The sequence below is a fragment of the Klebsiella sp. AqSCr genome (assembly GCF_008452795.1).
GTDB lineage: Bacteria > Pseudomonadota > Gammaproteobacteria > Enterobacterales > Enterobacteriaceae > Klebsiella > Klebsiella pneumoniae.
This window is the reverse complement of the sequence record NZ_MJDM01000003.1, coordinates 1-56,160: the sequence shown is the minus strand read 5'-3', so window position 1 is coordinate 56,160 and position 56,160 is coordinate 1. Positions and strand designations below refer to the sequence as shown.

Below are 56,160 nucleotides of genomic sequence, written 5' to 3'. Positions count from 1 at the left end.
ATCACCCTGAACTGACAATAAAGAGGTTATAAATGAGCAACCCCACATGGGGCCTGCTGCGGGATATCACGCCGTGCCTAGGAGCACGTCTGGTGCAGGAGGGCAACCGGCTGTACTATCTGGTTGACCGAGCAAGTATCACCGGTAAGTTTAGTGATGCCGAAATCCTGAAGTTGGATGTCGTATTTCCACATTTTATCAGTCAGATGGAATCGATGCTGACCATTGGTGAAATGAATCCCCGCCATGCCCACTGTGTCACCCTGTACCACAACGGTTTCACCTGCGAAGCCGATACCCTTGGTAGTTGCGGCTACGTATACATCGCCATTTATCTCACTCAACGCTAACAAATTTCACGAGAGCAAACATGAAAAATCTACCTGCTACAATTTCGCAGGCGGCGAAGCCCTGTCTGTCGCCCGTTGCAGTCTGGCAAATGTTACTTACTCATCTGCTTGAGCAGCACTATGGCCTAATGCTAAGCGACACACCTTTTAGTGATGAAGCCGTTATACAGGAACATATTGATGCCGGTATCACTCTGGCTAATGCTGTTAACTTTCTGGTGGAGAAGTATGAGTTAGTCCGTATCGATCGCTGTGGATTTTCCTCACAGGTACAAGCACCATATTTGACTGCGACAGACATTCTTCATGCCAGGAAAGCGTGCGGGCTGATGAGCCGGTATTCTTACAGGGAGGTAAGTAATATTGTTCTTAGCCGATCACGGATATGAGTGGATGGAGATCTGAGAAGGTTTCCACGATACGTGAAGAATTTGATGAGATTAACGACTCGATGAAAGGCTCATCGAGTCGTATGAAAAACAAGGTGGGGGCACAAAAGGGGGCATTTATAAAGATGAAACAAAAAAATATGTATATTTATCAAAGGATATTAGTAGTTTGTTATGTTCCTATTATCGCACCACCTCAATCAAAACGTTACAGAAAACGCTTCTTTAAAAGCCTCTCTGGGTTTACACCAGGGTTGCTTTCCCCGGAGACCGATGCACTTAAATTCCATGCTCTTATCGCTGAGCCAAGGCATCAAAACTACCATCACGGTCAGTGATAAAAGCTCCCGCGGGCTCAGAAGTATCTCGATTATCCATGGCTCATAGCACCGTAACGTAAGCGGCAATGAGCAATGCCATCTTAATAATATTTTATATCCAGCCCTCCCTCTTCAAACCGTTAATCCAGTAATTTCATCTCCAGCGCCCTGCTCATCGCTTGAGTGCGACTATTCACTTTAAGCTTCGCGTAGATGTTTTTGATATGCCATTTGACCGTCTCGGCAGAAATAGCGAGGGAGCGAGCGATTTCTTTGTTCATCTGACCTTCAGCAATTAGCTGTAATATCTGAAACTCACGCTCGCTGAGCTCGCCAGGAATATCGGGGCTTCCACTATTAAACGGTGTTCCGTCTGCAGGCGCGCGCTTGTCGGCCCAGGGTTTATGCACTCCCCCTTTCTCTTTGCAAGCCGAAGAGGTTTCATTCATACCGGCAAGCAAAGGTTGCAAGGTATCGCCAGCGTCAAGAAAGAGGCCCGTGAGATGCTGTTGTTCAGCCAGCTGCACGACTGGCTGAAATGTCGTGCGCGCAGCGGCAGTTTTGCCACTGTTCCACAAGGCCAATGACCAGAGCGTACGTAGACGCGCTGCGGTTAACCTGTCCCCCCGGCTTTCCTGATCGGAGACCATCTCAGCCAGTAAAACGCAGGCTTGCGGTGCCTGGCCTCTGGCGAGAAGAAGCCGGCTGCGGCTAAGGGATGCAGACATAACGATGGCGCGTTGGCAGGGATGTTCGGCATCCATTCTGAAGCTGGCGGCCATTTGTTCAAGCTGTCGCTGCAGTTGCTCTGCGCCGGTGAAATTGCCGCGCTGCAGTCGCACCCTCACCTGCTCGGCTAACAACATGGCCTGGAGCCGTTGCCAGCCGCGAGACACCGCAAGACGCTGCGCATGCTCCAGCAATCGCTCGGCCTCATAGGGCATATCGTTATCTAAGGCCTGACGCGCGAGATAGGTATAGCAACGACTCAGCGCGTCGGGTGGACTGAATCGGTCGATGAATTCGAGCCGGTCGGCTAACAGATGCTCGGGCGAGTCACCCCTCTGACATTCATAGGCTATCTCCGCCAGCAGCGGCGCCAGCGTCGCGCCACTGGTCGACTGGGTACCGGTATAACATTCAGCCTGGCGCAACGTTTTCTCTGCGTACCACCCGGCTTTCCCCAGATCGCCCTGACAAAGATGGCACTGAGCAATGATAAAAGCGCGATAAACCGAGACAAACAGATTATCTAAAGGACTTTCCGGAGAGGGCATATGCTGTTGAACCTCCAGCGCGTCGTGATAGCGCTGGTTAACAACATGGCAATAGCTGAGAATATTGCATATCAGACCATCAACCCAGGTGTCGCCGCAGGGCACTTCGGCCAGCAACGGCTGAACAATAGCCAGACTCTCCGGGATGTTTTCAGCAAAGGCTTCGCAAATTGCCCGCACAACGCGCAATTTACACCAGGTGCTGCGGGTTAAATCCTCACGATGATGAAGTACCATCTGATCGAGGTTATCAAGCAGCTGCCTCGACTCATCAAAGTGGAAATAATGCGCCAGTGCCCAGGCCAGGTTAATTTGCAGGTCAATGCGCGAAGGATCGGTGCTGGGCGGTAAATGATGCATCCATGAAATCAGGGTATCGATATCCCCTTCTTCCGCCAGTGACTGAGCGCTTGCGCCGTCCTGCACGGGGCTATGCACCGGCTTGCCTGCGCTGAGCGCATGGCGTACCGCCTCAGACCACAGCTTCTGTTCGACGAACCAATGACTGGCTAATTCATGCAGCTGTTTGCGGTCAATATCGTTGTTCTGCTGCAGCATGGTCCTAAGATTTTCCTGCAACAGAGGATGGTAGCGAAACCAGTAGCCTTGTTCGTCAAGGGCTGACAAAAAAAGGTTGTGTCGCTCAATCCATGCCAGCATCGCTTTACTATCATCACGTCCAGTCACTGCATTGCATAGTTCGGCATTTAACCGACTGAGGAAGGACGTTTTCACCAGGAAATCGAGAACCTCTTCCGGCAGCGGATCCAGTACCACCTCTTTCAGATAGCGGGCAATGGATCGTGTTCCTCCATGCATATTACGCAACAGATGCTCAGGATCATTCTGTAATTCTGCCGACAATGAAGCGATCTTCATGCCCGCGATCCAGCCCTCTGTCACGGACTGTAGCCGCTGTGCATGATGGTTGCTGAGGGGTAGCGCAACCGTGCGGCTAAAATAGTGTTTTGTTTCTTCGAGCGTGAATTGCAGGTCTCGATCATAGATCTCCACCAGTTGGTCCTGGGCCTGCAGCTGGCTCAGCGCAAGATTCGGGTGGAAACGGCTGCCAATGATCAGATGCAAGGCGGCAGGCGCATGCTTGATTAAATACCCCAGCGCTTCATAGACCCCACGATCGTTAATCACGTGGAAGTCGTCGATAATCAGGTACACGTCATGCGGGCAGTAGTGTAGCTGGTTAATGAGCCCGGCCAGCAGTTGCTCGGAGCTGGAGAGCTTCTGCTCTTCCATGTCACGCCAGAAATCGGCGTCCCAGTCAGCATAGAGTGGACGCAATGCTTGCAGCAGATAAGGAATAAACTGCCATACGTCATCATCATCCTCATCGAGGCTCAGCCAGGCGATACGTTCGCCCTGGGCGACCATCTGCTGATGCCATTGCGCCAACAGCGTGGTTTTGCCAAATCCAGCGCCGGCGCAGACGACGCCCAGCCGGCACTGCTGAACGGGACTGAGAAGCTGAAGCAGCCGGGGGCGCTCCAGCAATTGTATTGAGGAGCGAGGCGGGACGAATTTGGTCAGGATTAGCGGCAAGCCTCGCGTCAGCCGCAATGGCCCGGAGACCAGTGAGGGTGATTGGCGACCTTCTAAATCCAATGGCTTCATCCGTGGTGTCTACTCGCTTTGTTTTTTTCAATTGTACGCCAGCCCCCGGGATGACATGGGGCAGCCAAACTTTATTGCTACACAAAATTTAGAAAGTTTGACCTCAAGCATGAAAACCCCCACCTACCCCCCCCATGAAGGTGGCTTCGCACTCCCTTTAACCGCTCGTAGATTCATTGCATGGGTGTGGCCAGGGTTATCCGCCCTGTCTGTTGGCCCCGCCTGGGTGACCTTTATTGAGGAGAATTAAACGATGCTCAGCAAACAGGCGTTATTGCAGGCTTACCGCAAGATGCGGGAGATCAGAACATTTGAAGAGCGGTTGCATCAGGAAAATACCAGCGGTGATATTCCGGGCTTCATTCACCTTTACACCGGTGAGGAGGCCATCGCGGTGGGGGTCTGCGAAAATTTAACGAGCGCAGATTTTATTGGTTCAACACACCGTGGACATGGCCACTGTATTGCTAAAGGTTGCGACATTCACGGCATGATGGCCGAAATATTCGGTAAGGACAGCGGGTTATGTCGCGGTAAGGGCGGGTCGATGCACATTGCCGATCTGTCGAAAGGAATGCTGGGGGCGAACGCTATCGTTGGGGGAGCCCCTCCCCTGGCCATCGGCGCCGCGCTAACGGCAAAGACGCTAAAAACCGGCAACGTCGGTGTCTCTTTTACGGGCGATGGTGGTTCTAATCAGGGCCTGGTCTTTGAAGCCATCAATATGGCCGTCGTGCTCCAGCTTCCAGCCGTCTTTATTTTCGAGAATAACGGTTACGGCGAAGGGACCGGCCATGACTACGCCGTGGGTGGGCGTGATATCGCCCGGCGCGCCGCTGGCTTCGGCCTGCCGGCAGTGACCGTCGATGGCACCGATTTCTTTGCCGTTTATGAGGCAACCTCAGAGGCGGTCAAGCGTGCGCGAGAAGGCGGTGGCCCAAGCGTCATTGAGGCCAAAGCCTTCCGCTGGCATGGTCATTTTGAGGGCGATCCCGCGCTATATCGTGCGGAAGGTGAAGTGCAACGCCTGCGTGAACAACATGATCCGCTGAAGATTTTCACCGCTAAGGTCAAGCAACATATCACCCAGGAAGAACTGGCGGCGATTGACGAGGAAGTAGAAGGCCTGGTCAACGATGCCGTATTGAAGGCCCGCGCCGCTGCCTACCCGGCTCCGGAAGACCTGCTGACAGACGTGTACGTCTCATACTGAGGGTGATAACCATGACAATAAAAACCTATCGTGAAGCGGTCAAGGAAGCCCTGGCTCAGGAAATGGAACGCGATGAACGCGTGGTGCTCATCGGTGAAGACTTGCGTGGCGGTCATGGCGGAAATGCGCCCGAAGAGGCTAAAATAGAAGCCTTTGGCGGTGTGCTGGGTGTCACTAAAGGGCTGTGGACGCAGTTCGGCTCCGATCGGGTGATCGACACGCCCATTACCGAGTCGGCCATCATCGGTATGGCGGCCGGCGCCGCAGCGACGGGTTTGCGGCCGGTCGCGGAATTGATGTTCATGGATTTTTTTGGCGTGAGCCACGATGCACTGTACAACCAGGCGGCTAAGTTCCGCTACATGTTTGGTGGCAAAGCCAGAGCTCCGCTGGTGATGCGAGGGATGATCGGCGCGGGGTTTTCTGCCGCAGCCCAGCATTCACAGTCACCCTATAATATCTTTGCCACCACGCCTGGACTGAAGGTGGTGGTGCCCTCGACGCCTTATGACGTCAAGGGTCTGTTAATCCAGTCCATTCGCGACGACGACCCGGTGGTATTCTGCGAGCATAAAATGCTGTACGACCTCAAGGGCGAGGTACCGGACGAGATCTATACCATCCCGCTAGGTGTAGCCAACTACACTCGCGAAGGGGAGGACGTCACCATCATTGCGTTGTCGGCAATGGTACATAAAGCAAACCAGGTGGCGGACAAACTGGCCAGAGAGGGGATCTCGGTCGAGGTGGTCGACCCGCGAACCATTTCGCCGCTGGATGAGGAAGGTATTCTGGAATCGGTGGCGTCCACGGGGCGGGTCGTGATTGTCGACGAATCCGCTGCACGCTTCGGTTTTGCTCATGATGTCGCGGCGCTGATTGCGTCCCAGGCATTCCATTTCCTCAAAGCGCCCGTTCTGCTGGTGACGCCGCCACACACGCCGGTCCCGTTCTCCCCTGCTCTCGAAAAACTCTGGATCCCTGGCGTTGAACGTATCGAAGCCGCCGTCCGTCAAGTGCTGGAGGATTAACCTATGAGCGAAATCAAGACGCTTGAAATGCCAAAGTGGGGGCTTTCCATGGAGGAAGGCTTGCTCGCTCGATGGGCAATCCAGGAGGGTGACGATTTCACCAGAGGGCAGGAAATCTGTGAGATTGAAACCAGTAAAATCGTCAATGTGCTGGAGGCCCCCTTTGCCGGTACGTTACGTCGGATGCTCGCCCGCGAGGGTGAGACGCTTCAGGTAGGCGCCGTGCTGGCCCTGGCGGCTGACGCGTCGGTCAGCGATGCTGAACTGGACGAATTTGTTGCCCGCCTGGCGACGGCGAAACCCGCAGCCCCAGGCCCGGAGGCTGCCGCGCCGGACGTAGCGGCACAGGCAGGCGCTAAGCCAGCTTCCGTTGTTTCGCCGCCATCCAACAGCCCCGAGCCCCCTGTTGGGCAGACCGTCATCCCCGTCAGTCTGCAAGGTGTGACCGATGTGACTCAGGTTAATGCCACGCCCCATGCGTTACGACTGTCTGCCCGCTGGGGTGTCGACCTGAAAAAAGTCCGCGGCAGCGGGCGCGGGGATCGTATCTCTGTTTCTGATCTGGAAAGCGCGATCGTTGCCGCCGGCGGTCGCCTGGCCTCTCCGACGCCCCCCGTTCGTCGTAGCAAAGCGCCCCGCTCGCATGCCGATGACAGCCAGGTATCGGCCACCCCGCTGGCGCGCCGCCTGGCCGGCAAACTGGGTATCAACTTGCATGACTGCCGAAGCAGCGGTTCACGCGGTCGGGTAAGTCGCGATGATGTGCTGGCCGCGGCGTTGTTACTCGACGAGCACCCGCAGACCAGTCCTGTGCAGGAGAGTGCCCCGGCCCCCTTTGAGAGCATCCCGATGTCCGGTATGCGGCGGGCTATCGCTTCTCGCCTGCAAACGTCCAAGCAACAGTCTCCCCATTTCCGTTTGAGCGTCGATCTCGATCTGGAGCGACTGTTAGCGTTACGTCAGGACATTAACCGCGAAGTACCCGGCGTCAAGATTTCGGTGAATGACCTGCTGGTGAAGGCCTGCGCCCTGGCGCTGGTGGCCGTGCCTGACGTCAATATCCAGTTTGATGAAGCGGCACAAAGTATCCGCCGCTTTACGGATGCCGACATTTCGGTGGCCGTTGCGCTGCCTGCCGGGCTAATTACCCCTATTGTTCGCTCGGCGAACCGGAAATCGATCAGCGACATATCGAACGAAATTCACTCGCTGGTGACCAGAGCCAAAGCGGGCACGCTGAAGCCGGAAGAGTTCCAGGGCGGGACCTTTAGCCTGTCAAATCTGGGGATGCTCGGCGTCCGGCAGTTTGACGCCATCATCAATCCACCGCAAAGCGCAATCCTCGCCATTGGCGCCGGCGAGGTCCGGGCGGTAGTACGCGACGGGCAAATCGTCGCGCACCAGCAAATGACGGTATCGCTATCCTGCGATCACCGGGTCATCGATGGCGCGGCAGGTGCGGCTTTTCTCCGGGAACTCAAGCGACTGATTGAAACCCCGACCTTGATGTTTATCCAGGAGACGAGCTATGCACGATAAATACGATGTGCTGATCATCGGCGGGGGTCCTGGGGGATACGTTGCCGCCATCCGTGCCGGCCAGCTAGGGCTTCGTACCGTATTAGTGGAAAAACAACATCTGGGCGGCATCTGCCTGAACTGGGGATGCATTCCAACCAAGGCGCTGCTGCATGGCGCTGAGGTTGCGCACACTATCACCCATGCCAGTCAGCTGGGCATCAGCGTGGGCGAGGTGAACGTCGATCTGCAGAAACTGGTGCAGTTTAGCCGTACCGTATCGCAACAGCTCACCGCTGGGGTTGCGTACCTGTTGAAGAAAAATGGCGTGAGGGTGATTGATGGCACCGCGCGGCTGCGCGGCAAGGGGCAAATCACGGTCGAGGATGCCCGAGGGGAGGCGCGCGATTACCGGGCCGATCACGTGATCCTGGCAACCGGCGCCCGACCACGCGCATTGCCAGGCATAGCGCCAGATGGCGAACATATCTGGACCTATTTCGAGGCGCTGCGGCCTAAGCTTTTACCCAAGTCGCTCTTAATCATCGGTTCAGGGGCGATTGGCGTCGAGTTCGCCAGCCTTTATAACGATCTGGGCTGTAAAGTGACGCTGGTCGAGCTAGCGTCGCAGATTTTGCCAGTGGAAGATGCCGAGGTGTCTGCAGCAGTGCGTAAGTCATTCGAAAAACGCGGTATTCAGATCCATACCCAGACCCTGGTGACGCAAGTACAGCTCACCGATACCGGGGTGCGCTGCACACTAAACAACACCGGCGGCGAATATTCTCAGGATGTCGAACGTGTGCTGCTGGCGGTTGGCGTACAGCCGAATATTGAAGATCTGGGGCTGGAAGCACTGGGCGTCGAGTTAGACCGCGGTTTTATCAAGACGGACGCGGCTTGTCGCACTAACGTATTCGGGCTTTATGCCATCGGCGATGTAGCCGGCCCGCCGTGCCTGGCGCACAAGGCCAGCCACGAAGGCGTGATCTGCGTTGAGACACTGGCCGGTGTCGAAGGCGCCCACCCTCTCGATCGCGACTATGTGCCTGGTTGCACTTATGCCCGGCCCCAGGTTGCCAGTCTGGGCCTGACGGAATCGACGGCCCTGGCCAGGGGACGGCCCGTCAGGATCGGTAAGTTCTCTTATCAGAGCAATGGTAAGGCGCTGGCCAGCGGCGAGACAGAGGGTTTTGTGAAGACGATTTTCGATGCTGAAACCGGCGAGTTGCTGGGCGCGCATATGGTTGGCGCACAGGTCACGGAACAGATCCAGGGCTTTGGCATCGCCCGTCACCTGGAGGCCACAGACGAAAGTCTCCTGTCGATGATCTTTGCGCATCCGACACTTTCCGAAGCGATGCATGAATCAATCCTCGCGGCCTGCGACCAACCGTTGCATCAATAAAAAATAAGGGAGGCGATAGCTGTGCGATACGGAGTAAGTTCCCGTTATCCCTCCCGCACTCCCCGGCAGAAGATCCCCAACAACGGTTACGACAGGATCTATTGATCTGAAACGCTAAGCGCCATGCGTAAATTCTGTATGTTTAGTAGACAACCAACCGACAGGAGGAGCGCTCTATGACACAGCACGAAAGGTTTTGCCAGGCCTGCGGAATGCCGATGTCCGCACCCGATGCGCAAGGGGCCAGCGATAAATATTGCGCGTATTGCAGCGACAGCGACGGTAATCTGAAATCCTGGGAAGAGGCCGTATCCGGTCTGGCGGCTTTTCTCGACGCCTGGCAAAAGGTGGGCGTAGCGGAATCACGGAAACGGGCAAAACGTTACCTGACGGCGATGCCTGCCTGGGCGCACAAAGCGGACGAGTAATTTGCCCGGGCGGCAGGAGGAAATCATCCCGGGGACAGACCGCCATGCCGACAACATTGCTATAGCGTTTTTGTACGCCATCCGGACAGGAATAAATACGCGTTTGGGGATGACGACCTGCAGGCTGGAGCATGCATGGATGCGTTCTTCATGCGGATGAAATAAACGCCTGGCGTTCTCCCCTTGTCCGGATGCGTTATTGCCTGGTTTTTAAGGGGTCGGTTTCTGTATTTAACCCAGAACTTCTCAGGTAATACAACATATTGATGTGATGAATCTCTCATTTCAACGATACCAACTGGACAATAAGTTATCGCGTGTGTTAGTTATTTAATCACGCAAGAGAACAGATTTAATTTAAACAAAAGTTAAACCTTTCTCACTTTGCTAAAAAATTGTATTGATAATGCTTTGGATCCCTGAACCATTATCAAAAGGGTATGTGAACAGAAAGCCCTCAGAGACGCGAGTCTCTGAGGGCTTTTTTTTTGTTTTTTTTATCTCAGGAGTAAATAAATGTCTAAAGAACGTCGTCTCTCAAGAATATTCGCAAAAGACGGTAAATCCGTGACCTTAGCGCTGGATGGCTACTATTTTTCCACGAAAACAAATGGTATTGATAATACGATAAATCAGCTCCCTGCTCTGGTGGAACACGGCCTGGATTGCGCGCTCGTCACGTACGGCATGTTGAAGAATTATCGGGAAGCATTGAACAGCGTTCCCGTTGTGTTACGCGTCGACAGCACGGTCAGTATCTTTGACAATACCGTTCCCGATACTACCCCCGTTTTTTCCGTCGAAGATGCGCTTAAAGTCGCTGCCGAGGGCGTGGTCTGCATGACCTTCCCCGGCGCCTTCAATGAAGAAAAAACCCACATTATGGCGATGCAACTCGCACAGGCAGCGGATCGCTGGAATGTACCGCTGATTGTCGAATCGCTCCCGTATGGTTATCCCGTCACCAGCGATGACTCTAACAATCCGGCCATCATCGCTGCATCGGCCCGCGCAGCGGTGGAGCTGGGCGCGGACGTCATCAAAACGCGTTTTACCGGTTCACCAGAGGACCGACTGATCGTTGAAGCTGCTGGCGTGCCGGTGCTTGCCTTAGGAGGGCCAAAAACCGGCATCGACGGTTACTTCAAATTTGTTCAGCACTGTATGCAGATGGGTGCGAAAGGCGTGGCTGTGGGACGAAACATTACCCAGGATCCGCAGCCGGCGAAAGTGGTAGCAGGTCTGAATGCCATCATCCATGAAAACGCAACAGCGGAAGATGCATACAGCCTCTACATGGCTAAATAACATCGGAAATTAATATGATTTCAAATAACACCATCATCCCTTCCATCAGGAAGTATAAATACTTTGAGAAAGCATTATCCTGCCAGTCAGAATATGTGCTGCTATCCGAAGCGAATATCGGCAATCTGCAGTCGCTGATTGGCAAATGCCATCAAAGCGGTAAGAAGGTCCTCGTTCACCTTGAATTACTGGGCGGCTTTAAACCGGATCAGGCGGGGATCAATCTGCTGAAAAATTATTACAAGGTTGATGGTGTTATTTCTTCCAATCTCTCCGCGCTACGCTACGCCAAAAAAGAGGGATTGCTGACCGTATATCGGGTTTTACTTATCGATTCGCGATCGCTTGATCAGTCGCTCGATATTGTTAAACACAGTCCACCGGACGCAATTGAAATCTTACCTGCTGAATATGCCTGCCAGTGTCTGGAGTTGATTAGCCGAAATTTGAAAGGCTTTGATGTGGTATTCATCGCCGGAGGCTTTGTTAAGCGCAAATACCTTGTAGATAAAATATTCCATGCCGGATTTAAAGGGATAACCACCAGCGAGCCCGGCTTATGGTAACCAATAAGGAGTCCACGCGAATGAAAGATGAATACGTCATGGGCATCGACAATGGTGGAACCGTCACCAAGGCAGCCATCTATGACCGTAAAGGACAGGTGCTCGCCATCGCCTCAAAATCCACGCAGATGCTGACACCCCGGGAATTCCACACAGAGCGCAGTATCGATGAGCTGTGGGCCGCGAATGTCGAAGTGATTAAAAAAGCGATTGAGCAATCAGGTATCGACGCCAGCCAGATAAAAGGAGTGGCCGTCACCGGTCATGGTAACGGTCTGTATCTGGTCGACGAAGAAGGTCACCCGGTGCGTAACGGCATTATATCCACCGATAGCCGGGCAAAAGAGTACGTTGAGAGATGGCAACGCTCACCAGAATTCCTTACCGACATTTTGCCAAAAACGATGCAGTCCATCTGGGCCGGACAACCTGTCGCCCTGCTGGCATGGCTGAAGGATTTCGAGCCCGAGACGCTGCAAAAAGCGCGTTATATTTTTATGGTCAAGGACCTGATCCGTTTTTACCTGACCGGAGAGGCTTTTCTTGAGCTGACCGATATCTCAGGGACCAACCTGATCAACGTACGTGACTGCAAGTATGACGATGAACTACTGGCATGGTGGGGACTTGATGAACTGCGGGACAAATTGCCCCCCATCAAACGCTCAACAGAATGCTGCGGAAAAATCACTGACGACGTGGCCCGTCTGACCGGTTTATGCGCAGGTACGCCGGTTTCTGGCGGGGTGTTTGATATCTCGGCCTCTTCCATTGCCTCGGGGATTAACAGTCTCGATAAGATGGCGATCGTCACCGGCACCTGGAGCATAAACGAATACGTTACCGACCACCCGGTTATTGATAAAGATCTGTTTATGACCTCCATTTATCCCATTGAAGGTAAATGGCTCATCACCGAGGCCAGCCCCACCTCCGCGAGCAACCTGGAGTGGTTTATTAACAACTTTATGGAGAGCGATCGGAAAACCTCCGCCGAACAAGGATCGTCGGTCTATGACCTGTGTAATAAGCTGGTTTCGTCAACGACGCCGGATGAAAGCCACCTGTTGTTCTTTCCGTTCGTGTTTGGCTCTAACACCATTCCCGACGCCTCGGCCGGCTTTATCGGTGTCAACAGCTTCCATAAAAAAGCCCATTTTCTGCGGGCGATTTATGAGGGCGTGGCCTTCAGCCATCTCTACCACACCGAGCGCTTACGCAATATTAACCCGAAGCTAAGCCGCACTATTCGTATTGCTGGCGGCGTCACGAACTCCCCGGTCTGGCTGCAGATATTCGCCGATATCTTCCAGGCCACGCTGGAAATCGTTGACGTCAAAGAGCACGGGACCCTGGGTACCGCGATGACCGCCGCCGTTATGGTGGGCTGGTTTGCGGAGGTATTTTCTGCCTCAAACGACATGGTCCATGTCTCACGCACCGTCTCCCCTAATCCGGAAAACCACCGGGTCTACCAGACCAAATACCAGCTTTACAAAAACCTGTTATCAGAAATGCAGTCGCCGTGGAAAAGCTGCAGCAACTACATCGCGCACTAAGTGAGGAAAAAATGGATCTGAATTTAACGAATCGTACGGCCATCGTGACAGGCGGCGCAACCGGCCTGGGGAGAGAGTTTGTTCTTTCTCTCGCCAAAGAAGGCGTCAATATCTGCTTTACCTATATGCGTGAGGAAGAGCATCCCGAACGGCTGATCGAAACGGTGAAGGCCAGCGCGAACGTAGAGATCATCGCGGTCAAAACCGATCTCTCTGACGAACAGAGCCGGGAAAATCTGTTTGCCACCTGTATCGACAGACTGGGTAAAGCCGACATTCTGGTGAATAACGCCGGGATCTGGCTGAGCGGCTACGTCACCGAGATCAGCCCGCAGGACTGGGATCTGGTGATGAATGTCAATCTGAAAGCCATCTTCCATCTCAGCCAGCTGTTTGTAAATCACTGCCTGCAGCATGACCAGATGGGCAGCATTTTGAATATTACCTCGCAGGCCGCGTTCCACGGCTCCACGACGGGACATGCGCACTACGCGGCAAGTAAGGCCGGCCTGGTCGCCTTTGCTATCTCTCTGGCGCGGGAAGTCGCCAAACAAAAAATCAATGTGAACAATATCGCCGTCGGGATCATGGATACTGCGATGATCCGTAAGAACATTGAGCAAAACCCTGACTATTACGTCAGTCGTATTCCGGTGGGCCGCGTGGCCCAGCCGCAAGAAATTGCCGACATCGGAGTCTTCATGGTTTCTCCTAAGACCAGCTATATGACGGGAGCAACTCTGGACGTTACCGGCGGTATGTTGATGCGTTAATCTAGGGAGAATCATTATGAAATGTCTGGCAATTGCCGATCTGTTTATCAATGCAGCGATGATGGAATCAGGACTGAAAGCGCTCAGGGATAACGGGATTGAAGTAGAAGTACGCGAGTGGTCACATGGCTCCGTTGAGAAACTTCAGGAAGATAATCTGCGGGTTGAACAGGAAGGAGCAGAAGCCGTGGCCTTACCGGAAGCGCTGCTTCAGGGAACGGATGATATTGACATCCTGATCACTCAGTTTGCCCCCGTCAATACTGCGGTGTTCGATAAACTACCAAAGCTGAAATATGTAGGCGTGCTCCGCGGTGGCGTGGAAAACGTGAATCTTCAGGTGGCGAACGCCCGGGGCGTTGAGGTGATGAACACCCCGGGGCGTAACGCTCGCAGCGTCGCCGAATTCACGGTCGGCATGATCCTGGCGGAAATGCGCAATATCGCCCGTTCACACGATGCCCTGCGTGACAAATACTGGCGTAAAGACAGTCCGAACCATCAGGCGATCCCGGAGCTTGGCGGAAAAGTCGTGGGGCTGGTTGGCCTCGGTCATATTGCCCAACTGGTCGCGGGATTTCTCAGCGGCTTTGGCACGGAGATTATCTTTTACGATAAGTACGTTGCAGGCCATGAACGTTATGAGAAAGTCGATTCTCTGGACGAACTGGTACAACGCGCCGACGTTATCTCGTTACATGCTCGCCTGACGCCGGAAACCGAAAATCTGATTAACGCACACCATTTCGCGCTGATGAAGCGCAGTGCCATCATTGTTAACACGGCACGCTCCGGGTTAATCAATGAAAAAGAGATGATTGATGCGCTCAGATCCGGGCAAATCATGGGCGCCGCGCTTGATACCTTTGATGACGAGCCGCTTCCAGACGACAGTGCATTCTATACTCTGAATAACGTGACCATTACGCCGCATATTGCCGGGAGTACCATTGACGCATTCAGTAATTCGCCCAAACTCTTCGCTGAGATCCTTTTAAAGAAACTCAGTTAAATATTAAAAGAACCATTAAAGGTATTAACAGGCCCAATGGGCACGGGTTTACTCGTGCCCAATTCGCCCGCCTTTTAAGGAATCATTATGGATATTATCAACAGCATTATTAGTCTGGGGGCATCAGTAATGATGCCAGTAATATTCTTTATTATCGCGCTTTGCTTTGGCGTTAAAATCGGTACGGCATTTAAAGCAGGGATGCTGGTAGGCATTGGTTTTGAAGGGGTGGGGCTGGTGATTGGCCTGCTGCTGACAAACCTGGGCCCGGCATCGCAGGCGATGGTTGAGCGTATCGGCCTGCAGTTAACGGTCGTTGATACCGGTTGGCCTACCGCATCGACCATTGGCTGGGGTTCGCCGCTGATGCTGCCCGTCGTGGTGGGCTTTATCGTCATCAACCTGGCCATGCTTCTGTTGAAATTAACCAAAACGGTGAATATCGATATTTTTAACTACTGGATTTTCCTGATCATGGGGTCTGTGGTCTATGCCGGAACGGGAAATTACTGGCTTTCGGTCGGTATTACATTCGCTATTTTTGTGTTGACGCTATTGGCGGCAGATTTAACGGCGCCGTATTTACAAAAAAACTATAATCTTAAAGGGATATCATTCCCCCATCTTACCTGTATAGCTTACGTGCCGTTTGGCATTGCCTGTAATTACATCATTGATAAGATCCCGCTTATCAATAAAATCAATTTCGACCCGGAAAGTATTAATAAAAAATTCGGCGTTTTTGGCGAGCCTGTTACCCTGGGGTTTGTGCTGGGACTGCTGTTGGCCTTCCTGGCTGGATATGACGTTTCCGCGGCCGTTTCACTGGCCATTAAGGTTTCAGCCGCCATGCTGCTGCTGCCTAAAATGATTGAAATTCTGGTGCAGGGATTGTTGATTGTCCGTGATGCCGCTGAAGCAAAACTGAAGGCTAAATTCCCGGGGCGCGATTTTTACATCGGGATGGATACGGCGTTACTGATCGGTGAACCTTCGGTACTGGCGACCGGTCTGCTGTTAATCCCTATGGCTGTGGTGCTGTCTATCATTCTGCCCGGCAACCGCGTACTGCCCTTTGTCGATCTGGCTTCCTTAATGTTCCTGCTGGCAATGGTCACGCCGTTCTGTAAACGAAATATGTTCCGCATGTTCATAACCGGAACCCTGATCGTGACCTGCATCCTGTATGTCGGGACGGACATTTCGCAAGAATACACTCAGGCGGCGGTGAACTCGCATATTCCGGTGCCGGAAGGGATGGCCGAGATCACCAATATCGTCGGCGGCGCCACGACGCCTGTCGGCTGGCTGGCCGTCAAATTTGGCGAGTTTTTTAGCGCCACACCTTAGTACAAGGCCACTCAAGTAAACAGAGGGCAAACTGTTGCCCTCTGTTTCTTCCTCTTATACTGTGCACTGAATAGCTGGCTCAGCTACGCCCCTGGTTTGAACATCTGACCAGCGCGTCCGCCCCCTGCGCGGCGAGGTGGCTCATTTCTTTTGTACCCCCTCCCGTTTTCAACCCAACCTGCTATGCTCCTTCTTTCCCTGTTCTCTGGAGATCCCGATGCTGACCATCTGGGGCCGAAAAACCTCCTCTAACGTGCAGGCGCTGATGTGGTGTGTTGGCGAGCTTGGGTTGGACTATCTCCGGTTCGACGTGGGGCATCGCTATGGCGGTACCGACAGCGAGGCGTTTTATCAGCTCAATCCCAATCGTACGGTACCAGTGCTGCAGGATGACGAAAATCCGCCGCTGTGGGAAACCGGCGCGATCCTTCGCTATTTAGCCAGTCGCTACGCCGACGACGCCTTCTGGCCGGGCGAACTGCTGGCTCGTACTGAGGTTGATCGCTGGGCCGAGTGGTCAAAGCAGAATATCGCCCTCGGCTTTACGACGCCGGTGTTCTGGCGCGTGGTGCGCACGCCTGCCGCCGAGCGGGATCCGCAGGCCATCGCCGCGGCGGTGACGGCCCTGGAGCAAAAGCTGGCGATTGCCGAGGCACGTCTCGCCGGGAGTCGCTATCTGGTGGGCGATACGTTCACCCTGGCCGATATCCAGTTTGGTCATGTGCTGTACCGCTACTTTGCAATCGATATCCCCCGTCGTCCCCTCCCCCACCTTGCGGCGTATTATGCACGGCTAACCTCACGGCCCGCCTTTCGCCAGCACGTCATGGTCAGCTACGACGAACTGAAGGTCTGAAGGTGGTCGGTAGCGCCTCCTGACGCTACCGACATACCGGTTAACGCGCCATCAGGACAAACACGCCCCAGCCGAGATATTCCCGGGTCCAGGTGACATGGTGCAGCGGCGCGGTGGTCAACTGCTGGCGAACCTCCGGTGCGAAGTCATCGTGCGGATTGGCCTCCAGCCAGCGGCGCATTGTCAGCCATTTCGCCGCTTCATAACGATCCCAGCCCTCCTGGTCGGCCAGCACCATCTCCACCACGTCATAGCCCAGTTCGCCAAAGTGGGCGACCAGCGCCGGTAGCGTCAGGAAGTCATCGGGTGACTGCGCGCCGCAGGCAACCGCCTCTTCTGCCGTGGCCGGACGTTTGCGCCACCATGGCTCGCCGATAAGCAACATGCCGCCTGGGGTAAGGCTCTGCTTCAGCAGCTCGATTGTGCCTGCCACTCCGCCGCCGATCCACGTGGCCCCCACGCAGGCGGCAATATCGCACGGCTGGCTGGCGACATATCCGCTGGCATCCTGGTGCACAAAGGTTACCCGGTCGCTTACCCCGAGCTCCTCTGCCCGGGCGGCCGCCTGCTGACTGAACAGCAGGCTCATGTCTACGCCGGTGCCGACGATCTGATGATCGCGCGCCCAGCTACAGAGCATCTCGCCGGAGCCGCTGCCGAGGTCGAGAATGGTGGTGCCCGGCGCCATTCGCAGCGCCCGTCCCAGCGTGGCGTACTTTTCCGGGGTAAAAGGGTTATGGATACGGTGCTCGCTTTCACTGATGGTAAAAATGCGAGGGATATCGATCATGAGGTTTTCTCCTTGAGAGCCATACGCCCGGGCAGCGACCCTGCCCGGGTCGCTATTTCAGCGGTTGTCCGCTTGCGCGCGAACGTTATTCAAACCGGTCGTGTTGATCCGGTACGGCTGGCCGTTCACCGACTTAATCAGCTTTTTGGTTTTGAGCTTTTTGAAGACCGCAAGGGTGCAGTCGCTCAGCAACAGCCCTTCGCGGGTGTAGCATTCAACGGCGGTAATGCGGCCGGAGGTATCGCGGACGTGCGCAATACGGCCACCTTTGGCGAGAACGTGTAAGGTCCGTTGTTCCTGACGGGATAAATTCATACTGAAACCTGTTCATTATCATGTGCGAAAACATGCCTACACTCGCAGGTGTGTGCGTAAGGTTTAAGCGCAGCGATAATCAGTCCGGCCTGGGCAGGTCGGGAAACTGATTATCTGATAATGACATTCTCCAGCATCGAAGCCTCAGTGAGCATTGAAAGGTATTTACCAGCTGAATATTAACACCTTCATCTGGTAAGGGTATTGTGCAGATTAAAAACTGTGACCGGTATTACGATTTCCCTCGGCCCTATCCCCATTTTGCGCTATCCGCCACCCGCTCTGTTCCGCAACTTTCACCACCACCTTATCCCCCTTCCGCATTGTTAAATAATTGTTGTCAGATCACAAAATGGAAACAAAAAGGCCATTTCGTACGCATTTTATAAAAATGTAGATATTTTTAATTTATGGCTACGAAATGAACATCACCCTGACCTTACAGCGAGGAACGATCCTGATGAACGCCCTGACCGCAGTAAAACCGACACCCGCGCCGGTAGCCCAGCAATACCCTGGCTTTTCTTTCACCCCTTCCGCCCAGTCGCCGCGCCTGCTGGAGCTCACCTTTTCCGCCGAAACGACCACGCAGTTCCTGCAGCAGGTCGCGCAGTGGCCGGTGCAGGCGCTGGAGTACAAATCTTTCTTACGCTTCCAGGTCGGCAAGATCCTCGACGATCTGTGTGGCAATCAGCTGCAGCCGTTGCTGATCAAAACATTGCTCGATCGCGCGGAAGGCGCGCTGCTTATCAACGGCGAAGGGATCGATCACGTCAGCCAGGCCGAGGAGATGGTCAAGCTGGCCACCGCCGTCGCCCACCTGATTGGTCGTTCCAACTTCGACGCCATGAGCGGTCAGTATTACGCCCGCTTCGTGGTGAAAAATGTCGATAACTCAGACAGCTACCTGCGCCAACCGCACCGGGTGATGGAGCTGCACAACGACGGCACCTACGTCGAAGAGCAAACCGACTACGTATTAATGATGAAGATCGACGAGCAGAACATGCAGGGCGGCAATTCCCTGCTGCTGCATCTCGACGACTGGGAGCATCTCGACGAATTTTTCCGCGACCCGCTGGCTCGCCGCCCAATGCGCTGGGCCGCGCCGCCGAGCAAAAACGTCAGCAAGGATGTTTTCCACCCGGTGTTCGACGTCGATTCGCTGGGCCGCCCGGTAATGCGCTATATCGACCAGTTCGTCCAGCCGAAAGATTTCGAAGAAGGCACCTGGCTGAGCCGCCTCTCCGACGCACTGGAGACCAGCAAAAACATCCTTTCCATACCGGTGCCGGTGGGCAAATTTCTGCTCATTAACAACCTGTTCTGGCTGCACGGCCGCGACCGCTTTACGCCGCACCCGGACCTGCGCCGCGAGCTGATGCGCCAGCGCGGCTACTTTGCGTATTCCACAAATCATTACCAGACTCATCAATAAGGGTTTTCAGGCGAAGGAATTGAGCGGATGTATGATTTCGTGATTATCGGCGGCGGCATCATCGGCATGTCGACCGCCATGCAGTTAATTGAGATTTACCCGGACGCCCGCATTGCGCTGCTGGAAAAAGAGGCCGGCCCGGCCTGCCATCAGACTGGCCACAACAGCGGCGTGATCCACGCCGGGGTGTATTACACGCCCGGCAGCCTCAAGGCGCAGTTTTGCTTCGCCGGCAACCGCGCCACCAAGGCCTTTTGCGAGCAGAACGGCATCCGCTATGACGTCTGCGGCAAAATGCTGGTCGCCACCTCACCGCTGGAGATGGAGCGGATGCGCGCCCTGTGGGATCGCACCGCCGCCAACGGCCTGCAGCGCGAGTGGCTAAGCGCCGGGGAGCTACGCGAGCGCGAACCGAACATTACCGGGCTCGGCGGGATCTTTGTCCCTTCCAGCGGCATCGTCAGCTACCGCGAAGTGGCGGCGGCAATGGCGAAGAACTTCGAAGCGAAAGGCGGAACGATCGTCTACAACGCCGAAGTCAGCGCCCTGAAAGAACATGTCAGCGGCGTGGTGATCCGCACCCGCCAGGGCGGAGAATATGAGGCCTCGACGCTGATCGCCTGTTCGGGCTTGATGGCCGATCGGCTGGTAAAAATGCTCGGCGTCGACCCCGGGTTTATCATTTGTCCGTTCCGCGGCGAGTATTTCCAGCTGGCGCCGCAGCACAACCAGATCGTCAACCATTTGATCTATCCGATCCCCGATCCGGCGATGCCGTTCCTCGGCGTCCACCTGACCCGCATGATCGACGGCAGCGTCACCGTCGGCCCCAACGCCGTGCTGGCTCTGAAGCGCGAAGGCTACCGCAAGCGCGATATCTCGCTGGCCGATACCCTGGAGCTCCTCACCTCGCCCGGCATCCGCCGGGTACTGCAAAACAACCTGCGCTCCGGACTGGGCGAAATGAAGAATTCGCTGTGCAGAAGCGGCTATCTGCGGCTGGTGCAAAAATACTGCCCGAGCCTGACGCTAAGCGATTTACGCCCGTGGCCGGCCGGCGTGCGGGCGCAGGCCGTGTCGCCGCAGGGCAAGCTGATCGACGATTTTCTCTTCGTTACCACCGCGCGTTCGATACATACCTGCAATGCGCCATCGCCAGCGGCCACCTCCGCTATCCCGATCGGCGCGCATATCGTCAGCAAGGTGCAGACCCTGCTGGCCAGCCAGAGCAATCCCGGACGCACGCTGCGTGCGGCACGTAGCGTGGAGACACTACACGCCGCTTTTACCCGTTAACCACCCTGAAGACAGGAAGCGTTTATGCAACTCAACGATATGACACTGTTTCGCCAGCAGGCGATGATCGATGGCCAGTGGCGCGATGCGCCCAACGGCGACGTGATGGCGGTCACCAACCCGGCCAACGGCGAGCAGCTCGGCAGCGTGCCGAAAATGGGCGCCGATGAAACCCGCGAAGCGATTGAAGCCGCCAATCGCGCCCTACCCGCCTGGCGCGCCCTGACCGCCAAAGAGCGGGCGAACATTCTGCGCCGCTGGTTCGATCTTATGATGGAGAATCAGGACGATCTCGCTCGCCTGATGACCCTCGAGCAGGGAAAACCGTTGGCGGAAGCCAAAGGCGAAATCAGCTACGCCGCCTCCTTTATTGAGTGGTTCGCCGAAGAAGGTAAGCGCATCTACGGCGACACCATTCCCGGCCACCAGGCCGACAAGCGCCTGCTGGTGATTAAGCAGCCCATCGGCGTTACCGCCGCCATCACGCCGTGGAACTTCCCGGCGGCGATGATCACCCGCAAAGCGGGCCCGGCGCTGGCCGCCGGCTGCACCATGGTCCTGAAACCGGCCAGCCAGACGCCGTTTTCCGCGCTGGCGCTGGCCGAACTGGCGAATCGCGCCGGGATCCCCGCCGGAGTATTCAACGTGGTCACCGGCTCCGCCGGCGCGGTCGGCGGCGAACTGACCAGCAACCCGCTGGTGCGCAAGCTCTCCTTTACCGGCTCTACCGAGATTGGCCGCCAGCTGATGGAGCAGTGCGCGAAAGACATCAAAAAAGTCTCCCTGGAGCTGGGCGGCAACGCGCCGTTTATCGTCTTTGACGATGCCGACCTCGATAAAGCCGTCGAGGGGGCGCTGGCGTCGAAGTTCCGCAACGCCGGGCAGACCTGCGTCTGCGCCAACCGCCTGTACGTCCAGGACGGGGTGTATGACCGTTTCGCCGAGAAGCTGCAGCAGGCGGTGGAAAAACTGCGCATTGGCGACGGCCTGCAGGACGGCGTCACCACCGGCCCGCTGATCGACGAGAAAGCCGTGGCCAAAGTTGAAGAACACATTGCCGATGCCATCGCCAAAGGCGCGAAGGTGGTCACCGGCGGCAAACCGCACGCCCTGGGCGGCAACTTCTTCCAGCCGACCATCCTGGTCAACGTTCCCGACAGCGCCAAAGTGGCGAAAGAGGAGACCTTCGGCCCGCTGGCCCCGCTGTTCCGCTTTAAAGATGAAGCCGACGTCATTGCCCAGGCCAACGATACCGAGTTCGGTCTCGCCGCCTATTTCTACGCCCGCGATCTGAGCCGCGTCTTCCGCGTCGGCGAAGCGCTGGAGTACGGCATAATCGGCATCAATACCGGCATTATCTCCACCGAAGTCGCTCCGTTCGGCGGCGTCAAGGCCTCCGGCCTCGGCCGCGAAGGTTCGAAGTACGGCATCGAAGATTACTTAGAAATCAAATATATGTGCATTGGCCTTTAACAGGAGCGACGGATGAACAGCAATAAAGCAATGATGGCGCGTCGCAGCGACGCGGTCCCGCGCGGCGTCGGCCAGATCCACCCTATCTTCGCCGAACGCGCGGAGAACTGCCGGGTGTGGGACGTGGAAGGCCGGGAATATCTCGATTTTGCCGGCGGTATCGCGGTGCTCAATACCGGCCACCTGCATCCGCAGATTGTCGCCGCCGTCGAAGACCAGCTGAAAAAGCTGTCGCATACCTGCTTCCAGGTGCTGGCCTATGAGCCTTATCTGGCGCTGTGCGAAAAGATGAATCAAAAGGTGCCCGGTGATTTCGCCAAGAAAACCCTGCTGGTCACCACCGGGTCGGAAGCGGTGGAGAACGCGGTGAAGATCGCCCGCGCGGCAACCGGGCGCAGCGGCGCTATCGCCTTCACCGGCGCCTATCACGGCCGCACCCATTACACCCTGTCGCTGACCGGCAAAGTGAATCCTTACTCCGCCGGTATGGGCTTAATGCCGGGCCATGTCTATCGCGCCCTCTACCCATGCGCGCTGCACGGCGTCAGTGATGACGAGGCGATCGCCAGCATCCATCGCATCTTCAAAAACGATGCCGCGCCGGAAGATATCGCCGCCATCATTATTGAGCCGGTGCAGGGTGAAGGCGGGTTCTATGCCGCCTCCCCGGCCTTTATGCAGCGCCTGCGCGCCCTGTGCGACGAGCACGGCATTATGCTCATCGCCGATGAGGTCCAGAGCGGCGCGGGCCGCACCGGTACCCTGTTCGCCATGGAGCAGATGGGCGTCGCGGCGGATATCACCACCTTCGCCAAATCCATTGCCGGCGGTTTCCCGCTGGCGGGCGTCACCGGCCGCGCGGAGGTGATGGACGCCATCGCCCCCGGCGGACTGGGCGGCACCTACGCCGGCAACCCCATCGCCTGCGCCGCCGCCCTGGCGGTATTACAGATTTTCGAGCAGGAGAATCTGCTGGAAAAAGCCAACCAGCTCGGCGACACCCTGCGCCAGGGCCTGCTGGCGATCGCTGAAGATCATCCGGAGATCGGCGACGTGCGCGGTCTGGGGGCGATGATCGCCATTGAGCTGTTTGAAGAGGGCGACCGCAGCAGGCCGAACGCCAGGCTGACGGCGGATATCGTCGCCCGCGCCCGCGACAAAGGCCTGATCCTGCTCTCCTGCGGGCCGTACTACAACGTGCTGCGCATCCTGGTGCCGCTGACCATCGAAGAGGCGCAGATCGAGCAGGGGCTCAAGATCATCGCCGACTGCTTTAGCGAGGCGAAACAGGCATAGAGAAACAGGCATAGAACAGAACACATGCGGAAGCGAAGTACGTTCGTAAGGGAATGAAGACGAGACCTGCAAAACAACAATAATACGCGTGCCCCGGCGCGGGAACGTCGGGGCGCTCTCCCAGGTGACACACTTCGAGAGGGTAAATGATGGGGCAACTGTCGCAATCACAGGATTTAGGGGCGGGGCTGAAGTCGCGCCACGTCACGATGTTATCTATCGCCGGGGTGATCGGCGCGAGTTTATTTGTCGGATCCAGCGTCGCCATTGCCGAGGCAGGCCCGGCGGTGCTGCTGGCCTATCTGTTTGCCGGGCTGCTGGTGGTGATGATTATGCGTATGCTGGCCGAAATGGCGGTCGCCACGCCGGATACTGGCTCCTTTTCCACCTACGCCGATAAAGCCATCGGCCGCTGGGCGGGGTATACCATCGGCTGGCTGTACTGGTGGTTCTGGGTCCTGGTTATTCCGCTGGAAGCCAATATCGCGGCGATTATTCTGCATTCGTGGGTGCCGGGCGTCCCGGTGTGGTTGTTCTCCCTGGTCATCACTCTCGCCCTCACCGGCAGTAACCTGCTGAGCGTCAAGAACTACGGCGAATTCGAGTTCTGGCTGGCGCTGTGCAAAGTGATCGCTATTCTGGCGTTTATCGTACTGGGCGCGGTCGCCATTACCGGCTTTTATCCCTATGCCGAAGTGAGTGGCATTTCGCGGCTGTGGGACCACGGCGGCTTTATGCCGAATGGCTTCGGCGCGGTGCTGAGCGCGATGCTGATCACCATGTTCTCGTTTATGGGCGCGGAGATCGTCACCATCGCCGCCGCCGAATCGGATACCCCGGATAAACATATCGTGCGCGCCACCAACTCGGTGATCTGGCGTATCTCTATTTTTTATCTGTGCTCGATCTTTATCGTCGTCGCCCTCATCCCATGGAATATGCCGGGGCTGAAGAGCATCGGCTCCTACCGCTCGGTGCTCGAGCTGCTGCATATTCCCTATGCCAAGCTGATTATGGACGGCGTGATCCTCCTGTCGGTCACCAGCTGTCTGAACTCGGCGCTGTATACCGCCTCGCGGATGCTCTACTCCCTGAGCCGTCGCGGCGATGCGCCGGCCATTATGGGCCGGACCAACCGCAGCAAAACGCCATACGTGGCGGTGCTGCTCTCCACCGGCGCGGCGTTCCTCACCGTAGTGGTGAACTACTATGCCCCCGCCAAGGTGTTTAAATTTCTCATCGACAGCTCTGGCGCCATCGCCCTGCTGGTCTATCTGGTGATCGCCGTTTCACAACTGCGGATGCGCAAAATCCTTCAGGCGCAAGGCGGCGAGATCCGTCTCAGAATGTGGCTCTATCCGTACCTGACCTGGCTGGTGATCGCCTTTATCACCTTCGTGCTGGTGGTGATGCTGTTTCGTCCGGCGCAGCAGCTGGAGGTGATCTCTACCGGCCTGTTAGCTCTGGGAATTATTTGTACGGTACCGATTATGTCACGCTGGAAAAAGCTGGTATTGTGGCAAAAACTGCCGCTGCAAAATACGCGTTAACCCTGTTCCCGGCGCCCGCCGGGAAGAGTATTCAGGAGTAAGAACATGACCGCCATTCCCCAGGCGACGGCCATTGACGGGTACCGTTGGTTAAAAAACGACATCATCCGCGGGGTCTACCAACCCGATGAGAAGCTGCGGATGAGCCTGTTGACCTCGCGCTATGCCCTGGGGGTCGGTCCGCTGCGCGAGGCGCTTTCGCAGCTGGTGGCCGAGCGGCTGGTGACGGTGGTCAATCAGAAAGGCTATCGGGTAGCGCCCATGTCGGAGCAGGAGCTTCTCGATATCTTCGACGCGCGCGCCAACATGGAAGCCATGCTGGTGCGTCTCGCCATTGAACGCGGCGGCGACGAGTGGGAAGCCGAGCTGCTGGCCCGCGCCCATCTGCTCAACAAGCTGGAATCGTGCGAAGCGAGTGAGCACCTACTCGATGAATGGGACCAGCGCCATCAGGCGTTTCACACCGCCATCGTCGCCGGCTGCGGTTCGCAGTATCTGCTGCAGATGCGCGAACGGCTGTTCGATCTGGCGGCGCGCTACCGCTTCATCTGGCTGCGCACCACCGTGCTGTCGGTGGAGATGCTGGAAGATAAGCATGTCCAGCATCAGACCCTGGTGGACGCTATTCTGGCGCGCGACGCCGAACAGGCCAGCGCGCTGATGCGTGAGCACTTACTGACTCCGATACCGATTATTCAACAGGCGATGGCTGGCAAGCTGTCGCCGCAGGCAGGGTGAGTCAGATGGAGGGGTGGAAATTACGGGTATGGCGGCACGCATCTCCACGCCGCACGGGCGTGGAGAAATCGTATCCGTAGATCAATCAGGCTCGCAGGCGAACCGGCTCGCTGAAATCGTCGGCCGGTTCCAGCTTCAGATTAAAGGTGGTCAGCAGCGCTGCTGCGCGCTCGTGAAACTCGCGCAGCGTTTTTTCCAGCCTGTCGCTCACTTCCGGGTCGTCAATGTCGACCGCCTGCCATGATCCTTCCTTATTGAACAGGCCAAACTGGTAGCTATAGGTGAAACGTGACTCTTGTGCTTCCATTTCCATCCACCAGCCCCAGAATTCACGCTTCTCCGGTGCGGGCTTAACATTGACGCAAACTGCCAGGCAATCGAAAAAGAAACGGTTGTCATGGCACTGCTCTTCGCGAATGTAAGGCCCCAGCGCCGTGAATTTCTTGATCAACTTACTTTTCAGGTGTCCACTCGGTAACGTCATTGCGATCTCCTTTAGTGATGCAACTGTTTTACCAAACCAATAGAATTTAGCAATAAATTAACCAAATCTATGATTGATCCAGCGGGCGATCTGTCGCAATGCGTGATCAAAATTGCGATACACCGGGTTAAACGGGATCTCCAGCAGTTTGCCATCGGCAGATGACGAAGTGATTAACCGCGACTCCTCTTCGGGGCTGAACGGATCGTCCTTCCAGAAGCCGGAAAGCATCGGCGTCGGGCAACGGCGCCCCAGCAGTCCCTGGGTTTTTAACGAGTAGCGGTTGAGCTCCACGCGCAGCGCTTCATCGGACGCGTCATGCATGCCCAGCCGCGAGGCCAGCACGTCAAGATACATCTCCGGCACGCGCCCCTGATGCAGGGGATCCACCAGCAGACCATGAACGACCGGGCCCAGACACGCCACAGCCTTCAGCCGCTGCGGCTCCAGGTAACCCAGACGGACCGCGATATTGGCGCCAAAGCGGAAGCCGAAAGCGGCGACCCGCGTATGGTCAATCCACGGCACATTTTCCAGATGGCGCAGCGCGTGCTGATGCAGCAGGCTGGTGTCCTGATTTAGCGTCCATTTTGACGAGAAGCCGATGGAGGGCATATCAATGGTCAGCATGGCAATGCCGAGCGGTGAGAAGTAGTTCTCATACAGGTTGTAATAATCGGTCTGCAGCGAGTCCAGCCCCCCGCACATCAGCACCGTCGGAAACGGCCCCTCGCCTTTCGGCATATGCAAAAAGCCGGTTATCGGCGAGCCGCCAGGGATGGTGAACTCCAGCTCGCGCAGCGAGCCCGGCAGCCGCTGGGCGGCTTCTTCATACGCCCGGTTGGCTAAAGCCTGCGCCTGTTCCGCCAGCTCATCGCCTTTAATATGCGGATAAGCGGCAATGCTATACAGGTTCGAGGCATGCAGCCAGTGGCGGCCGCTCAGCAAAGGATCGGCTTCCTGCCCGGCCTTTTGCTGCCACTGCATGGCTTCTTTCGCCCACTCGAAGATCCAGTTGCCGCCGCGATAGCCGATGACGGTATCGAACAGCTCAGGATCGGTTCGTTCGGCCTCGCTCATCACAATGCGCGCTTGCACATCGAGGATCTCCTGCGGAGTTACGCCGCGCCAGATCCACATCAAACGGTTGATCAGACGGTACCAGTGATCGACGTGATTGCCGCTCAGCGCCGACTGCATCGCCTGGGGTTTTCCGGCAGAAAACCGACGCACCAGCGTAGAAGTTTCGGGATGTTTGAAGCGAGGTTTAAACAGCGTTTCGCTGAGGTTAGCCTGTGACATGTGCAGTCTCCGTCGTAGTGCCACTCCGGATATTGTAACCTGCTAAAGGATAAAAAAAACCACGCCCGGCAAGCCGGGCGTGGTAAATAGCACTGTCCTGAAGAATTAACGACCTGCGATAGGCGGTACAAACACCACGCCCATATCCCACGGCTGTTCAATCCAGGTATCCTGCGGAATATCCACAACGTAATCGTCCACCAGCGGGCGGCCTGCCGGCTTGGCGAAAATGGTGACAAAGTGCGCTTTGGGATACATTTCGCGGATCGCCACGGCGGTACCGCCGGTATCCACCAGATCGTCGATGACGATAAAGCCTTCGCCATCGCCTTCCGCACGTTTCAGCACTTTCAGCTCGCGCTGGTTATCATGGTCGTAGCTGGAGATGCATACGGTATCAACATGACGAATGCCCAGTTCACGCGCCAGTAAGGCTCCCGGTACCAGTCCGCCGCGGCTAACGGCAATAATGCCTTTCCATTGCTCAACCGGCAGCAGACGGCTGGCCAGTTTGCGGGCGTGAATCTGCAACATGTCCCAGGTGACGACGTATTTTTCGCTCATGTGAAGTGTCCCAGCCTGTGTAATACGGCTTAAATAATGTTCGAGGGGGAAAATGGTTGCGCGAGATTATAGAGATCTGACGCACTAAAAACCAGTGTTAAGCGGTTTGCGCAACGCTTTTTGCGTTGTTTACACTACCTGCGGCGGTGGAAAGTGGTATTCTCAACCCCATCGCGCAAGCCCGGGCTTGTTGTGTATTTTAACGCTAACCCTCGTCCTGCAACCGCTGTATGCAGGAGTCTGTAAGGAGACTTACCGTGTCTGAACTGTCTCAACTATCCCCGCAGCCGCTTTGGGATATTTTTGCCAAGATTTGCTCCATCCCGCACCCGTCCTATCACGAAGAACAGCTCGCCGAGCACATTATGGGTTGGGCAAAAGAAAAAGGCTTACATGCGGAACGCGACCAGGTTGGCAACATTCTGATTCGTAAAGGCGCGACTGCCGGTATGGAAAACCGTAAGCCGGTAGCGCTGCAGGCGCACCTCGATATGGTGCCGCAGAAAAATAACGACACCGTCCACGACTTCGTTAAAGATCCGATCCAGCCGTACATTGACGGCGAATGGGTGAAAGCGCGCGGCACCACGCTGGGCGCGGACAACGGTATCGGAATGGCGTCCGCACTGGCGGTACTGGCCGATGATAGCGTCGCTCACGGCCCGCTGGAAGTGCTGCTGACCATGACCGAAGAAGCCGGTATGGACGGCGCGTTCGGTCTGCAGGCCAACTGGCTACAGGCCGATATCCTGATCAACACCGACTCCGAAGAAGAAGGCGAAATCTACATGGGTTGCGCCGGCGGGATCGATTTCACCTCTAACCTGGCGCTGACCCGCGAAGCGATTCCCGCCGGGTTCCAGAGCTTTAAAGTCACCTTAAAAGGGCTGAAAGGCGGCCACTCCGGCGGTGATATCCACCTTGGTCTGGGTAACGCCAACAAGCTGCTGTCGCGCTTCCTCGCCGGCCACGCCGATGAGCTGGATCTGCGTCTGGTCGATTTCAACGGCGGCACGTTGCGCAACGCCATCCCGCGTGAAGCTTACGCTACTGTCGCCGTCGCCGCGGATAAAGCCGATGCGCTGAAAGCGCTGGTGAATACTTACCAGGCGCTGCTGAAAAACGAGCTGGAGGCCAAAGAGAAGAACCTGGTGGTGCTCGTGGAAGCGGTCGATAACGACAAAGCGGCGCTGACTCAGGCTTCCCGCGACACTTTCATCCGTCTGCTGAACGCCACGCCGAACGGGGTTATCCGCAACTCTGACGTGGCGAAAGGCGTAGTGGAAACTTCGCTGAACGTCGGCGTCGTCACCATGACCGATGACAACGTACAGATCCACTGCCTGATCCGCTCGCTGATCGACAGCGGCAAAGACTACGTGGTCAGCATGCTGGATTCTCTGGGTAAGCTGGCGGGGGCGAAAACCGAAGCCAAAGGCGCTTACCCTGGCTGGCAACCGGACGCCAATTCGCCGGTGATGCACCTGGTGCGCGAGACTTACCAGCGTCTGTTCAACAAGACGCCGAACATCCAGATCATTCACGCCGGTCTGGAATGCGGTCTGTTCAAAAAACCGTATCCGGAGATGGACATGGTCTCCATCGGGCCAACCATTACCGGTCCGCACTCCCCTGATGAGCAGGTCCATATCGAGAGCGTCGGTCAGTACTGGACGCTGCTGACCGAGCTGCTGAAAGCCATTCCGGCTAAATAAGCCCCACAACCGGCGGCGGCCCGCCGCCGGTTTTACCCCGCATCACCTTAGCGCCACGCGTTTTTCCATCCGGTAATTAATAAACCACTCCCCGCGCGCCGCCACCCGCTGCTCAGCCACCACCTTAAAACCATGAGCCGTAAAACAGGGCTTTGCGGTAATGCTGGCGTCCACCGTCAGGATTTGCGCTGGATACTGAACGCAGAGCGCCTCGATAAGCGCGCCGCCGATACCCTGGCGGGCACGATCCGGCGAGACGAACAGCAAATCGATATGCGTCCCGATGGCGGTGATAAAGCCAACCGGCTGGCTGTTGACCACGGCCACCAGGCCGATTGAGTCGGCCAGCTTTTGTCGCCAGCGCGTCTCATCCACCTGCGCCCAGGCCGCGATCTGCCCCGGGGTATAGTCCCGACTGGCGGTTTCCCGCACCGCGCGCAGAAAGATCTGGCAGAGCAGTGGCAAATCGCTGTCGCGGTAAGCACGAATATGCATGGCTAAATCCCTAATAAAAGCTGCCTTTCCAGCTGCGGATCGAGCAACGTCACGTGGAGCCCAACCAGGCGCACGCCCCGTCCGCCGCGGCGCTCATCCCAGGCTTTGTGCGCGGTGGCGATCAGATCCTCTTTGTTCAGCCGCGGCCAGACGTGCTCCTGGGTGGTCAGCTGGAAATCATTGAATTTCAGTTTAATGCCCTGACGGGCGATCAGCAGGTCAGGTTTGACCTTCGCCAATCGCCTCTCCAGCTCGGGATAGAGGTTTTCGATAATCGCTTCGCACTCCGGCCATTCATGGATATCTTCCGCTAAGGTGCGCTCCACGCCCACCGATTTACGCTGCCGATCGTTATGAATTTCCCGCTCATCAATCCCGTGGCTGCGCTCCCACAGAATACGCCCGAATTTACCGAAGCGCTTAAGCAGCATGGCCAGATCGCTGTTCTGCACATCGCCACAGGTTCGCAGGCCCATATTTTCCAGCTTCGCTGCCGATACCTTCCCGACGCCGGGTATTTTCGCCAGCGGCAGCGCCCGCACAAACTCTGCCACCTGATGGGGGGCGATAACGAACTGGCCGTTGGGTTTATTCATATCTGAAGCGATTTTAGCGAGAAACTTCACCGGCGCCACCCCCGCCGAGGCGGTGAGGCGCAGCTCCCGTTCGATGGTCTGGCGGATCTCCTGGGCTATCAGGGTGGCTGACCCGTGACAATGCTCGCTGTCGCTGACGTCAAGATAGGCTTCATCCAGCGAGAGCGGCTCAATGCGCGAGGTATAGCGGGAGAAAATTTCGCGGATATGGTTCGAGGCTTCTTTGTAGGCATCGAAGCGGCCGGGAAGCAGCGTGAGATGCGGGCACAGCTTGAGCGCCGTCGCCGTCGGCATGGCGCTGCGCACGCCAAACTTACGCGCAGGATAGTTCGCGGTACTAATCACGCCACGTTGTACCCGACTGCCGCCTATCGCGAGGGGAATATCGCGCAACGCTGGGTTGTCGCGCATCTCCACCGCCGCAAAGAAACAGTCCATATCGACATGGATAATTTTACGCATCGTCAGACTCAACACTGTATACCCATACAGCATAGCAAAAACAGATGCGAATTTTATGCTTTTTTTATTTCATCGGCTAAAAAAGCGGTTAAAACATAAAACTGCAATAAATTATGTTTATTTTCATTGATTTAAAAGATAAATCAGGAAGATATAATCATGAAGAAAATACTTACCGCGCTTTGCCTGCTGGCCACCGCCGGCGCCTGGGCCGCTCCACAGCTGATAGCCCACCGCGGCGGCACCGGCGATGCGCCGGAAAATACCCTGCCGGCCATTAAGCTGGCGCTGGAGAATAACGCCGAAGCCATCTGGGTCACGGTGCAGTTAAGCCGCGACGGCGTACCGGTGCTCTACCGGTCAAGCGATCTTTCCGCATTGACCAATAGCGAGGGCAAAGTTTCCAGTTTGACCGCCGCCGAGCTGGCGAAAGTCGACGCCGGCTGGAAATGGGGGGATGACAGCCACCCATGGCGCGGTAAGCAGGCCACCATTCCGACCTTGCAAAGCGTTTTACAGCAATGGCCGCACACTTTTTTCTATATCGATATCAAATCTCCGGATGCCGATCCGACCGTGATGGGCCAGCGCCTGCTTGAAGTGTTAAAAACCACCGATAGCCTCGATCGCGTGCGGGTCTATTCCACCGAAGACCGCTATATCGCCGCCCTGCCGCCAGCCATCCCTCGCTTTGTCACTCGCAGTGAAACCCGCACCAGGCTTGCCAATATTTCGCTCAGCCATCAGTGCCAGCCAGCGAGTCAACGCGATGGTGAGCAGTGGTATGGACTGGAGCTGAAGCGCAAAGTCGAGGTGGTGGAGAAATTCACCCTTGGCGAAGGGATCTCCCCGGCGACGCTCACCTGGGATAAAGAGGCAATGGATTGCTTCCGCTCGCAGGATAAAGCGCACATTATCTTCTTCGGCATCAACAGTGCGGAAGACTACCGCACGGCGATAGAACTGGGCGCCGACGGGGTGATGGTGGATTCTCCGGCGCAGGCGAAAAGCTGGCAGTAAGGGAGTCAACGGCTAAAAAGGCCGCGAAAGCGGCCTCACATTGCTGGCATGTTGTTGCCGGGTGGCGGCTGGCGCCTTACCCGGCCTACAAAACCGAAGCAGCAGCCCCGGCATGCGCAGCGCCGCCGGGCACGGAGCCGCTTTATGCCGGGTGGCGGCTGGCGCCTTACCCGGCCTACAAAACTGAAGCAGCAGGTCCGGCATGCGCAGCGCCGCCGGGCATTACAAAATACGCCGCTGCTGACGCTGCGCCTCGCGGGCGAGGCGCTTTTTACGCGCGTCGCACGGTTCCGGACAATCGCAGACTTTCTCCAGCCCCAGCGCGGAGATCCCACCGCAGCTGCCCTGGATGCTCTTGCGCTTCACCAGGTAGCCCAGCGACATGCCGAGGATCACCAGCGCAAAAATCACAAAGGTCGCGATAAATACCGTCAGCATCGTCAGCCTCCAAAGTCGTCGAGGAGAATATTCTCGTCCTCGACGCCCAGATCTTTGAGCATCTTAATTACCGCGGCGTTCATTACCGGCGGCCCACACATGTAGAACTCGCAGTCTTCCGGCGCCGGGTGATCGCGTAGATAGTTCTCGTACAGAACGTTATGGATAAAGCCGGTATGCCCGGTCCAGTTATCTTCCGGCAGCGGATCGGAGAGCGCGACGTGGAAGGTAAAGTTTGGATTGTCGCGCGCCAGCTGTTCAAACTCCTCATCGTAGAACATTTCGCGCAGCGAACGGGCGCCGTACCAGAAGCTGATTTTGCGCGTGCTGTGCAGGCGCTTGAGCTGGTCGAAAATATGCGAACGCATCGGCGCCATCCCGGCGCCGCCGCCGATAAACACCATCTCGGCGTCGGTTTCTTTAGCAAAGAACTCGCCAAACGGCCCGGAAATCGTCACCTTATCGCCCGGCTTCAGCGACCAGATATAGGATGACATGATCCCCGGCGGCGCATCCGGGACCTTCGGCGGCGGCGTCGCGATGCGCACGTTGAGCATAATGATGCCCTTCTCTTCCGGATAGTTAGCCATTGAGTAGGCGCGCAGGGTCGGCTCTTTCACCTCAGAGACATAGCGAAACAGGTTGAACTTATCCCAGTCTGAACGGTATTCATCGGGAACATCAAAATCTGCATAGGCCACTTTATGCGGCGGGCATTCAATCTGAATATAGCCCCCGGCGCGAAACGGCACCACCTCCCCCTCCGGGATCCGCAGCTTGAGCTCTTTAATGAAAGTGGCTTTGTTATCGTTAGAGATAACTTCACACTCCCATTTTTTGACGCCGAAAATCTCTTCCGGCAGTTCAATCTTCATGTTCTGCTTCACCGCCACCTGACAGGCCAGACGGCAACCGGCTTTGGCATCCCGCTTGGTAATATGCGAAAGCTCGGTCGGCAGGATATCCCCGCCGCCCTCTTTAACAGTTACCCGACACTGGCCGCAGGAGCCGCCGCCGCCGCAGGCGGAGGAGACGAAGATCCCGTTGCTGGACAGCGTGTTCAGCAGTTTGTCACCCGCCGGGGTGCGGATCTGTTTATCCGCTTCGTTATTGATCTCAATAACCACGTCGCCCGCGTTCACCAGCTTTGAGCGCGCAGCCAGGATAAGCCCCGACAGCACCAGCACAATCAGCGTGAACATCACGACGCCAAGAATAATTTCCATACTTATTCGCCCTTATAGCTGCACGCCGGAGAAGGACATAAAGCCCAGCGCCATTAGTCCGGTGGTGATAAAGGTGATCCCTAACCCGCGCAAACCGGCGGGCACGTTGGCGTACTTCATTTTTTCGCGGATCCCCGCCATCGCCACGATCGCCAGCATCCAGCCAATGCCGGAGCCGAAGCCGTAGACGATGGACTCCGGGAAGTTGTAATCGCGCTGCACCATGAACGACACGCCGCCGAAAATCGCACAGTTAACCGCAATCAGCGGCAGGAAGATGCCCAGCGCGTTGTACAGTGCCGGAAAATACTTATCGAGGATCATCTCGAGGATCTGCACCAGCGCGGCGATCACTCCGATAAAGGTGATGAAGTTAAGAAAGCTGAGATCCACCCCCTCAACCAGCGCGCCGTCGCGCAGCACCAGGTTATAGACCAGGTTATTGATTGGCACGGCAAGCCCCAGCACTACCGTCACCGCGACGCCGAGGCCGAAGGCGGTGGAGACCTTTTTCGACACCGCAAGAAAGGTGCACATCCCGAGGAAGAAGGCCAGCGCCATGTTCTCAACGAACACCGCGCGGACAAACAGGCTGATGTAATGAGCCATCACCGATTACTCCTTTTCCTGCTGCTCAGGCTTCCAGCTACGCAGGGCCCAGATCAGCAAACCGATAATGAAGAACGCGCTCGGCGCCAGCAGGAACAGGCCGTTCGGCTGATACCAGCCGCCGTTCTGCACCGTTTCCAGCACCGTGATACCGAACAGCTTGCCGCTACCGATAAGCTCGCGCAGGAAGCCGACGATAATCAGGATCGCGCCATAGCCGAGACCGTTGCCAATACCATCCATAAAGCTCGCCAGCGGCGGCGACTTCATGGCGTAGGCTTCGGCGCGGCCCATCACGATGCAGTTGGTGATGATAAGCCCGACGAATACCGACAGCTGTTTGGAGGTCTCATAGGCGAAAGCCCGCAGCAGCTGATCCACCACGATCACCAGCGAGGCGATGATCGCCATCTGCACGATGATGCGCACGCTATTGGGAATATGGTGGCGAATCATCGAGATAAACATGCTGGAGAACGCCGTCACCAGGGTCACCGCAATGGTCATCACGAAGGCGGTTTCCAGTTTGGTGGTTACCGCCAGTGCGGAGCAGACGCCCAGCACCTGCAGGGCGATGGGGTTATTGGCGATGAGCGGCCCCACCAGCACGCGCTTCACCTCTTTCATATCGCTCTGTTCAGCCATTATTCAGCTCTCCCTCACGAACCTTTTTCAGGAACGGACCAAAGCCCAGTTCGCCCATCCAGAAATCAAAGCTATGCTGCACGCCATTGGACGTCAGCGTGGCGCCGGATAAACCGTCAACCGCGTGGAGATCGCCTGCGCGCGCGCCGCCTTTCACCACCTTCAGCGCCGGCATGCCGTTGTCATCCAGCACCTGCTTGCCGACAAACTGCTGGCGCCAGTTCGGGTTTTCCACCTCGCCGCCCAGCCCCGGCGTTTCGCCCTGATCGTAGTAAGTAATGCCTTTTACCGTGCGGCCATCGACGTCCAGCGCCACAAAGGCATACATCATCGACCACAGGCCGTTGCCATAAATGGGCAGCACCACCTGCTCAATCTTCTGCTGCGCGTCGCGCACCAGGTAAATTTCCGCCAGATTACTGCGTCGCTTTATACCAGCCGGATCCTGACTGGCATCCAGGGCCATACTCTGCTGCGGATCCTTCAGCGCCTGAGCCTGATTAAATTTACCCGGGTCTTTCTCCAGCAGTTCGCCGGTGGCCAGATTCACCAGTCGCGGGGTAATGCGCGCCGCGAAGGTGTCCGCTACCGCATCCGCATCCATACCGGGGTGCATCAGCCCTGACACTGCCAGGATATTGCGCTGCTTATCCAACGCCCGCTGCGCCTGCTGGCGGGATTTCAGCCCCACGGCCGAGCCCGCCACCACGATGGAGCAGACCAGACAAAGCACCAGCACCACCAGCAGCGTTTTGCCGATGCTATCGTTACTTTTCTTCTCAGCCACGCGACTTCCTCCGCTTAATATTGGCCTGCACCACCAGATAATCGAACAGCGGTGCGAAGAGGTTGGCGAAGAGGATCGCCAGCATCATCCCTTCCGGATAAGCCGGGTTCACCACGCGGATCAGCACGCACATCACGCCGATCAGCACGCCGTAACTCCATTTCCCTTTATCGGTAAACGAGGCGGATACCGGGTCCGTCGCCATAAACATCATCCCGAAGGCGAAACCGCCGAGCACCAGATGCCAGTACCATGGCATAGCGAACATCGGGTTGGTGTCGGAGCCGATAACGTTAAACAGGGTGGCGGTGGCGATCATGCCGATCATTACCCCGGCGACGATGCGCCAGGACGCGACGCGGCCAAAGAGGATGATCGCCCCGCCGATGAAGATCATCAGCGTTGACACTTCGCCTATTGAGCCGGGAATATTGCCGAGGAAGGCGTCCATCCAGCTCACCGGCACGCCAGTCGCCACGTTCACCAGCGCTTCACCGCCGCCGCTGGCCCACTGGGAGAGCGGCGTGGCGCCGGAGAAACCGTCCGCCGCGGTCCATACGAGATCGCCGGAAATCTGCGCCGGATAGGCGAAGAACAGGAACGCGCGCCCCGCCAGCGCCGGGTTGAGGAAGTTGCGCCCGGTGCCGCCGAAAATCTCTTTGGCGATCACCACGCCGAAGGAGATCCCCAGCGCCGCCTGCCACAGCGGCAGCGTGGGCGGCACAATCAACGCGAAGAGAATAGAGGTAACGAAAAAACCTTCGTTAATCTCATGCTTGCGCACAATCGCGAACAGCACTTCCCAGAAGCCACCGACGATAAAAACGGTGATATAGATCGGCAGGAAGAAGACCGCGCCCAGGGTCATCATGCTCAGCCAGCCGGCGTCGGCACTGAAGCTCACCCCTAACCACTGGGCGACGCTGTAGTGCCAGTTGTTGGCGATCGCCTGCTGCAGCTGTTCGGCGCCGTATAGCTTGTGCAGCGCCGGAATGGTCTGCAGCCCAACGTTGTACATGCCCCAGAACATCGCCGGGAATACGGCAAACCACACGAGGATCATCATCCGCTTCAGGTCGATGGCGTCGCGCACGTGCGCCGCGCCGCGGGTTACCTGGCCCGGCGTGTAGAAGATGGTCGCCGCCGCCTCATACAGCGGGTAATATTTTTCCAGCTTGCCGCCATGCGTGAAATGCGGCTCAAGTTTCTCAATCAGGTGCTTTAAGCCCATCTCTTATCCTTCCTGCTCAATCCGGGTTAACACGCTGCGCAGCGCCGGGCCATATTCATACTTTCCAGGGCAAACATAGGTGCACAGCGCCAGATCTTCTTCATCCAGCTCCAGACAGCCCAGCGCCTGAGCGCTGTCGGTGTCTCCGGCCAGCAGATCGCGCAGCAGTATGGTCGGCAGGATATCCAGAGGCATCACCCGCTCGTAGTTGCCGATCGGCACCATCGCCCGCTCGCCGCCGTTGGTATCGGTGGAAAAATGAAAGCGCTTGCGCTTGAAGAAATGGCCCAGCGTGGTGCGGGTAATCGAGAATTTCTCTTTGCCCGGCATCACCCAGCCGAAGAGCTCTTTTTCCCGCCCTTCTTTGACCACGCTCACCTGCAGATGGAAGCGCCCCAGGAAGGCGTGAGGGCCATGGGCGCGGGCGCCGCTAAGCACCGAGCCGGAAATGACCCTGTTTTCCCCCTCCTGCAACTCACCTGCCAGCAGATCCTCCAGGCTGGCGCCGAGCGTCGTTTTGACCAGCCGCGGAGATGTTACCTGCGGGCCGCCGAGCGCAATTATCCGTTCGCAGTAGAGCTCCCCGTCGAGGAAAAGCTTACCAATGGCGATCGCGTCCTGATAATTGAGGTGCCAGACCTGCTTATTCAGGCTCACCGGCTCCAGAAAGTGAATATGCGTTCCCGGCAGCCCCGCCGGGTGCGGCCCGCTGAACTGATTGAAACAGACCTGGCCGAGAGGATGACCGCCCAGCTTGCCGCCGCTGGGCTGGCAGACGTGCACTTTCCCGTCGGTCAAGCGCGTGAGCACGGTAAGACCGGCGTCGAAGGCGGCACGTTCGGCCAGAATAATCGGCTGCGGCTCCGCCGCCAGCGGATTGGTGTCCATGGCGTTAACAAAGATAGCGGCGGGCGTGCTCCCCGGGAGCGGCGTTTTGCTGAACGGTCGGGTACGCAGCGCCGTCCATTGGCCCGACGCCAGCAGCTGCTGCTGTACGGTGTCGCGCGGCAGTTCGGCCAGCGCGTCCGCGGCGTAACGGGTAAACGCCACCGCGTCATTGCCCTCGATATCAATCACCACCGACTGCAACACGCGCCGTTCGCCGCGGTGGATCGCGCTGACGATCCCGCTCGCCGGGGCGGTAAAGCAGACGCCAGGGATCTTTTTATCTTCGAACAGGATCTGACCTTTTTTGACCCGATCGCCTTCTTTAACCGCCATCGCGGGGCGCATGCCAACGTACTCTTCGCCGAGTAGCGCGACGCGCTTCACCGCTGGCGCGGGAGAAATCTGCTGTAATGGCATGCCAGCTATGGGCAAATCCAGCCCTTTCGTGATTTTAATCATATCGTTAGCAGGTATCCGTAACCTCAACCCCGACGCAGGTCAGGGCCAGCTTATTGACAGAATGGCAGAGAAGAAAGGGCGAAACGGCGCCAGTAGCGCTCAGGACGGAAGAGAAGCATCCTTTCTTACTCTGATGATGAACCGGCGCAAGTGTAACATTTCGTGAGCGGCGGCTGTAGCGCAAGGGGCGATAAGTGCTTCTAAAATGCGAGCTATTGCGCAAAGTTCTCACTGTGTTTTCGTCGCTGGCAGGGTATAAAGTGAGGCTGATTTGTAAACGCCGCCACGTCGCCCTTGCGAAAAAATGCCGTGATGCTAATGTGAGCGCTCTAAATCCAGAAAACTCTGATTTCGGGTCTCTCTTGCCGTCCTGGCAATGTGGCTATTTTGTTTTATCAAGGAACAAGCAGTATGCGCAAAATCGCATTATTTATTGCGATGCTTCTGTTGCCGTGCGTGTCATTTGCCGGGCTGCTCAGCAGCAACAGCCCGACGACGCCGGTTAGCAAAGAATATAAGCAGCAATTAATGGGTTCACCGGTTTACATTGAGATCTTTAAAGAAGAGCGCATGCTCGACCTTTACGTCAAAATGGGTGAGACCTACCAGCTCCTCGACAGCTACCGGATCTGCAACTACTCCGGTGGCCTCGGTCCGAAACAGCGCCAGGGCGATTTCAAGAGTCCGGAAGGGTTCTATAACGTCACCCGCAGCCAGCTCAAACCCGACAGCCGCTTCTATAAAGCGATTAACATCGGCTTCCCGAACGCCTACGATCGCGCCCATGGTTATGAAGGGAAATACCTGATGATCCACGGCGACTGCGTCTCAGTCGGCTGCTACGCCATGACCGACAGCGGTATCGATGAGATCTTCCAGTTCGTGACCGGCGCCTTAGTCTTCGGCCAGCCAAGCGTGCAGGTGAGTATCTATCCGTTCCGCATGACCAACGCCAACATGGAACGCCACAAATACTCCTACTACGCGGATTTCTGGAAACAGCTCAAGCCAGGCTATGACTATTTCCAGCAGACCCACAAACCGCCGGTCGTATCAGTGACCGACGGCCGCTATGTGGTGAGCAAGCCGCTCAGCCACGAGGTTGTCCAGCCGCAGCTGGCCTCAAACTACACGCTCCCCGAGACAAAATAACGCCCACTCGCCTGGCATGATCTTATGCCAGGTTTCATTGGCCGTCAGCGGCTGCGTGGCGATAACCGTGACCACATCGTTGGGTGTGGTCTCGCGTTGAAAGTCGATCTCCACATCCTGGTCCAGCAGTTTTGCCACGCCGAACGGCGCTCGCCGGGTTATCCAGTGCAGATTGGTCGAGCAGAACGCCATTACGTAGCGCCCGTCCGACAGCAGCATGTTGAACACCCCTTTCTCACGTAGTTCACCCGCGAGGGTGGCGATATACTTGAAAACGCCCAGCATATTGCCCGGCGTGCGCGGATAGCGCTCGGTTAAACGGTGCAGCAGCCAGCAAAACGCCTTTTCACTGTCGGTTTCACCTACCGGATGAAAATTACCGGTTTTCAGCGACTTATAGCCTTTTAGCTGCCCATTGTGCGCATAGGTCCAGTTGCGCCCCCACAGTTCGCGGGTGAAGGGATGGGTGTTCTCCAGGGCCACCCTCCCGCGGTTGGCCTGACGAATATGGGCGACGACGGAACAGGACTTAATGGGGTAATCCTGAACCAGTTTCGCGATCGGCGACTGAAAGCTCGGCTGGGGATCCTTGAATGTGCGACAGCCTTTACCTTCATAGAAGGTGATGCCCCAGCCGTCTTTATGCGGCCCCGTCCCGCCGCCGCGCTGCACCAGCCCGGTAAAGCTAAAACAGATATCGGTTGGCACATTGGCGCTCATCCCGAGCAGTTCGCACATAGATCACCTCACCCTCACAAATCACGACGGCGCCGGAGCGAGGCCACCGTCAACAGTACACACTCACCTGCCTGTTAGCCTTTCGCCATCTCTTTTTCGATCAGCATAATCAGAATGTGGATCACTTTGATATGGATCTCCTGGATGCGGTCGGCGTAGCCAAAGTGCGGCACGCGAATTTCCACATCAGCGCTACCGGCCATTTTACCGCCGTCTTTACCGGTCAGGGTGATCACTTTCATCCCCTGCGCCCGCGCGGCCTCAATGGCCTTAATCACGTTGCCGGAGTTGCCAGACGTGGAGATACCGAGCAGCACATCGCCTGCGCGGCCAACGGATTCAACGTAGCGGGAGAACACATACTCATAGCCAAAATCATTGCTCACGCAGGAGAGGTGGCTGACGTCGGAGATCGCGATGGCCGGGTAACCCGGGCGGTTTTCGCGATAACGTCCGGTCAGCTCTTCCGCAAAATGCATCGCATCGCAATGGGAACCGCCGTTACCGCAGGACAGCACTTTCCCACCCGCCTTAAAGCTATCCGCCAGCAGGACAGCGGCACGCTGGATAGCATGGATATTGGCTTCGTCCTGCAGAAAGTTAGCCAGCGTTTCCGCGGCTTCGTTCAGTTCGTTACGAATAAGATCCTGGTACATGAGGATAATCCTTCAGTATGAGTGGAATAACCCCGGCAGTGTACCGGATAGCCGTCGAAGCGAGAAGCAGCAGGCAGCGTTATCCCTCGCTCTTTTGATTTTATGTGCCGCTTTTGCATACAACAATGTGAGCAAGGTTGTAATTATTTTGTAAACACATTGCTAAATAAAAACGCATGCACTACAACCAATACATCACAAGTGGTCAGACCTCCTACAAGCTCAGGGAGCATTTCTCTATGATGATTTTGAGTATTGTTGCAACCGTCGTTTTACTCGGCGCGCTCTTCTATCACCGGGTCAGCCTGCTGCTCAGCAGCGTGATTTTGCTCGCCTGGACCGCGGCGCTCGGCGCGGCCGGAGTGTGGAATATCTGGCTGCTACTGCCGCTGGCGATCATACTGTTGCCGTTTAACTTTGCGCCTATGCGTAAATCCATGATTTCCGCACCGGCGTTTCGCACATTCCGCAAGGTGATGCCGCCGATGTCGCGCACGGAAAAAGAAGCCATCGACGCCGGCACCACCTGGTGGGAAGGCGATCTGTTTCGCGGCAATCCTGACTGGCAAAAGTTACATAACTATCCGCAGCCGCGGCTGACTGCCGAAGAGCAAGCTTTCCTCGACGGCCCAGTTGAAGAAGCCTGCCGGATGGCTAACGACTTCGCCATCACCCACGAAATGGCCGATCTGCCGCCGGAGCTGTGGGCCTATCTGAAAGAGCACCGCTTCTTCGCGATGATTATTAAGAAAGAGTATGGCGGACTTGAGTTCTCCGCTTACGCTCAGGCACGAGTACTGCAGAAACTCTCTGGCGTCTCCGGCATCCTGGCGATCACCGTCGGCGTCCCGAACTCGCTGGGCCCGGGCGAACTGCTGCAGCATTACGGTACCGAAGAACAGAAGAATCATTATCTGCCGCGTCTGGCACGCGGCCTGGAAATCCCTTGCTTCGCTCTCACCAGCCCGGAAGCGGGCTCTGACGCCGGCGCCATCCCGGATACCGGCGTGGTGTGCATGGGCGACTGGCAGGGTCAACAGGTGCTGGGGATGCGCCTGACCTGGAACAAACGTTATATCACGCTGGCGCCTATCGCCACCGTGCTGGGGCTGGCTTTCAAACTCTCTGACCCGGATCGTTTGCTGGGCGGAGAAGAAGAGCTGGGTATCACCTGCGCGCTGATCCCCACCTCCACCCCGGGCGTGGAAATCGGCCGTCGCCACTTCCCGCTGAACGTGCCGTTCCAGAACGGTCCAACCCGCGGCAAAGATATCTTCGTGCCTATCGATTACATCATCGGCGGCCCAAGCATGGCCGGTCAGGGCTGGCGCATGTTGGTTGAATGTCTATCGGTCGGCCGCGGTATTACTCTGCCGTCCAACGCCACCGGTGGTCTGAAATCCGTTGCCATGGCGACTGGCGCTTACGCCCATATTCGCCGCCAGTTCAAAATCTCCATCGGCAAAATGGAAGGGATTGAAGAGGCGCTGGCGCGTATCGCCGGTAACGCCTATGTGATGGACGCTGCGGCGTCGCTGATCACCTACGGCATCATGCTCGGCGAGAAACCTGCAGTGCTGTCCGCTATCGTGAAATATCACTGCACCCACCGCGGCCAGCGCTCCATTATCGACGCGATGGATATTACCGGCGGGAAAGGCATTATGCTGGGCGAAGGCAACTTCCTCGCCCGGGCCTATCAGGGCGCGCCTATCGCCATCACCGTGGAAGGCGCAAACATTCTGACCCGCAGCATGATGATCTTCGGTCAGGGGGCGATTCGCTGCCATCCGTACGTACTGGAGGAGATGGCCGCCGCGCAGAATAATGACCTGAACGCCTATGACAAGCTGCTGTTCAAACACATCGGCCATGTCGGCAGTAATAAAGTGCGGAGTTTCTGGCTGGGCCTGACCGGCGGGCGCACCAGCAGCGCGCCGACTCGTGACGCCACCCGTCGCTACTATCAGCAAATGAATCGTCTGAGCGCCAACCTGGCACTGCTGTCAGACGTCTCAATGGCGGTGCTCGGCGGCAGCCTCAAGCGACGCGAACGTATCTCCGCCCGTCTGGGAGATGTGTTAAGCCAGCTGTACCTGGCCTCGGCGGTGCTGAAACGCTATGACGATGAAGGACGCAATGAAGCCGATCTGCCGCTGGTTCACTGGGGGGTACAGGACGCGCTGCACCAGGCCGAGCAAGCCATTGACGATCTGTTGGACAATTTCCCGAACCGTCTGGTGGCAGGCGTAATGCGCCTGGTCATCTTCCCGACCGGCCGTCATCATCATGCGCCGTCGGATAGGCTGGACCACCAGGTCGCCAAAATTCTGCAGGTGCCCAGCGCCACGCGCTCCCGCATCGGTCGCGGTCAGTATCTGACGCCGAGCGAGCATAACCCGGTAGGCCTGCTGGAAGAGGCCCTGCTGGAAGTGATGGCGGCCGATCCTATCCACCAGCGGATCTGCAAAGAGTTGGGTAAAAATCTGCCGTTCACCCGTCTGGATGAGCTGGCCCACAACGCGCTGGCCAAAGGATTAATCAGTCAGGATGAGGCCGCCATTCTTACCCGTGCAGAGCATAGCCGTCTGCGCAGCATTAACGTCGACGACTTTGCGCCAGAGGAGCTGGCGACAAAGCCGGTAAAGCTGCCGGAAAAAGTTCGTAAAGTTGAAGCTGCATAATAAAACCACTACCACATCACACGCCGGGCGGGGAACTTTCCCCGCCTTTTTTTCGCCCTCTCCTCCCCTTTCGTTTCCATCAGTAGCATTTTTTTAACAAAATATTCCGCGGACCGCCGCGCGGCTGATATGGTGTTACAGTTAACCTAACCCCCTCATGAGAATGGAGTTGACCATTGTGCCTGGCCTGAAAATTTCGCTGTTGCAACAACCGCTGGTCTGGATGGACGGCCCTGCCAACCTGCGCCATTTTGATCGCCAACTGGAAGGAATCACCGGGCGCGATGTGATTGTTTTACCAGAGATGTTTACCACCGGCTTTGCCATGGAAGCGGCAAAACAGTCTTTACCCGAGGCCGACGTGGTGGAGTGGATGCATGCCCGGGCTGCGCAATCCCAGGCGCTGATTGCCGGCAGCGCTGCGCTGCAAACTGAACACGGCGCTGTTAACCGCTTCCTGCTGGTCGAGCCTGACGGTACGGTGCACCATTATGATAAACGGCACCTGTTCCGTATGGCCGATGAACATCATCACTATGAGGCCGGAAACCAGCGCGTGGTCTTTGAATGGCGTGGATGGCGGATCCTGCCGCTGGTCTGTTACGACCTGCGCTTTCCGGTATGGTCGCGTAATCAGAACGACTATGATTTGGCGCTGTATGTCGCCAACTGGCCGGCGCCGCGCTCGCTGCACTGGCAGTCGCTGCTGATCGCCCGCGCGATTGAAAACCAGGCCTATGTCGCCGGCTGTAACCGGGTTGGCACTGACGGCAACGGCCATCATTACCGCGGCGATAGTCGGATTATCAATCCCCAGGGGGAGATTATCGCCACCGCCGATCCGCATCAGGCCACTTGTCTTGATGCCGAGCTGTCGCTGAGCACCCTTCAGGAATATCGTGAAAAATTCCCCGCCTGGCGCGATGCCGATCCTTTCACTATCGGCTAATCACCCTTCGGGAGCCGCTGCGCTCCCTTTTTATTCCACCACGATCCGCACAGCACAGTAGACCAATAACGCTGCCAGCATCCAGTTCAGTTGCCGCCCGTACAGCAAAAACAGGCGCTGAAACAGATGCCCCGCCAGCGCCCAGCACAGATTTCCCAGTGCGCCAATCGCCGCCAGCAGCAGACTCACGCTGATAAGCCAAACAGGCTCGCGAGTAACGGGCAGAACAAAGGTAGAAAGCGCGGTGATGCCATACAGAATAATTTTAACGTTGACGAACTGTAGCCCCAGACTCGCCCAAAAGCCTACCGGTTCTACACTCGGCGTCCCTGTCGCCGGTTTGCTTTTGGCAATCTGCCAGGCCAGCCACAGGATGTACGCCGCGCCAATCCATCCCAATACCAGGGTAAAGCGTGAGTCGAGTTCAACCAGCGAAAAGGTTAAAGCCGCGCAAATCAACATAGTGATAATAAACCCGACGCTCATCCCGGCCAGCACCCGCAGGCTGCGGCGTAGACCATGGGAGGTGACGCTGCTCAGCGCCAGGATATTGTTGGGCCCGGGTGTCAGGGCGGTGATCAAAGTGTAAGTTAAAAAGGCGCTTATCAGGGTAGGTGTCACGGGTTTTCTCCTCTTGTCTGGCAGACACTACCCGAAGCTGATAATTTAAAAAAATGAATATTTTTTCATTCTCGCTTCGATAATATCGATACAAAGAGGAAATATGGATCTGCGACGCTTCATCACCTTCAAAACTGTTGTCGAAGAAGGTTCCTTTCTGCGCGCGGCGCAGAAACTATGCTGCACTCAGTCCACCGTGACTTTTCATATCCAGCAGCTGGAGCAGGAGCTTGCCATCCCGCTGTTTGAGAAAATCGGCCGGCGGATGTGTCTCACCGCCGCCGGTAAGAAGGTCCTGCCGCATGTCTACGACCTGACTAAAGTGATGGCCTCGATACGTCAGGCGGCACGCCAGGACGATGAGCCCGGCGGCGAACTTCGCGTCGCCACTGGCGAAACGCTGCTGGCGTATAAAATGCCGCGGGTGCTGCAGCGTTTTAAGCAACGCGCTCCGAAAGTGCGCCTGTCGCTGCAGTCGCTCAACTGCTACAGCATCCGCGATGCGTTGCTTGCCGACGAGGTCGATTTGGGGGTGTTTTACCGGGTGGGTAACGATGACGCGCTCACGATAATGGAGCTTGGCCAGCAGTCGCTGACGCTGGTCGCATCGGTCGAGCAGGCGCCGGTAGACTTCATGCGCCCGCGCCAGCATATCCCGCTGAGCTTTATCATCAACGAACCCCAGTGCGTGTTCCGGCAGATTTTTGAAAGCACCCTGCGCCAGCGCGAAATTACTCTGGAGAACACCATTGAGCTGTGGAGTATTGAGAGTATCAAGCAGTGCGTGGCGGGAAATCTGGGAGTGAGTTTTCTGCCACGCTTTGCGGTGGAGGACGAGCTCAAGCGCGGGACGCTGGTTGAGCTGCCATTCAGCGAGACGCCGTTGACGATCCATGCGCTCTGCGCCCACCATGCCGGGAAGGCTATCAGTCCGGCGATGCGGGTATTTATGCAGTGCATGCAGGAGGAACAAGAGGCGCGCTGAAATTCGGCGACGAAAACGACGAAAGCCTGAATCATTGCTGATTCAGGCTTTCTGAATAGTGGCGGAACGGACGGGACTCGAACCCGCGACCCCCTGCGTGACAGGCAGGTATTCTAACCGACTGAACTACCGCTCCGCGTTGTTGTTCCGTTGGGAACGAGGCGAATATTACGGATTCCCCTCTACCCCGTCAACGCTTTTTCTACCATTTTGAATCGTTTGCTGCAAAAATCACCCAACCGCCTACTTTTAATTCATTTTAGTGGCTATCAGGCACGCCACAGGCAGCTTCCGCCTTTCTTTTGTACCAGGTCGAGGCGGGATTCATGGTTCGCCAGTTCTTCATCTGAGGCATAAACCACGCGTAACTGACTGCCGGCGCGGACGACGCGCTGAATTCCCATCTCTCCCGCCTGCTGCTGGCTTTCGCCTTCCATAGAGAACGCCATTGAAGTCTGGCCGCCGGTCATCATCAAATAGACATCGGCAAGGATCTGGGCATCGAGCAACGCCCCGTGCAGCGTACGCTTGCTGTTGTCTATTTCGTAACGCGAACATAGCGCATCGAGGCTGTTGCGCTTGCCAGGAAACATTTTCCGCGCCAGCGCCAAACTGTCGGTGATTTTACAAAAGGTCTCGGTTTTTCCGATGCCGCGGTTTAGCTTACTGAATTCATAATCCATAAAGCCGATATCGAACGAGGCGTTATGGATCACCAGCTCCGCGCCGCGGATGTAATCCATAAACTCATCAGCCACGTCGGCAAAGGTAGGTTTATCCAGCAGGAACTCATCGGCGATCCCGTGTACGCCGAATGCTTCAGGATCCACCAGCCGATCGGGCTTCAGATAGACGTGAAAATTGTTACCGGTCAGGCGGCGGTTGATCACCTCCACGGCGCCGATCTCAATGATCTTGTGTCCTTCGTAGTGTGCCCCGATCTGGTTCATACCGGTGGTTTCGGTATCGAGAACAATCTGGCGCGTAATTGCAGTGCTCATAGCGGTCATTTATGTCAGACTTATCGTTTACAAATCGATTTCAATTACAGGAAGTCTACCAGAGATGCTCAAACAGGTAGAAATTTTCACCGACGGCTCTTGCCTGGGTAATCCAGGACCTGGCGGCTACGGCGCCATCATGCGCTACCGCCAGCACGAAAAAACCTTCAGCGCTGGCTACCGTCTGACCACCAATAACCGCATGGAACTGATGGCGGCAATTGTTGCCCTGGAAGCGTTAAAAGAGCATTGCGAAGTGGTGCTCAGCACTGACAGCCAGTATGTTCGTCAGGGGATCACCCAGTGGATCCACAACTGGAAAAAGCGCGGCTGGAAAACGGCAGAGAAAAAGCCGGTGAAAAATGTCGACCTCTGGCAGCGGCTGGACGCCGCGCTTGGCCAGCATAAAATTAAATGGGAATGGGTAAAGGGCCACGCCGGCCATCCTGAAAATGAACGCTGCGACGAGCTGGCGCGCGCGGCGGCCTCCCACCCCACACTGGACGATGTCGGCTACCTGCCTGAGAGTTAATTCTGCCCTTTGCGCCACTGCCGGGTGGCGCCCACCGCCGGCCGCAGCTGAGTTTTCGCTTTGCCGGATTTCATCGGATTGAGCGTCAGCGGAATGGTCCGTTTGCGGGCGACAATCAATTGCAAACAGCCCAGCGCCGGCAGATGGGTGCTCAACAATTTGCCGCCATGGCGCGACCAGGGCAAAACCTGGTAACGTCCATAGTGCAGCACTTCAAAGTTGAGCAGCGCCAGCCAGTCCAGCTGGCGCATCAGCGTAAACATACGGCTATTATAAGGCGTTCCTTTGCGCAGGACCGGCACCAGCTTACGCAACCCCATCAGGCTGACCGGATTAAACCCGGTCAGGATCATCCAGCCATCATCGATCAGTACACGATCGGCTTCCCGCAGCAGACGATGCGGATCGCTACACCACGGCAGGGTGTGCGCCAGCAGGCAGGCGTCAACGGACTTTTCGGCAAAGGGTAAATGCAGCGGGTCAGCCCGGACCTGCATTGGATTTCCCGCCAGCGAGACATTCACCTGGTGCGAGATGGCGCAAGCTTCGGTATTGATTTCCGCGCTCAGATTGCCAATCTTAAGCAGATGAAAGCCATATAATTTAGCCAGCCACGGTTTCATCTGCTGCTCCAGCGTTTCGCGATAGTATTCGCCCCACGGCATACTGGACCAATGCTCAGGCGCTGTCACTGTGTGAGGTATCCTTGCCGGCTTCATTGCCACCTTCCGCTACGCTTTAGAGGTAATTTATGAATCTTATCAGTATTCCCGCGTTTCAGGACAACTACATCTGGGTTCTCAGTGAGAATAACGGCCGCTGCATCATCGTAGATCCAGGCGAAGCCGCGCCGGTTCTGGCGGCCATCGAGGAAAACCAGTGGCAGCCCGAGGCTATTTTATTGACCCATCATCATCAGGATCACGTCGGCGGCGTAAAACAATTACATGAAAAATTCCCTTCTATAGTGGTTTACGGGCCGGCGGAAACCCAGGATAAAGGCGTCACTCAGGTGGTAGGCGATGGCGATCGGCTGTCAATTCTCGGGCACGATTTTTCCATTTTCTCTACGCCAGGTCACACATTAGGACATATCTGTTACTACAGCGAACCTTATCTGTTCTGTGGCGATACGATGTTTTCCGGCGGCTGCGGAAGGCTGTTCGAAGGTACAGCAGAGCAGATGTATCAATCATTTATGAAAATTAACGCCCTTCCTGAAGAAACCCTCATATGTTGCGCACATGAATATACGTTAGCGAATATGAAGTTTGCATTGAGTATCCTGCCAGATGATAGGGACATAAACGATTACTATCATAAAGTTAATGAGTTACGTGCAAAAAAACAAAAAACACTACCCGTAACTCTGAAAAATGAGCGGCGTATAAATTTATTTTTACGCGTAAATGATATTGATTTAATTGACAAAATTAACAAAGAAACAAATTTGCAACACTCTGTGGCGCGATTTGCATGGTTAAGGTCAAAGAAAGATGACTTCTGATATTTAATTCTTGTCATCGGCCAACTTCGCCGTTATCCTTGGTCGTCTTTTAAGCAACTATTGACACACACATGAAGGCACGAGCGATATTACTCGCCTCTGTCCTGCTGGTGGGGTGCCAGGCGTCTAAGCACGATGGCACCGTCGAACAGCGAGCACAGAGCCTTTCTGCGGCTGGTCAAGGGGAAGCAGGCAAGTTCACAAGTCAAGCGCGCTGGTTAGATGATGGAACCTTCTACGCGCAAGACCAGGATCTGTGGACTTCCATAGGCGACGAGCTAAAGATGGGAATACCGGATAATCCCCGGATTCGCGAACAGAAACAGAAGTACTTAAGAAATAAGAGCTATCTCCACGATGTAACTTTACGGGCAGAGCCGTATATGTACTGGATAGCCGGGCAGGTTAAGAAACGTAACATGCCAATGGAACTGGTATTACTACCCATAGTGGAGAGCGCTTTTGACCCACACGCGACGTCTGGCGCCAATGCCGCAGGCATTTGGCAGATCATTCCGAGCACAGGGCGCAATTATGGTTTAAAACAGACCCGCAGTTACGATGCGCGTCGTGATGTCGTCGCGTCTACTACCGCGGCGCTGGACATGATGCAACGTCTGAACAAAATGTTCGACGGCGACTGGTTGTTAACGGTCGCAGCCTATAACAGCGGCGAAGGCCGGGTCATGAAGGCAGTAAAAGCGAACCGTTCGCGTGGCAAACCCACCGATTTCTGGTCGCTGTCTCTGCCGCATGAAACGAAAATCTACGTCCCGAAAATGCTGGCATTGAGCGACATTCTCAAAAACAGCAAACGTTACGGCGTAAAGCTGCCTACGGCTGATGAAAGCCGTGCGCTGGCGCGCGTTCGCCTCGACAGTCCGGTTGATATTTCTCAGCTCGCGGACATGGCCGGTATGCCGGTCAGCAAGCTGAAGACGTTCAATGCGGGCGTAAAAGGGTCAACGCTGGGCGCGAGCGGGCCAAAGTACGTCATGGTGCCGCAGAAGCACGCCGCACAGCTGCGTGAATCGCTGGCCTCTGGCGACATTGCCGCCGTGCAGCCGACGCAGCTCGCGGACAATACGCCGCTGACCAGCCGTAGCTATAAGGTGCGTTCCGGCGACACCATTTCCGGGATAGCTTCCCGTCTTGGTGTGACGACCCGCGATCTGCAGCAGTGGAATAACCTGCGCGGCTCTGGATTAAAGGTTGGGCAGAATCTGGTTATTGGCGCAGGCAGCAGCGCCCAGCGTCTGGCGAACAACAGCGATAGCATCACCTATCGCGTTCGTAAAGGCGATTCGCTGTCGAGCATCGCCAAACGTCACGGCGTTAATATTCGCGACGTGATGCGCTGGAACAGCGATACCGACAACCTGCGCCCAGGCGATCAGCTAACGTTGTTTGTGAAAAACAGCGATCGACCAGAGTCCTGATACCTCTGGTTCGACAAAAAGGCACCGACTTCCCCGGTGCCTTTTTTATTGCCTAAATTAAACCGCTTTATGCGCTTCGAACAGAATGGTATCGCTGGTAAACGATCCGTCCTCCTGTAACTCGAAGTACGCTTTGACCTCCGCCGAAGCGCTCTGCTGATATAAGCGAATCGCCTCCACCAGCGGCTCAGGAGTACGCATCCGCGCCACCCATGAACTGAACTCCAGCGGCAGGCGATCGGTCAACAACTGGTTAACCACCAGCCCCGCTTCAGTCGCCAGCGTCAACCACTCGCCGCTGGAATAATTACGCACATGCGAGGTGTCGCGCAGGGCTTCCACCGTCTGCAGCCAGACATCACGTACCGGATGACCCGGCGACATCACGTCCATCACGATAATCACCCCGCCCGGCTTGAGAACACGTTTCACCTCACGCAGCGCCTGGCCAACGTCATGCCAGTGGTGAGCGGAGTAGCGGCTAATCACCACATCAAAGCTGGCATCAGCGAACGGCAGCGTTTCGGCGTACCCCTGCTGGGTCACGATATTGCTAAAACCTTTCTCCTTTGCCGCGGCGGCAACGACCTCCAGCATCTGGCTCGATAAATCATAGGCGGTCACCTCGGCAACCTGTCCCGCCGCGGTAAAGCTGGCGTGCCCTGCCCCGCAGCCCATATCCAGCACTTTCGCCTGAGGAAAATCAGCCAGCCGTTCCGCCAGCCGCTGCAGATCGCGACCAGAGGCGTGTACGGTGCTGGTCAGATAGGCGCTGGCCTGGGAGCCGAACTGCTTTTCGACGTTGTCATGGTGAGAGCGTGTTGTCATGTTGTCTTGTCCTTACGGTTTTTTTTGAGTAATAAAAGGCAGCACCATGCATGCGCAGGCCTGCCCCATGGCAGGCCTGACCAACCTTAAATTAATCAGGCTTGCCGGGACTGAATTCGACTAGTAGCGGGTTGTGGTCGGAGGCGCGGGTCACCAGCACGGAAGCATCGTGCACGCTTAACCCACGGTAGAACACAAAATCGAGGGGACGACCAAACGCGCGGCGGCGCTGATCGTCTGAGAAACGAACTTCGCGTAACGACATCTCACGCGCAAAGCGGTACAGCGCATTCATCCGCGGCCGGCTCCAGGCATTGAAGTCGCCGGCCATGATCACCGGCCCGCTGTGATGGGCGATCTGATCGCCAATTGGCAGCAGCTGTTTGCTGTAGACGTCGACGCCAAGGCTAAAGTTGACGGCATGGATATTGACTACCATCAACAACCGCGCATCCGGCAGCGGATAAACGGTCACTAACGCCGATTTCGGCAATCGCAAAATAGGCTCGCGCTCGCGCAGCGGACAGCAATAGATGGGGTGCGCGGAGGCCAGCGTCATTACGCCGGAAGGATGCTGCGGCAATACCAGCGCCGGCACCTGATCGGCGGCCAGATAGTTTGAAGTCGCGAACCGGACCAGTTCTGGGGTGGTTTGCGCCTCCTGCAACAGGACCAAATGCGCATCTTTGCCGAAATTTTTGAGGACCGACTGCCACTCTGCGCGCTGCTGCTTGAAGATATTCCATACCAGCACGCGGATCTTCTCATCGCTGCTTAACGGCGTGCCGGCGGGATAAACCGGACTTACGCCCGCAAACGCCCCCGGAGGCAATATTCTCTCCGCAGGTTGTCCGGCGACATAGCGCATGGCGTAGGTGTTCTTTCGCAATTTGGGCATTAATCCTCGATAACAGAAACCAGCCCGACGACGACTGGTTATTCTGTTATAGGGATTTTCCCATACACTTTCAATGCAAATTGCGAGAAACCCTTAGCCTTCGGGAGAAAGCGCTGCCGAACGGCGTGGCAATTTATCTAAACGTCCGCTCAGGACCACCAACAGCAAAGCGACCAGCACAATCATCGCGCCAATCCACGGCGTCTGCGCCAGACCGTACCGCTCGACCGTCTGTCCGCCGACGATCGACCCCAGAGCAATGCCGACGTTAAAGGCGGCAATATTCAGGCCGGAAGCGACGTCGACGGCGCCAGGCGTGTACTGTTCGGCTTTTTGCACCACATACACCTGCAAACCCGGCACGTTGCCGAAGGCGAAGATGCCCATCACCAGTACCGTTGCCAGCGCGGCATAGTGAACGCTGGCGGTCAACTGGAAGACCAGCAGCAGCACCACCAGCGCGGCGAAGATAAACTTCAGCGCGGAGACGGCGCCATGCTTATCGGCCAGTTTGCCCCCCCACACATTACCGATAGCCACCGAGACACCATAGCCCAGCAGGATCCAGCTCACCGCTGACGGACTGAAACCGGCCAGCTCCTGCATCATCGGCGCAAGGAAGGTAAAGGCGGTAAACACGCCGCCGTAGCCCAGCGCGGTAATGGCGTAGATCATCAGCAGGCGCGGATGGGTTAATACTTTAATCTGATCGCGCAGGCTGGCGCTGGCGCGGCCCGGAATATTATTCGGTACCAGAATCAGGCTGCTGATAAGGGCAATGACGCCCAGAATCGATACCGCGAGGAAGGTTTCCCGCCAGCCAAAATGCTGGCCGATGAAAGTCCCGAACGGTACCCCGGTTACCAGCGCGACCGTCAGGCCGCCGAACATAATGGCAATGGCCGAGGCCGCTTTCTCTTTTGCCACCAGGCTGGTAGCAATTGTCGAGCCAATAGAGAAGAACACGCCGTGTGCCAGGCCGGTCAGCAGTCGCGCCAGGATCAGCGTTTCATAGCCCGGGGCCTGCCAGGCCAGCACATTACCCGCCGTAAACAGCACCATCAACGCCAGCAGCAGCTGTTTACGCGGCATACGCCCGGTCAACGCCGTCAGTACCGGGGCGCCGATCGCCACGCCCAGCGCGTAGATAGAGACCAGCAGTCCCGCCGAAGGCAGGGAGATAGAGAGTTGCTGAGCAATGGTCGGGACCAGGCCGACAATCACAAATTCAGTGGTGCCAATTGCGAAGGCACCGATGGTTAAGGCAAATAGCGCCAGTGGCATAATTTACTCCGTAGCATCAGGATTAAGATGACACGTAGTATGAAGGGTTGTATAAATAACAAAAACTATCAAAGTATCAATAGAATTTTGCTATAGGTGCAATAATGAGAGCCACATCAGAGGAGATCGCCATCTTTGTGGCGGTGGTGGAAAGCGGGAGTTTCAGCCGGGCGGCCGAGCAGCTCGGACAGGCCAACTCCGCCGTCAGCCGGGCGGTCAAAAAGCTGGAATCAAAGCTAGGCGTAAGCCTGCTCAATCGGACCACCCGCCAGCTCAGCCTGACAGAAGAAGGCGAGCGCTATTTTCGCCGTATGCAGGTGGTCTTGCAGGAAATGGCGGCGGCAGAGAACGATCTGCTGGAGACGCGCACGACGCCGCGGGGCCTGCTGCGGGTAGATGCCGCGACGCCGGTGATGCTGCATTTTCTCATGCCGCTGGTGAAGCCATTTCGCGAGCGCTACCCGGAAATGACGCTGTCGCTCGTCTCGTCTGAGACGTTTATCAATCTGATTGAACGGAAAGTGGATGTGGCCATTCGGGCCGGGACCTTAACGGATTCCAGCCTGCGCGCCCGACCGCTGTTTACCAGCTATCGTAAGATCGTCGCCTCGCCCGACTATGTCGCGCGCTACGGTATGCCGCAGCATCCATCCGATCTGAAACAGCATCACTGCCTCGGCTTCACCGAGCCGGTATCGCTGAATACCTGGCCGGTATCCTGTTGCGATGGCCAGCTGTTAGAGATCGAAGCGGCGGTGTCATCCAATAGCGGCGAAACGCTCAAGCAGCTGTGCCTTACCGGTAACGGTATTGCCTGCCTGTCGGATTACATGGTGGATAAAGAGATTGCCAGCGGAGAGTTTGTCGAGCTACTGGCCGATAAGCGCTTACCGGTGGAAATGCCTTTCAGTGCCGTCTATTACAGCGACCGGGCGGTCAGCACTCGCATCAGGGCATTTATTGATTTTCTGAGCGACCACGTAAAACAGCTCCCGAAGAAGCTGTCGTAATACCTTCTCGGGCGGCAGGGCGAACGGCATACCGGTAGCGAGTGATTAATCCCACTGCGGCGCCAGACCTTCCGGGCTCACCAGCCGATCGTTGCAATCCAGCGCAGCGATCGCCTGTCGATCTTCATCATCCAACTGCAGATCCAGCGCCTTCAGGTTGCTGGCCAGGTTATCACGCTTCGTCGAGGACGGGATCACCGCGTACCCCTCGCCCATCGCCCATGCCAGGATAACCTGCGCCGGAGTCGCATTATGTTTCGCCGCGATACGGGCAATCACTTCATCTTTCAGCGCCTTACCATAAGCCAGCGTCATGTAAGAGGTGATGTGGATGCCGTGCTCACGTGCCCAGTCGACGACTTTACGGTTTTGCAGATACGGCGAGAGTTCAATCTGGTTGGTCGCAATGTTTTCAGCGCCAACGGCGGCAATCGCGCGCTCCATCAGTGGAATAGTGAAGTTGGAGATACCAATCTGACGGGTCAGACCCAGCTTCTTCGCTTCCATCAGGGCTGCCATAAACTCTTCAACGGCAACCGCATCGTTCGGTGATGGCCAGTGGATGAGCGTCAGGTCAACATAGTCCGTGCGCAGCTTCTGCAGACTTTCTTGCAGGCTGGCGATGAGTTTGTCTTTGCTCAGGTTCTCGATCCAGATTTTGGTAGTGATGAACAGCTCATTACGCGGCACGCCGCTTTCGGCGATAGCCTGACCCACCGCGGCTTCGTTGTCATAGATTTGCGCGGTGTCGATAGCACGATAGCCCAGCTCCAGCGCGGTTTTTACGGATGCGATAACAACATCATCTTTCAGACGGAAGGTGCCAAGACCAAATGCAGGGATTGCCATGATTTTCCTCGTTATTTCTTCATTTCGGTTAACGGATGAAATTATGGCTGATGGTGTGGAGGGGAAAAAGAGCGATTAATGCAGAGGATTTTTGCTGAATTAGCAATAATAGAGAACAGATCAAACAAAAAAGCCCTGAGCAAATGCTCAGGGCTCTTAATAAGTGGCGGAACGGACGGGACTCGAACCCGCGACCCCCTGCGTGACAGGCAGGTATTCTAAC

The 56,160-nt window shown here is 56.5% G+C and carries 56 protein-coding genes and 1 tRNA gene (1 of these 57 only partly in view); 32 read left to right on the top strand and 25 right to left on the bottom strand.

The window, feature by feature from the left end; translation table 11 throughout:
- The 4 genes in view from BHE81_RS02275 to BHE81_RS02260 are tightly spaced (at most 20 nt apart) and all read left to right on the top strand, a layout consistent with a single transcriptional unit that may run on beyond the window.
- A protein-coding gene (locus BHE81_RS02275; RefSeq protein ID WP_023302277.1) for a DUF987 domain-containing protein crosses the window boundary here: on the top strand, positions 1-15 show its 3' end. It extends 207 nt beyond the left edge of the window; only the last 15 of its 222 coding nucleotides appear in the window; the start codon falls outside the window, past its left edge; its stop codon occupies positions 13-15.
- 17 nt (positions 16-32) lie between these two features.
- Positions 33-350, top strand: a complete 318-nt coding sequence (locus BHE81_RS02270; protein ID WP_023302278.1) for a type IV toxin-antitoxin system YeeU family antitoxin — start codon at positions 33-35, stop codon at positions 348-350.
- Between the two features lie 20 nt (positions 351-370).
- Positions 371-739, top strand: coding sequence for a TA system toxin CbtA family protein (locus BHE81_RS02265; protein WP_024622903.1), 369 nt, complete (start codon positions 371-373; stop codon positions 737-739).
- Entirely contained in the window at positions 736-1,077 is a 342-nt protein-coding gene (locus BHE81_RS02260) for a hypothetical protein (RefSeq protein ID WP_024622904.1), read from the top strand. The genes BHE81_RS02265 and BHE81_RS02260 overlap by 4 nt, the downstream gene beginning before the upstream one ends.
- Positions 1,078-1,199: 122 nt before the next feature.
- Here BHE81_RS02260 and BHE81_RS02255 read toward each other — a convergent pair whose 3' ends face one another.
- Positions 1,200-3,965 (bottom strand): LuxR C-terminal-related transcriptional regulator, encoded by a 2,766-nt coding sequence (locus BHE81_RS02255; protein ID WP_023302279.1) that lies wholly within the window; start codon positions 3,963-3,965, stop codon positions 1,200-1,202.
- Positions 3,966-4,218: 253 nt separating this feature from the next.
- Between BHE81_RS02255 and BHE81_RS02250 the strand changes: the two genes are divergently transcribed.
- The 12 genes from BHE81_RS02250 to BHE81_RS02190 all read left to right on the top strand — a co-directional run bounded on the left by BHE81_RS02250 (position 4,219) and on the right by BHE81_RS02190 (position 16,987).
- Positions 4,219-5,178, top strand: coding sequence for a thiamine pyrophosphate-dependent dehydrogenase E1 component subunit alpha (locus tag BHE81_RS02250; protein WP_023302280.1), 960 nt, complete (start codon positions 4,219-4,221; stop codon positions 5,176-5,178).
- Positions 5,179-5,189: 11 nt separating this feature from the next.
- Positions 5,190-6,209 carry an alpha-ketoacid dehydrogenase subunit beta gene (locus tag BHE81_RS02245; RefSeq protein WP_002889881.1) on the top strand — a complete coding sequence of 340 codons (1,020 nt, stop codon included), beginning with the start codon at positions 5,190-5,192 and terminating at the stop codon, positions 6,207-6,209.
- A gap of 3 nt (positions 6,210-6,212) precedes the next feature.
- Positions 6,213-7,748 carry a 2-oxo acid dehydrogenase subunit E2 gene (locus BHE81_RS02240; protein WP_023279830.1) on the top strand — a complete coding sequence of 512 codons (1,536 nt, stop codon included), beginning with the start codon at positions 6,213-6,215 and terminating at the stop codon, positions 7,746-7,748.
- Positions 7,738-9,135 (top strand): dihydrolipoyl dehydrogenase, encoded by a 1,398-nt coding sequence (lpdA, locus tag BHE81_RS02235; RefSeq protein ID WP_004222818.1) that lies wholly within the window; start codon positions 7,738-7,740, stop codon positions 9,133-9,135. Before BHE81_RS02240 ends, lpdA begins: the two co-directional genes overlap by 11 nt.
- Before the next feature lie 176 nt (positions 9,136-9,311).
- Entirely contained in the window at positions 9,312-9,563 is a 252-nt protein-coding gene (locus tag BHE81_RS02230; RefSeq protein WP_002889874.1) for a zinc ribbon domain-containing protein, read from the top strand.
- A gap of 516 nt (positions 9,564-10,079) precedes the next feature.
- Positions 10,080-10,871: a class I fructose-bisphosphate aldolase gene (locus BHE81_RS02220; protein ID WP_002889868.1), complete on the top strand. Its 792-nt coding sequence runs from the start codon at positions 10,080-10,082 to the stop codon at positions 10,869-10,871.
- Positions 10,872-10,885: 14 nt separating this feature from the next.
- A complete protein-coding gene (locus BHE81_RS02215) occupies positions 10,886-11,437 on the top strand; it encodes a glycerol-3-phosphate responsive antiterminator (protein WP_002889866.1) in 552 nt (183 codons plus the stop codon).
- A gap of 20 nt (positions 11,438-11,457) precedes the next feature.
- Positions 11,458-12,996 carry an FGGY-family carbohydrate kinase gene (locus BHE81_RS02210; RefSeq protein WP_023302281.1) on the top strand — a complete coding sequence of 513 codons (1,539 nt, stop codon included), beginning with the start codon at positions 11,458-11,460 and terminating at the stop codon, positions 12,994-12,996.
- An 11-nt stretch (positions 12,997-13,007) separates the two neighbouring features.
- Positions 13,008-13,769, top strand: a complete 762-nt coding sequence (locus BHE81_RS02205; protein WP_004177323.1) for an SDR family NAD(P)-dependent oxidoreductase — start codon at positions 13,008-13,010, stop codon at positions 13,767-13,769.
- Positions 13,770-13,785: 16 nt separating this feature from the next.
- Positions 13,786-14,781 (top strand): 2-hydroxyacid dehydrogenase, encoded by a 996-nt coding sequence (locus tag BHE81_RS02200; protein WP_004177325.1) that lies wholly within the window; start codon positions 13,786-13,788, stop codon positions 14,779-14,781.
- An 87-nt stretch (positions 14,782-14,868) separates the two neighbouring features.
- Positions 14,869-16,131: a PTS galactitol transporter subunit IIC gene (locus BHE81_RS02195; protein ID WP_012737442.1), complete on the top strand. Its 1,263-nt coding sequence runs from the start codon at positions 14,869-14,871 to the stop codon at positions 16,129-16,131.
- A 217-nt stretch (positions 16,132-16,348) separates the two neighbouring features.
- Complete coding sequence (locus BHE81_RS02190) at positions 16,349-16,987, top strand: glutathione S-transferase family protein (RefSeq protein ID WP_002889850.1); 639 nt, start codon at positions 16,349-16,351, stop codon at positions 16,985-16,987.
- Positions 16,988-17,027: 40 nt separating this feature from the next.
- Here the strand turns inward: BHE81_RS02190 and BHE81_RS02185 are convergent, their stop codons facing one another.
- Positions 17,028-17,777: an SAM-dependent methyltransferase gene (locus BHE81_RS02185; protein ID WP_016531937.1), complete on the bottom strand. Its 750-nt coding sequence runs from the start codon at positions 17,775-17,777 to the stop codon at positions 17,028-17,030.
- 57 nt (positions 17,778-17,834) lie between these two features.
- Positions 17,835-18,092 (bottom strand): YjhX family toxin, encoded by a 258-nt coding sequence (locus BHE81_RS02180; protein WP_002889848.1) that lies wholly within the window; start codon positions 18,090-18,092, stop codon positions 17,835-17,837.
- A gap of 460 nt (positions 18,093-18,552) precedes the next feature.
- On the opposite strand from BHE81_RS02180, the gene glaH reads away from it, so the two are divergent.
- The 6 genes from glaH to csiR all read left to right on the top strand — a co-directional run bounded on the left by glaH (position 18,553) and on the right by csiR (position 25,883).
- Positions 18,553-19,530: a glutarate dioxygenase GlaH gene (gene glaH / locus BHE81_RS02175; RefSeq protein ID WP_002889847.1), complete on the top strand. Its 978-nt coding sequence runs from the start codon at positions 18,553-18,555 to the stop codon at positions 19,528-19,530.
- 27 nt (positions 19,531-19,557) lie between these two features.
- Positions 19,558-20,826 carry an L-2-hydroxyglutarate oxidase gene (gene lhgO, locus BHE81_RS02170; RefSeq protein WP_023302282.1) on the top strand — a complete coding sequence of 423 codons (1,269 nt, stop codon included), beginning with the start codon at positions 19,558-19,560 and terminating at the stop codon, positions 20,824-20,826.
- Between the two features lie 24 nt (positions 20,827-20,850).
- Positions 20,851-22,299: an NADP-dependent succinate-semialdehyde dehydrogenase gene (gene gabD / locus BHE81_RS02165; RefSeq protein WP_023342983.1), complete on the top strand. Its 1,449-nt coding sequence runs from the start codon at positions 20,851-20,853 to the stop codon at positions 22,297-22,299.
- 12 nt (positions 22,300-22,311) lie between these two features.
- The gene (gene gabT / locus BHE81_RS02160) at positions 22,312-23,595 is read left to right on the top strand and encodes a 4-aminobutyrate--2-oxoglutarate transaminase (RefSeq protein WP_023302284.1); all 1,284 of its coding nucleotides are present in this window, start codon (positions 22,312-22,314) and stop codon (positions 23,593-23,595) included.
- Positions 23,596-23,744: 149 nt separating this feature from the next.
- A complete protein-coding gene (gene gabP, locus BHE81_RS02155; RefSeq protein WP_002889795.1) occupies positions 23,745-25,145 on the top strand; it encodes a GABA permease in 1,401 nt (466 codons plus the stop codon).
- Between the two features lie 45 nt (positions 25,146-25,190).
- Positions 25,191-25,883, top strand: a complete 693-nt coding sequence (csiR, locus tag BHE81_RS02150) for a DNA-binding transcriptional regulator CsiR (protein ID WP_023302285.1) — start codon at positions 25,191-25,193, stop codon at positions 25,881-25,883.
- Between the two features lie 85 nt (positions 25,884-25,968).
- Here the strand turns inward: csiR and crl are convergent, their stop codons facing one another.
- The 3 genes from crl to gpt all read right to left on the bottom strand — a co-directional run bounded on the left by crl (position 25,969) and on the right by gpt (position 28,233).
- On the bottom strand, positions 25,969-26,367 hold the full coding sequence (crl, locus tag BHE81_RS02145; protein WP_002889793.1) for a sigma factor-binding protein Crl: 399 nt from the start codon (positions 26,365-26,367) through the stop codon (positions 25,969-25,971).
- A 57-nt stretch (positions 26,368-26,424) separates the two neighbouring features.
- A complete protein-coding gene (gene frsA, locus BHE81_RS02140; RefSeq protein WP_002889742.1) occupies positions 26,425-27,669 on the bottom strand; it encodes an esterase FrsA in 1,245 nt (414 codons plus the stop codon).
- Positions 27,670-27,774: 105 nt separating this feature from the next.
- Positions 27,775-28,233, bottom strand: coding sequence for a xanthine phosphoribosyltransferase (gene gpt, locus BHE81_RS02135; RefSeq protein WP_002889733.1), 459 nt, complete (start codon positions 28,231-28,233; stop codon positions 27,775-27,777).
- A gap of 257 nt (positions 28,234-28,490) precedes the next feature.
- Between gpt and pepD the strand changes: the two genes are divergently transcribed.
- Entirely contained in the window at positions 28,491-29,948 is a 1,458-nt protein-coding gene (gene pepD / locus BHE81_RS02130; RefSeq protein WP_004152033.1) for a cytosol nonspecific dipeptidase, read from the top strand.
- Between the two features lie 42 nt (positions 29,949-29,990).
- Here the strand turns inward: pepD and BHE81_RS02125 are convergent, their stop codons facing one another.
- Complete coding sequence (locus BHE81_RS02125) at positions 29,991-30,443, bottom strand: GNAT family N-acetyltransferase (RefSeq protein WP_002889727.1); 453 nt, start codon at positions 30,441-30,443, stop codon at positions 29,991-29,993.
- A 2-nt stretch (positions 30,444-30,445) separates the two neighbouring features.
- Positions 30,446-31,501 carry a DNA polymerase IV gene (gene dinB, locus BHE81_RS02120; RefSeq protein WP_002889726.1) on the bottom strand — a complete coding sequence of 352 codons (1,056 nt, stop codon included), beginning with the start codon at positions 31,499-31,501 and terminating at the stop codon, positions 30,446-30,448.
- Positions 31,502-31,660: 159 nt separating this feature from the next.
- Between dinB and BHE81_RS02115 the strand changes: the two genes are divergently transcribed.
- Positions 31,661-32,521 (top strand): glycerophosphodiester phosphodiesterase family protein, encoded by an 861-nt coding sequence (locus BHE81_RS02115; protein ID WP_002889724.1) that lies wholly within the window; start codon positions 31,661-31,663, stop codon positions 32,519-32,521.
- A gap of 222 nt (positions 32,522-32,743) precedes the next feature.
- Here BHE81_RS02115 and nqrM read toward each other — a convergent pair whose 3' ends face one another.
- From nqrM to BHE81_RS02080, 7 genes are read right to left on the bottom strand one after another with little or no spacing between them, the layout of a single operon-like run.
- Positions 32,744-32,959: a (Na+)-NQR maturation NqrM gene (gene nqrM / locus BHE81_RS02110; protein WP_002889722.1), complete on the bottom strand. Its 216-nt coding sequence runs from the start codon at positions 32,957-32,959 to the stop codon at positions 32,744-32,746.
- A gap of 2 nt (positions 32,960-32,961) precedes the next feature.
- Positions 32,962-34,185, bottom strand: coding sequence for an NADH:ubiquinone reductase (Na(+)-transporting) subunit F (gene nqrF / locus BHE81_RS02105; protein WP_002889720.1), 1,224 nt, complete (start codon positions 34,183-34,185; stop codon positions 32,962-32,964).
- 12 nt (positions 34,186-34,197) lie between these two features.
- Entirely contained in the window at positions 34,198-34,794 is a 597-nt protein-coding gene (gene nqrE, locus BHE81_RS02100) for an NADH:ubiquinone reductase (Na(+)-transporting) subunit E (protein WP_004177335.1), read from the bottom strand.
- Between the two features lie 6 nt (positions 34,795-34,800).
- Complete coding sequence (locus tag BHE81_RS02095) at positions 34,801-35,439, bottom strand: NADH:ubiquinone reductase (Na(+)-transporting) subunit D (protein ID WP_002889716.1); 639 nt, start codon at positions 35,437-35,439, stop codon at positions 34,801-34,803.
- Positions 35,432-36,226, bottom strand: a complete 795-nt coding sequence (locus BHE81_RS02090) for a Na(+)-translocating NADH-quinone reductase subunit C (protein ID WP_004177336.1) — start codon at positions 36,224-36,226, stop codon at positions 35,432-35,434. The genes BHE81_RS02095 and BHE81_RS02090 overlap by 8 nt, the downstream gene beginning before the upstream one ends.
- Complete coding sequence (locus BHE81_RS02085) at positions 36,219-37,457, bottom strand: NADH:ubiquinone reductase (Na(+)-transporting) subunit B (protein WP_004147186.1); 1,239 nt, start codon at positions 37,455-37,457, stop codon at positions 36,219-36,221. The genes BHE81_RS02090 and BHE81_RS02085 overlap by 8 nt, the downstream gene beginning before the upstream one ends.
- A gap of 3 nt (positions 37,458-37,460) precedes the next feature.
- Positions 37,461-38,804: a Na(+)-translocating NADH-quinone reductase subunit A gene (locus BHE81_RS02080; protein ID WP_002889702.1), complete on the bottom strand. Its 1,344-nt coding sequence runs from the start codon at positions 38,802-38,804 to the stop codon at positions 37,461-37,463.
- A gap of 411 nt (positions 38,805-39,215) precedes the next feature.
- Between BHE81_RS02080 and dpaA the strand changes: the two genes are divergently transcribed.
- Positions 39,216-39,956 carry a peptidoglycan meso-diaminopimelic acid protein amidase gene (gene dpaA, locus BHE81_RS02075; protein ID WP_002889699.1) on the top strand — a complete coding sequence of 247 codons (741 nt, stop codon included), beginning with the start codon at positions 39,216-39,218 and terminating at the stop codon, positions 39,954-39,956.
- Here dpaA and BHE81_RS02070 read toward each other — a convergent pair.
- Entirely contained in the window at positions 39,927-40,694 is a 768-nt protein-coding gene (locus BHE81_RS02070; RefSeq protein WP_002889696.1) for a class II glutamine amidotransferase, read from the bottom strand. The two genes, dpaA and BHE81_RS02070, sit on opposite strands and share 30 nt — an antisense overlap.
- 74 nt (positions 40,695-40,768) lie before the next feature.
- Positions 40,769-41,350 (bottom strand): D-sedoheptulose 7-phosphate isomerase, encoded by a 582-nt coding sequence (gene lpcA, locus BHE81_RS02065; RefSeq protein ID WP_004145825.1) that lies wholly within the window; start codon positions 41,348-41,350, stop codon positions 40,769-40,771.
- A gap of 239 nt (positions 41,351-41,589) precedes the next feature.
- On the opposite strand from lpcA, the gene fadE reads away from it, so the two are divergent.
- The gene (fadE, locus tag BHE81_RS02060) at positions 41,590-44,034 is read left to right on the top strand and encodes an acyl-CoA dehydrogenase FadE (protein ID WP_002889690.1); all 2,445 of its coding nucleotides are present in this window, start codon (positions 41,590-41,592) and stop codon (positions 44,032-44,034) included.
- Positions 44,035-44,212: 178 nt separating this feature from the next.
- The gene (locus tag BHE81_RS02055; RefSeq protein ID WP_023302287.1) at positions 44,213-44,983 is read left to right on the top strand and encodes an amidohydrolase; all 771 of its coding nucleotides are present in this window, start codon (positions 44,213-44,215) and stop codon (positions 44,981-44,983) included.
- A 30-nt stretch (positions 44,984-45,013) separates the two neighbouring features.
- Here the strand turns inward: BHE81_RS02055 and eamB are convergent, their stop codons facing one another.
- On the bottom strand, positions 45,014-45,604 hold the full coding sequence (gene eamB / locus BHE81_RS02050; protein WP_004178672.1) for a cysteine/O-acetylserine transporter: 591 nt from the start codon (positions 45,602-45,604) through the stop codon (positions 45,014-45,016).
- Positions 45,605-45,707: 103 nt separating this feature from the next.
- Between eamB and BHE81_RS02045 the strand changes: the two genes are divergently transcribed.
- Positions 45,708-46,589 (top strand): LysR family transcriptional regulator, encoded by an 882-nt coding sequence (locus BHE81_RS02045; protein ID WP_004145830.1) that lies wholly within the window; start codon positions 45,708-45,710, stop codon positions 46,587-46,589.
- Between the two features lie 59 nt (positions 46,590-46,648).
- Here BHE81_RS02045 and BHE81_RS02040 read toward each other — a convergent pair.
- Positions 46,649-46,725: transfer RNA gene (locus BHE81_RS02040), tRNA-Asp, on the bottom strand.
- A gap of 133 nt (positions 46,726-46,858) precedes the next feature.
- Positions 46,859-47,590: a DNA polymerase III subunit epsilon gene (gene dnaQ / locus BHE81_RS02035; RefSeq protein ID WP_004152034.1), complete on the bottom strand. Its 732-nt coding sequence runs from the start codon at positions 47,588-47,590 to the stop codon at positions 46,859-46,861.
- A gap of 64 nt (positions 47,591-47,654) precedes the next feature.
- On the opposite strand from dnaQ, the gene rnhA reads away from it, so the two are divergent.
- A complete protein-coding gene (gene rnhA, locus BHE81_RS02030; protein WP_002889686.1) occupies positions 47,655-48,122 on the top strand; it encodes a ribonuclease HI in 468 nt (155 codons plus the stop codon).
- On the opposite strand, the gene BHE81_RS02025 is transcribed toward rnhA, so the two are convergent.
- A complete protein-coding gene (locus BHE81_RS02025; RefSeq protein ID WP_002889685.1) occupies positions 48,119-48,841 on the bottom strand; it encodes a class I SAM-dependent methyltransferase in 723 nt (240 codons plus the stop codon). The two genes, rnhA and BHE81_RS02025, sit on opposite strands and share 4 nt — an antisense overlap.
- Positions 48,842-48,873: 32 nt before the next feature.
- Between BHE81_RS02025 and gloB the strand changes: the two genes are divergently transcribed.
- Both gloB and mltD read left to right on the top strand, forming a co-directional pair.
- Complete coding sequence (gene gloB / locus BHE81_RS02020; RefSeq protein WP_023302288.1) at positions 48,874-49,629, top strand: hydroxyacylglutathione hydrolase; 756 nt, start codon at positions 48,874-48,876, stop codon at positions 49,627-49,629.
- Between the two features lie 71 nt (positions 49,630-49,700).
- Positions 49,701-51,068, top strand: a complete 1,368-nt coding sequence (gene mltD, locus BHE81_RS02015) for a murein transglycosylase D (RefSeq protein WP_002889632.1) — start codon at positions 49,701-49,703, stop codon at positions 51,066-51,068.
- A gap of 57 nt (positions 51,069-51,125) precedes the next feature.
- Here the strand turns inward: mltD and BHE81_RS02010 are convergent, their stop codons facing one another.
- From BHE81_RS02010 to BHE81_RS02000, 3 genes are all read right to left on the bottom strand, one after another.
- On the bottom strand, positions 51,126-51,896 hold the full coding sequence (locus BHE81_RS02010) for a class I SAM-dependent methyltransferase (protein ID WP_004183066.1): 771 nt from the start codon (positions 51,894-51,896) through the stop codon (positions 51,126-51,128).
- Positions 51,897-51,987: 91 nt separating this feature from the next.
- On the bottom strand, positions 51,988-52,785 hold the full coding sequence (locus BHE81_RS02005; protein ID WP_002889629.1) for an endonuclease/exonuclease/phosphatase family protein: 798 nt from the start codon (positions 52,783-52,785) through the stop codon (positions 51,988-51,990).
- A gap of 102 nt (positions 52,786-52,887) precedes the next feature.
- Entirely contained in the window at positions 52,888-54,078 is a 1,191-nt protein-coding gene (locus BHE81_RS02000) for an MFS transporter (RefSeq protein ID WP_020804773.1), read from the bottom strand.
- Positions 54,079-54,182: 104 nt separating this feature from the next.
- On the opposite strand from BHE81_RS02000, the gene yafC reads away from it, so the two are divergent.
- The gene (gene yafC / locus BHE81_RS01995; RefSeq protein WP_023302289.1) at positions 54,183-55,088 is read left to right on the top strand and encodes a DNA-binding transcriptional regulator YafC; all 906 of its coding nucleotides are present in this window, start codon (positions 54,183-54,185) and stop codon (positions 55,086-55,088) included.
- A gap of 45 nt (positions 55,089-55,133) precedes the next feature.
- Here the strand turns inward: yafC and dkgB are convergent, their stop codons facing one another.
- Positions 55,134-55,937 (bottom strand): 2,5-didehydrogluconate reductase DkgB, encoded by an 804-nt coding sequence (gene dkgB / locus BHE81_RS01990; protein ID WP_020804775.1) that lies wholly within the window; start codon positions 55,935-55,937, stop codon positions 55,134-55,136.
- Between the last annotated feature and the right edge of the window lie 223 nt (positions 55,938-56,160).

Bases quoted from the DNA above. Each gene is read 5' to 3' on its own strand.
- frsA (WP_002889742.1), bottom strand. From the start codon at position 27,669: ATGTCACAGGCTAACCTCAGCGAAACGCTGTTTAAACCTCGCTTCAAA.
- BHE81_RS02220 (WP_002889868.1), top strand. From the start codon at position 10,080: ATGTCTAAAGAACGTCGTCTCTCAAGAATATTCGCAAAAGACGGTAAA.
- BHE81_RS02200 (WP_004177325.1), top strand. From the start codon at position 13,786: ATGAAATGTCTGGCAATTGCCGATCTGTTTATCAATGCAGCGATGATG.
- rnhA (WP_002889686.1), top strand. From the start codon at position 47,655: ATGCTCAAACAGGTAGAAATTTTCACCGACGGCTCTTGCCTGGGTAAT.
- gloB (WP_023302288.1), top strand. From the start codon at position 48,874: ATGAATCTTATCAGTATTCCCGCGTTTCAGGACAACTACATCTGGGTT.
- BHE81_RS02045 (WP_004145830.1), top strand. From the start codon at position 45,708: ATGGATCTGCGACGCTTCATCACCTTCAAAACTGTTGTCGAAGAAGGT.
- BHE81_RS02205 (WP_004177323.1), top strand. From the start codon at position 13,008: ATGGATCTGAATTTAACGAATCGTACGGCCATCGTGACAGGCGGCGCA.
- dnaQ (WP_004152034.1), bottom strand. From the start codon at position 47,590: ATGAGCACTGCAATTACGCGCCAGATTGTTCTCGATACCGAAACCACC.
- nqrF (WP_002889720.1), bottom strand. From the start codon at position 34,185: ATGGAAATTATTCTTGGCGTCGTGATGTTCACGCTGATTGTGCTGGTG.
- dkgB (WP_020804775.1), bottom strand. From the start codon at position 55,937: ATGGCAATCCCTGCATTTGGTCTTGGCACCTTCCGTCTGAAAGATGAT.
- BHE81_RS02215 (WP_002889866.1), top strand. From the start codon at position 10,886: ATGATTTCAAATAACACCATCATCCCTTCCATCAGGAAGTATAAATAC.
- BHE81_RS02115 (WP_002889724.1), top strand. From the start codon at position 31,661: ATGAAGAAAATACTTACCGCGCTTTGCCTGCTGGCCACCGCCGGCGCC.
- BHE81_RS02125 (WP_002889727.1), bottom strand. From the start codon at position 30,443: ATGCATATTCGTGCTTACCGCGACAGCGATTTGCCACTGCTCTGCCAG.
- BHE81_RS02180 (WP_002889848.1), bottom strand. From the start codon at position 18,092: ATGAATTTATCCCGTCAGGAACAACGGACCTTACACGTTCTCGCCAAA.
- lpcA (WP_004145825.1), bottom strand. From the start codon at position 41,350: ATGTACCAGGATCTTATTCGTAACGAACTGAACGAAGCCGCGGAAACG.
- csiR (WP_023302285.1), top strand. From the start codon at position 25,191: ATGACCGCCATTCCCCAGGCGACGGCCATTGACGGGTACCGTTGGTTA.
- yafC (WP_023302289.1), top strand. From the start codon at position 54,183: ATGAGAGCCACATCAGAGGAGATCGCCATCTTTGTGGCGGTGGTGGAA.
- BHE81_RS02255 (WP_023302279.1), bottom strand. From the start codon at position 3,965: ATGAAGCCATTGGATTTAGAAGGTCGCCAATCACCCTCACTGGTCTCC.
- BHE81_RS02270 (WP_023302278.1), top strand. From the start codon at position 33: ATGAGCAACCCCACATGGGGCCTGCTGCGGGATATCACGCCGTGCCTA.
- gabD (WP_023342983.1), top strand. From the start codon at position 20,851: ATGCAACTCAACGATATGACACTGTTTCGCCAGCAGGCGATGATCGAT.
- BHE81_RS02195 (WP_012737442.1), top strand. From the start codon at position 14,869: ATGGATATTATCAACAGCATTATTAGTCTGGGGGCATCAGTAATGATG.
- BHE81_RS02025 (WP_002889685.1), bottom strand. From the start codon at position 48,841: ATGAAGCCGGCAAGGATACCTCACACAGTGACAGCGCCTGAGCATTGG.
- BHE81_RS02250 (WP_023302280.1), top strand. From the start codon at position 4,219: ATGCTCAGCAAACAGGCGTTATTGCAGGCTTACCGCAAGATGCGGGAG.
- dinB (WP_002889726.1), bottom strand. From the start codon at position 31,501: ATGCGTAAAATTATCCATGTCGATATGGACTGTTTCTTTGCGGCGGTG.
- nqrM (WP_002889722.1), bottom strand. From the start codon at position 32,959: ATGCTGACGGTATTTATCGCGACCTTTGTGATTTTTGCGCTGGTGATC.
- BHE81_RS02070 (WP_002889696.1), bottom strand. From the start codon at position 40,694: ATGTGCGAACTGCTCGGGATGAGCGCCAATGTGCCAACCGATATCTGT.
- BHE81_RS02010 (WP_004183066.1), bottom strand. From the start codon at position 51,896: ATGACAACACGCTCTCACCATGACAACGTCGAAAAGCAGTTCGGCTCC.
- lhgO (WP_023302282.1), top strand. From the start codon at position 19,558: ATGTATGATTTCGTGATTATCGGCGGCGGCATCATCGGCATGTCGACC.
- BHE81_RS02190 (WP_002889850.1), top strand. From the start codon at position 16,349: ATGCTGACCATCTGGGGCCGAAAAACCTCCTCTAACGTGCAGGCGCTG.
- BHE81_RS02210 (WP_023302281.1), top strand. From the start codon at position 11,458: ATGAAAGATGAATACGTCATGGGCATCGACAATGGTGGAACCGTCACC.
- BHE81_RS02260 (WP_024622904.1), top strand. From the start codon at position 736: ATGAGTGGATGGAGATCTGAGAAGGTTTCCACGATACGTGAAGAATTT.
- BHE81_RS02240 (WP_023279830.1), top strand. From the start codon at position 6,213: ATGAGCGAAATCAAGACGCTTGAAATGCCAAAGTGGGGGCTTTCCATG.
- BHE81_RS02230 (WP_002889874.1), top strand. From the start codon at position 9,312: ATGACACAGCACGAAAGGTTTTGCCAGGCCTGCGGAATGCCGATGTCC.
- gabT (WP_023302284.1), top strand. From the start codon at position 22,312: ATGAACAGCAATAAAGCAATGATGGCGCGTCGCAGCGACGCGGTCCCG.
- crl (WP_002889793.1), bottom strand. From the start codon at position 26,367: ATGACGTTACCGAGTGGACACCTGAAAAGTAAGTTGATCAAGAAATTC.
- BHE81_RS02085 (WP_004147186.1), bottom strand. From the start codon at position 37,457: ATGGGCTTAAAGCACCTGATTGAGAAACTTGAGCCGCATTTCACGCAT.
- BHE81_RS02095 (WP_002889716.1), bottom strand. From the start codon at position 35,439: ATGGCTGAACAGAGCGATATGAAAGAGGTGAAGCGCGTGCTGGTGGGG.
- gabP (WP_002889795.1), top strand. From the start codon at position 23,745: ATGGGGCAACTGTCGCAATCACAGGATTTAGGGGCGGGGCTGAAGTCG.
- BHE81_RS02265 (WP_024622903.1), top strand. From the start codon at position 371: ATGAAAAATCTACCTGCTACAATTTCGCAGGCGGCGAAGCCCTGTCTG.
- BHE81_RS02185 (WP_016531937.1), bottom strand. From the start codon at position 17,777: ATGATCGATATCCCTCGCATTTTTACCATCAGTGAAAGCGAGCACCGT.
- glaH (WP_002889847.1), top strand. From the start codon at position 18,553: ATGAACGCCCTGACCGCAGTAAAACCGACACCCGCGCCGGTAGCCCAG.
- BHE81_RS02245 (WP_002889881.1), top strand. From the start codon at position 5,190: ATGACAATAAAAACCTATCGTGAAGCGGTCAAGGAAGCCCTGGCTCAG.
- lpdA (WP_004222818.1), top strand. From the start codon at position 7,738: ATGCACGATAAATACGATGTGCTGATCATCGGCGGGGGTCCTGGGGGA.
- fadE (WP_002889690.1), top strand. From the start codon at position 41,590: ATGATGATTTTGAGTATTGTTGCAACCGTCGTTTTACTCGGCGCGCTC.
- BHE81_RS02080 (WP_002889702.1), bottom strand. From the start codon at position 38,804: ATGATTAAAATCACGAAAGGGCTGGATTTGCCCATAGCTGGCATGCCA.
- mltD (WP_002889632.1), top strand. From the start codon at position 49,701: ATGAAGGCACGAGCGATATTACTCGCCTCTGTCCTGCTGGTGGGGTGC.
- BHE81_RS02000 (WP_020804773.1), bottom strand. From the start codon at position 54,078: ATGCCACTGGCGCTATTTGCCTTAACCATCGGTGCCTTCGCAATTGGC.
- gpt (WP_002889733.1), bottom strand. From the start codon at position 28,233: ATGAGCGAAAAATACGTCGTCACCTGGGACATGTTGCAGATTCACGCC.
- dpaA (WP_002889699.1), top strand. From the start codon at position 39,216: ATGCGCAAAATCGCATTATTTATTGCGATGCTTCTGTTGCCGTGCGTG.
- nqrE (WP_004177335.1), bottom strand. From the start codon at position 34,794: ATGGCTCATTACATCAGCCTGTTTGTCCGCGCGGTGTTCGTTGAGAAC.